The organism is Streptomyces sp. NPDC025638, from assembly GCF_055558775.1.
Window position 1 is genome coordinate 1 of record NZ_JBVHLX010000025.1, and the last position, 56,375, is coordinate 56,375.

Genomic DNA, 56,375 nt, shown 5'->3' on the forward strand with positions numbered 1-56,375 from the left:
GTGTCCACGGTCGCCTGACGGACCCAGTTGGTCCTGAAGTCGGCTCCGTGGGCGCAGCAGTAATCGCTCTTGCCGTCGAACAGCCCCTGGTGGTCGATCTCGAACTTCGGATAGTAGTCGTTACCACAGGCCTCACCGGCACCCTCGTCGCACGACAGTTCGACCACTCTGTACAGGCTTACGGTGATCTGTTCAGTCGCGGCATGGGCCGGAGGCGCGCCCATGGCTGCCATCCCCGCCAGCATCAGCAGAAGCGCAACGAGCAAGCGGGCGCACAAACGAACCCTCGGCATCCGGTGGTCTCCCTCAAGAGCAGAACCGATGGAGGTGCAAGATCGGTAACCCGATCCTCGCACCGGCGTTCCCGACCGCCTGGCCAACACACCCTGATTAGGTCGATCAGACCCATCCGCATCAGCAAAGGCACCACGCGCCGACGTCGGGGGGCCGGGCTGCCGACGCCGACGCGACAGCCCCTGAGGACGCCCAAGGCCGCGCCCCGGCGCCCTGCTAGGCGGCAGGCCACTCCGGCGCACACACCCCACCCGGCGTCCGATTGCTCAGCACGATGTACAGCGAGAACTCGGCCTGACGTGACCAGGCGCTGTGTACAGGGCTGCTGTCATGAAGTCCCGGTGGTGCTCGTACCCGCTCAGTTGCGCGGGGAAGAAGAAGTCGAACCGTGGTCGTACCGCCTGCCTCACCTCTGCTTCTGGTCCGCCCTGGCTCGTGCAGTCGTCCGTGCGGAGATTTCGGTACGAGACCGGGACGTCGTCGTCACGTTCCTGGGCTGGACCTTGTCGCTCAACAGTGGCTAATTGTGAGCAGCCTCGACGTCATGGGTCATGGCGGCGGTGAAGAGGTCAGGTTTCGATAGTTCAATTGATCAATTGGGGGGTTTTGCGCCATGAGCGACGGTAGACGGGAGCCGGGAGTGCCTCGTCCGGAGAGCGACGCGGCAGCCCACGCGCACGGGGAGGCCATTGATCCGTCTGCAGCGGACAACCTCGGCGGCGAGCATACGCCGAGCGCGTCCCACGGGGCCGACCCCGGCCCCGGCGGCGGCTTCACCGACCCGACCCCGAACCCGGACGCCATCATCGTCCAGGGCGGACGCACGGCCACTGGCCCCCACGACCCGTCGCTGGCGATCGGCCCCAAGCAGGACGACCCCCGGGCCATCGGCCCCAAGCAGGACGACCCCCGGGCCATCGGCGGGCTCGAAGGGGACGACGGGATCATCGTGCAGGGTGGGATCATCGTCCAAGGCGGGCGGGGTACCGGTGGGACCGATGATCCTCGGGCCATTGGGCCCAAGCAGGACGACCCCCGTTCGGTCGGGCACGGCATCATCGTCCAGGGTGGGCGTACCGAGCATCCGAAGAACAGGCCCCATCAGAAGAGCGCCAAGAAGCGGAAGCTCATGGCGCTGGTCATCGGCGGCGGTATCGTCGTGGTCGCCCTGGGCGGGGTGATCGTGGGGCGGCATCTCGGCAACGATCCGGCCACCACCACGCCGCAGGCCGCCGCCTCGCCCACGCCCGCGGCTTCGGTGACCCCTGCCGGCGGCCCCGCCCCCGCATCTTCGGCCTCGACTTCGGCTTCGGCCTCCGCCGACAGCCCTGCGCCGCCGCCCAGCGCGAGCGCCTCGCCCACCGCGGTGAACTCGCCGACGGCCCGCGCGTCCGCCCCGCCGTCGCCCGCCGGGAGGGGCAACGCCTCGCAGGTGCAGGCGCCGCCGAAGCAGTCGAGCGCGCCGGTGCTGGCGCTGAGCCCGACCAGCGTGCAGGAGTACTGCGCCAACGGCGAATGGCCGAACACGTTCGCCGTCCGCAACAGCGGGAGCGGCAGCCTGCGCTGGACGGTCGGCGCCCTGCCTGCGGGGGTCACCGTCAGCCAAAGCGGAGGGACCCTCGCCGCCAACACCTCGCAGGAGATCACGCTCGCCGGCCGGACCGAGCAGCAGCCCCAGAACGGCCAGTTCACGATCAGCTTCTCCAGCAACGGCGGCAGCGGCCAGGTGACCGTCACCTGCGCCTGAGTGGAGGCGGTGGGGTGCCTACGCCGGGAGCGTAGGCACCACCGGCACCTACTGCCGGCGCGAGAGCCGGTGTGGGGCCGGTGGTGTCGTAAAGCCTCGTCGCTTCCTGCCGGCTCATCCTCGCGGTAAGCCCCATGCGCCGCGAGCGCGACCTTCCGCAGAGCCGCGAGCCGGAACCGGTGCCCGCCAAGCCCGTCTCTGCCGGAGCGCCCGCGCCGTACCGGTGGCGCTGGATCGCACTCGCCGCGCTCCTTGCCGGCGAGGCCATGAACCTGCTCGACGCCACGATCGTCCAGGTCGCCGCCCCTGTCATCCACACCGAACTCGGCGGAGCGGGCGCTACCATCCCGTGGTTCAGCGCCTCCTACACCCTTGCCTTCGCCCTCGGCCTGCTCACCGGCGCCCGCCTCGGCGACATCCACGGCCACAAGCGGGTCTTTCGCGCCGGGGTTATCGCGTTCGCCGCCACCTCCCTGGCGTGCGCACTCGCTCCTACCGCCGCCGCTCTCATCATCCTGCGCGCCCTGCAAGGGGCCGCCGCGGCCGCGATCATCCCGCAGACGTTCGGGCTGATCCGCGCCATGTTCACCGGCCCCGAACTGTCCAAGACCCTCGGCATGATCGGTCCCGTGATGGGGCTGTCTGCCGTTGCCGGCCCCGCGCTCGGCGGCGTCCTCACCCACGCCGACTTGCTCGGCGCCTCCTGGCGCGCCGTCTTCCTCGTCAACCTCCCCCTCGCCGCCAGCGTCCTGGCGGCCACACCCCGGCTGCGCGAGGACCGCGCCCCCGTCCGGCCCCGCCTCGACCCGGCCGGCACCGCCCTGGCCATGCTCGGCACCGCCCTGCTGGTGTGCCCGCTCGCCACCGGCCGCCCCGGGCCCGCGGCGTGGGCGACCGCGGCGGCCGGCGCCGTCGTCCTGACGGTGTTCGTCGTCCAGCAGCGCCGCACCGCCCGCCGCGGCAAAGCCCCATTGATCGAACCCGCCCTGCTGCGCGGCCGCTTCTTTCCCGCAGCACTGGTCACGTCCACTCTGTTCTTCGCCGTGATGAATGGCGTCATGATCGCCGTCGTCCTCCACCTCGAACTCGGCCTCGATGACGGGCCGCTCACCGCCGGACTCAGCCTGCTGCCCTGGTCCACGGGGCTGGCCGTCGCCTCCTGGGCCGCCGGAAGCCACCTCGTCCCCCGGTACGGCGCCCGCGTCATGCACGCCGGCATCGCAATCTTCGCCGGCGGACTGGCCGGCGCCGCGCTCGCCTACCGCGCCGCCGACCCCGACGCCTACCCGACGGCCCTCCCGTTCGCCCTCGCGTTGGCAGGGCTGGGCTCCGGGCTGTTCACGCCACCGTTCTTCACCACCGCGCTGGGAGCCGTCGGACCGCAGGAGACCGGCTCCGCGGCGGGACTACTCAACGCCGTCCAACAACTCGGCGGAACGCTCGGCGTCGCCCTCATCGGCGGGATCTACCTCGACCGGCGGCCCCCGCACCGCGGCCGAACACGCCCTCGGCACAGCCGCCCTGCTCCTGGCCACCACCGCGGCGGCCGCCGGTGTGATGACGACGCGCCGTACCCGACCGGCGGCTCCCGCCGACGAGGCCGGGAACGAGCCGGGCTGACCGCCGCACCGGCGGCCACATCCACGGGGCTCACGCGGAGAGGCCGACAACGACCCAAGCAACCGAGCACGGGCATCCTCCACTCAGCCGGAGAGGACACTCATGTACCTAGTGCTGGATTCCGCTTTCGGTGGGTATAGCTGCTGGTTGCGGGGCGGTTGCGGGTACTCGGGGGCGGGTGCTGGGTCATGGTGCTGAGGGCACGGCCGGGCCGTGACGAGGGCGAGCAAGCGGTGGTCCACCGCCTGGCGTCGGCCAGAAAGGCGCCGAAGGATGTGGTGGAGCGGTGCCGGATGGTGGAGCTGAGCTGGGACGGGTGGCTGGTCCCGCAGATCGCCGACGAGTTGCGGTGCAGTCAGAAGACGGTGCGTCGCTGGCTGCACCGCTTCAACCGCTTGGGGCCGGAGGGCCTGGAGGATCTGGGCGGGCAGGGCCGCAAGCGAAGGATCACCGAAGCCGAACGCTCGAGGATCGTCGGCCTGGTCAGGCAGACCCCACCCGGCCGACTCGAGGTGCAGCCGTCGAACGAGATGTGGGCCGCCAACGAGTCAGGGCCCTCGGAATGGACCTTGGACACGCTGGTCGCCGTGGCCCGGGACCTGGGCATCGAGGTCAGCCGCTCCCAGGTGCGCCGGATTCTGCTCGCGGAAGGGGTCCGCTGGCGGCGCACGCGATCCTGGACGCGCTCGAAGGATCCGGACTTCGAGGGAAAAGGACGCGGATCGTCGAGCTCTACACCAGCCCGCCCGCCGGCGCGACGGTGGTCTGCGCCGACGAACTCGGCCCGGTGATCCCCCGCGCTTTCCCACCGGCACCGGGCTGGTCGCCGGACGGGCACCGCATCAAGAACGAGATCGACTACTCCCGCGGACCGGAGAAAACCGTGCGAGCGCAGAGGAGATTGCAGCCGTGGAGGCGGCGTTGGGGTTCGCCGCGCCGGCGGAGCTGCGGACGCTGTGGGGACTCGTCTCGGGCGGGAACGTCAACGGCGGCGGCTTCTGGCTCGATAATCGCTCCCTGATGCGTCTGGACGACGTCATAGAGGTGTACCGACGCAAGATGGAGTTCCAGGCGGAGACGGAGCAGGAATACGCGACCCCTGGTGTCCCGGGTGAAGAGGACATCGTCGTATGGCAGCGGCCATGGATTCCCGTCTTCTCCGTCGGTGAGGAGGACACCGTTCTGGGCACATATCTCGACAGCGCGTCCGGGCTGATGTGGCACTGGTCCAAGTACGAGTACCTCTTGCCGGACGGCACCAAGCCGCAGCACTCCCTGGTGACCTACCTCGAAGAGATCGCGGACAGCTTGGAGACTCCGGCGCTCGCCACCGGGGGGGGACGCCTGGTCTGCTGGACGGCCGGCTCGTGTGGCTGGACAGTGCCCTGGACGAGGACGAGCAGCGTGGGTGGCGTCCGCTGGCATGAGTGGCTGCAAGGCAAAGAAGGGGCCCACGACGGGCCCCTTCTCGCGTTTACCGGCTATCCGATCTTCTTCCAGGTACAGGTTTTGTCCGCGCCCTGGCAGTGGGCGTAGCCGGGGAGGTTGACGAAGTATCCATCGTTGTCGAGCAGGCGCCATCTGGCGACAGGGAGTTTGCTGAACGCTTTCTCGTTCTGGGTGGCGTTGATTGCGGCCCTGCCACTCGGTGTTCCCGTTGGTCATGCGGTCCGTGAAGTACTGGGCGCACTGGTCTCCGCCGGAGACCTGGTTGACCCCGCCAGGGAACCCGCCCGATTCATGGGTGGACGCCATGGCGTATTCGTCGCAGTCCGTGGCGCCGACGGAGCTGTCCGCCGTGTGTTTCTTCCACGACGTGGGACAGACGACCTTGCGGCTGTCGTCCGTCGTCCAGGGGTCGCCGGCGGAGTTCTTCACCGTCGTGTCGGGACCCAGGTAGTGCAGCAGGAAATCCCAACGGCGTGCGCCGGCGTGGTCGGGAAGGCGTTCCTGCATCAGCCAGTAGTACGCGCCGGCGGCTGGGTACAGGTTGGTGTCGACGGTGAAGGTCGAGTGGAAGTAGGCAGCGTGCAGCCGGGCTTGGCACCGGCAACGAGAGTGTCGCAGCGGGGGGCCAGTTCCCGCACTCGGGTGTCACCGGAGATGCCGAAGTTGGCGATGGCGTCATTTCCGCCGGTCCCCACCTTGGCCGTCACCTCCCAGCCGAGGTCGATCTGCTTCTTGCCGGAACCGACCCACTTCGTCAGTACCGTGCCCCACCTGCGGTCGTACTGCGAAGACGTCTGGGTCACCCAGTACTGGAAGCCGGAGCAATGGCTGCCGGCGGACGCCCAGCCGACTGACGATCGCCGACATCGAACAGGCGGAGGCGGACTCGCTGAAGTACCGGTACGAGTAACGGGCCGACCTGCGAGTGCTGAACCACCAGCCAGCCAAACCTCCAGGCCGGCACGCCTGGCTTTGTCACTGAGAACCCTCACACCCCTTCACCGAAGGTCCGCGCTTCACCTGGGAGCGGGGCCCCCGAAGCCGGATCAGGCGCGCAAGGTGACGCCGAAACGGGTCCTCATCCGCCGCAGTTCCCACAGCGAGACGGCGGTCACCGACAGCGGCCCGCCCAGCGTGGAGCAGAACTGGACGATGGGCGGGCCCCCTGGCATGCCGTCACCGATCAGGTTGAAGACCGCGAACACCCACACCAGCGCCAGGGTTAGGACGGGCGGCAGCATCGGGTGGACCTGGGCGCTGTTGAAGGCACTGCGGGCCGAGTACAGCGACGCCATGAAGAAGAAGGGAAAACCCCACACGATCACGATCAGCGCGGCGACGGCCAGTACGTATTCCCACCAGCTCTTCCCGTCGCGGTCGTCGACGGTCAGGGCCGTAAGGACGAGGATTCCGCCGATGACGACCAACGTCAGCACGTACCAGCCGACCGCCTTGAGCGGAGCGCGCAGCCGGGAGCGCAGATGCGGCCGCAGGTGCGGGGGCGCATAGTAGATGAATGCGAGGATGACCAGGGGCGCGGCGATGATCAGCACGAACGGAGCGACGATGAGGTTGGCGACGCCGCTCCACGCCGCGTCCTCCCAGCGGCTCCGGTCCACGTTGTAGGCGAGGATCAGGGCGATGGTGGCGGCGGCACCGAGCACCGTGCGGGCCAGCTGGACGCGGTCCACGGTGCGGTCCACGATCCGGCCTTCACCCTCCTGCGCGAAGAGCCTGGTGGCGACGCGGTGCGCGGAGCGCAGGATCGCGGAGACGAGCCCGAAGGGTGAGACATACGACAGGCAGCCGCGGGAACGCCGGACGGCGGGCCTCGTGGGCTGGGGGCCGTAGGGGTAAGGAGGCTGGTTCGGGTTCGGGCCCGGATTCGGTGGCGGCGGACCGTACGGGCCGCCCTGCGGTGGTGCGTAGGGATCGCCCCAGCGGCCCTGGCCTCCCGGTCCGTTGCTGCCAGGCTGACCCGGGCCGTTTCCCGGCCCCCATCCCCCCGTAGCCATGCCGCTCCCCGTTCGCTTTCGGCCAGTTGCTGTGTGCGTCCTGTGGTGCCACGGCGCAGTGTAGTGGCGCATCGGGTGACAGAGGCCGCGCTCGTTGCCGGTCGCGCCGCCTTGCCCGTCGCGCCACATACGTGCATACCCGTCGAAGTCTGGAGAAGGACGGCTGCCGCGCGCAGCTCGCCGTGTACGCGGCCGGGCGGGTGCTGCTGCGCTCACGGCGCGGCACGGACATGACGACCTCGTTCCCCGAGATCCGGGCGGCGGCCCTGGCGCAGCTGCCAGAGGACACCGGGCTGGATGGCGAGCTGGTGGTGTGGGAGCGGGACCGGCTGGCGTTCGAGCGGCTACAGCAGCGGCTCGCCCGGCACGGGGCAACTGCCGCTCAGGCGGCGCGGGAGTGGCCGGCGCACTTCGTGGCCGTCGACCTGGTCCAGCAATGCAACGACCTGACTGGCTGACCATGCGCGGCGTCATGCGGCGTTGGAGGCACTGTTCGCGGAGCGTGGCCTGACGGCGCCGTGGGTGCTGTGCCCGTCGACGACCGACCCGGCTCTGGCGCGGGAGTGGCTGTCGTGGACGGCGGCCGGGGTGGAGGGACTGTGCTTCAAGCGGCTGGACGAGTCCTATCGCGGGGGCGTGCGGTCGTGGCGGGAGTACAAGGGGCGGGTTACCGCTGAAGCCGTGATCGGCGCGGTTACGGGGTCGCTTGCCGCGCCCCGCACGCTGCTGCTGGGCCGCTACGCCCCGGCGGGCCGCCTGCGTTCGTTCTCGTCAGCTCGTAAGCCTTGCCGGTCTCGTCCTGGCGGACCTCACGGTCCTCCGGCTCACATACTTTCCGCACTCCCACCCGCGCCATGTTCTCTGGAGGTAAATCCGGTGTGGTGTGACGTGAGGTGATGGAGGTTCGTTGAACCCCTGAGACTCGTTCTCGGGGGGGTGTGGCTCTGCGGCGATTTGTTGCGCGACTCGGAGCAGGGGCCGCTGATGCGCGGGAATCCTGAAGCTTTTTCACTCGCGCTCGGCCTGCGTGTTGTCCGGACACCTATTGCACACCAGGTCGATGAGCGATGTTTTCCCTAGCTTCTCTCTGCCGCTCGGCGAGCAGGCTCCGAGTGTCCGCCGTCTCCCAGTTGTCAGGACCGAGCAACCGCGTTTGCTCGGTGAGCAGGTCCTCGGCGACGGTGAGGGCGCCAGTCAGATCCCCGGCAGCATGCAGACAATGAGCCAGGTAGCCCCGGGCGTCCAGGGTGTCGAGATCGTCAGGGCCGAGCACTCGCAGGTGTTCGGCCAGGAGGTTTTTGGCTGCGGTGAGGGCTTCGGCTGGTTCCCCGGTCCACCCTAGGCACGTCACTAGGTGGAACCGGGCGTCCAGGGTGTCGGGGTGGTCAGGGCCGAGCAACCGCAGGTAGTCGGTTAGCAAGTCCTGCATGGCGGTAGCTGCACCGGGCGGATACTCCGCCCCCGGGCCCCGCTGGAGTAGGTCGCCCCGGATACGCAGGCTGAGGGGATCGCCAGGGCCGAGCGCTCGCAGGCAGTCGATCAGGAGCTCCTGCTTCGCGGTGCGGGCGCTGGCTGAATCCCCAAATGGCTGGCAGCAAGCGAGAAGGTACCGGCTGTTCAGGGTGTCGGGGTGTTCAGGGCCGAGATAGTGCATGGCGGCTTCGGCCATGTGATGGAAGTGGTCGGCGGCACCGGGGCCATCCTCGCGCCCTGCTAGATAGAGGACCGGGTGCACTTCGTGCCGGTACAGCGCGTCTTCGGCATGGCTGGCGAGGGCGGCGGTGTTGGACCGGAGAGCCTCGCCAAGCGGTGTGGGGCTGATGCGGATTAGAGACCAGGTCGCGGTCAGGGCATCGGCGGCGATGAGCGCCAGTCGGCTGGTCTCGCTGCTGGGGAGGGATTCGCGTGTGGCGCGCTGGATGAGCTGGTGAACACGCACAGCTTTGTGGGTGACGGCTGGAGTGTAGTCGACAAGGCTGAGTTGATGCAGGTTCCACAGCGCGTCACCGGCGCCTTCTGCACTGACGTCCCTTTCGGTATCCCCGTCCGGTTCCGGTTCCTGGTCCGAGACGGCGGGTTGTGCGGGCGGATCACGGTGGGCGGTGAGGTGGGCAAGGGCGGGTGGACTGGTTAGGACGGGGGTGGGGATACCGTTGGGATCGAGCATGGCGGCCAGGCGCAGCATGGGGCCCGCCACGCCGACAGGCGGCAATTGGTCGGCCAGGCCGATGGACAAGGACCAGGCGGCGGCCACGGTGTGCAGCTGCTCGTCGGGCAGTCCGCTGGCGTCGGCTAGCACAGTGGGCAGGGTGCGGGCGTGGTCGGCCAAGCGCCGTCGGTAGGCGGCGCAGTCCAGGTGCTTGTTGACCATGTAGGGGACTGCTTGGGCCAGCGCCAGCGGCAGATACCCCAGATCCTCCGCCAGGCTGCGGATCTGGGTAGGGACATCGCGGCGGTGGTAGACGGCGAGTTTCTCGGTCAGGTAGGCCGTGGCCTCGTCGGGAGTGAACAGGTCGATGTCGATGCGGCGGCGCCCAGGTGCGGTGAAGGCGGCATCCCGGTTACGGGTGGTGATCAGCGTGCGGCCACAAGCGGTGTCGGGCGGCCAGAGGCCGGCCAGGGTGGCCGGTTGCGGCACGTCGTCCAACACAATCAGCCAGCGGCGCGGCGCAATGCTGGACTTGGATTCTAGCCAGGCTAGGAACACGCGTGCGGCCTGCCCAGGGTCGGTGGGGTCGGCGTCGAGGACCTCGGCTGCGGCCTGGGCGTAGCCGGAGATAACCGCGGCGCGGGTGGTGGCGGTAATCCACACCAACAGGTCCAGTTGCTTGTCCTGCCACAGGGTGCGGGCGTGGTGGGCGGCGAGTTGGGTCTTGCCGACCCCGCCCATACCGGCCAGCACCTGGGACAGCACCGCGGTGCCACCGTCGGCCACGGCTTGCTCAAGGTGCTCGGCGGCGGTGCGGTCCTGGAAGCAGTCGGCCTGCCGGGGCAGCACCCCGATCTGGTGCGGCCAGCTCACCGCAGGGCGCGGCGCGGCGTGATAGGCGACCTGCCCGCCGGTTGCGACGTAGCCGACCGCCAGGCTGTGGGTGCGGGCGCTGACGCCACCAGGCGCCGCCGCGGGCGGGCGGGGGACTGCCGGTCCGCTCAGCCCTGGGACGGATCCGGCATCGTAGGGGTGCCGATACTCGCACCCCCATAAAGCACGCCCGTTGCGATCGAGCCTTGCTGGGCACTGATGCTCACGTTGCCGCCTGCGGCCACCCCGCCCGGCCCGGTCGACACTCCGCCCTGCGGGACGTGCTGAGCCAGCAGAGCCCGAAACTCGTCGGCGGCTTGGGCGCGCTCTGCGTCTTCCAGGCCTTCCAGCATGGCCTCAATTCGTGTCTGCCAAGCAGCCTCTTGGCGGATGCGCGCCCGCTCCGCTTCGGCCGCATCCGTGGTCTGCAGCGCCGCCGCAGCTTGGTCAAGTCGCTCCAGTTCTGCCTGCTCACCCTGACTATCACTCCGGCTGAACCAGCGCGCCACCGCCTGCCGCAGTCCAGCCCACGCGTCCGTCCCCGCGGCCTGCACCACCGCAGTACCGCCCGCTGCCGCCAGCGCCACCAACGCCGTCTCCAGCATCCCCGCCCCCTAATCGTGGCCTCTTCAGCACGGTAGCGTCGGCTGTCGTGCTACGCAGCGTTGTTGAGGGAACACGGTCCCGCTCTACCGACGGTCCCGCCCGCCGCTCACCGCCGCACTACAGGGCCCTACCGCCCTGGACGCTCTCCGCGCCGACCCATTGGGCGTGGTCAAGTCAAGGCCTGGTGCTGTCCCCGGGGGGACCCGCCGCACGTGCTGTCAACGCGGGAGCGGGAGGCTGCGCAGAGCATCAGACGTCTGCGGCCGCCGACCGGGGTCCGCAGCCCCAAGCAGGTGTCCCGCCACGGCTTGCGGCGTCACGCGGGATGGGAGACCGTTCCGCGCGCGTGTGTAGGGCGGTCTCTCGTGCCGGACGGGGACATGGCGGAGGCCCGCACCCCGTGGGGAGGGTGCGGGCCTCGTTCAGAACGCGGTCTCGGCTACACGCGGTGTGCACCGACCAAACGCCGCCGAACCGGTCGTCCCGTCACAGGTACCGGACGGGGTTGTCGTGTCCCACAGACATTCAGGACTGTACGACCCTCACTGCGTCGCAGCCGAAGAACCGATAGGTCCGGCCGGTGGCGCCGTCGATGAACGAACCCTTGGCGCAGGCCTCTGTGTCTCCCGGCTGGAGACCGGAGCTCGCTGAGGCGAAGTGCAGCAGCATGTCGAGGTCGCCGTCTCTGACAGTTTCGACCGGAGTCGTGGTGCGTTCGGCCACGTCCTCGATGTGGCCCCGGTTGTGCACTTCCGTGCTCCCGCCCGTGCCGTCGTAGACGACGCTGCGCGGTCCGAAGCGGACGGTCAACGGCTGGATGGCCGTGGCGTTGAAGTCCAGCGGGAGTGCGTATTCGCCGGCCTTGGTCGTCAGGACGCCGACGGGGACGGTGTCGGCTGGGATGTTGACGGAGTTGGGGAGTTGGGGTTGGCGCCCGGCTTGATGTTGATCGCGACGGGCACGACGCAGTCGAGGGTGAACTCGGCCGGCCGGTGGTTGTTCGCCGCGACGGGGTCGGTGTCATCCGAGCGGGCCGGCGTGAGGGACGCGGCGAACCGGTAGGTGTGCAATCCCGGCTGTGCGCATCCGACGGTGAAGGTGCTGTCGAACGACTGCGGAGTCCCGGCCTCGAGGGCGGTGATGTTCCGGGTGGACGAGGAAGGCGTCACGGTGGCCCCGTCGTCGGCGGTGGCAGCGGTGAGGACCACGGCGTCCATCGGGCTGGACGGCCCGTTGTTCGCCACCGTGCCGTGCAGTGTGACGTCCAGGGTCTGCCCGATGAGCACCTGCGTGGGCGGTGCCGTGGCGGCAAAGGACGTGACCGCGAGGTCGGCGACGGCGACCACCGCGGTGCTGGTGGTGGCGCTGTCGTTGCCCGCAACCGGGTCGGGACCCGCGAGGTTGTCCACCGTCGCCCGGTTGGTGAGGGTGACGGGGCCGCCGGCGTTGCTTGCCTGGGACAACTCCCCCGCTGGCTGCCGGGCCGAGGCATCTCCTCCGCCTCGGCCCGGTCGGCCGTCAGGTCCGAGGAACCACCTGGCTCGAGGCGCCGCCGGCTCCGGACAGGCAGCCTCCGTCCCCTTCGGACCAGGTGCGGACGGCCGGGCCGTGTGGTCCGCCGACCAAGCTGCTCAGCACCTGAGTGTGGACGGTCAGCGCCGGGGGGCTCAGCACCGCGTCGTGAACGAGGAAGACCTCGCCGGGTCCGACTTCCCTGACGTAGTCGACGACCTCGGCCAGCTTCACCCACGGTGCACCGGCCGGCGCAAGGAGCGTGCGCACCTCCTCCTCCGGGACAGTGAGCCCGTCGCCCGGGTGGAAAACCCCGTCGGCTAGGAAGCCGACGTTGTCGAACTCGGCGAAGTCGCGGTGGATGGTGGCGTGCTTTTCCCCGTACACGTGGAATTCCAGAGGGCCGACGTCGAAAACGTCGCCGTGCCGGACGGTATGGACGCGCCCGCCGAGGTCGGTGAGGTGGCGGGCGACGGCCGGGTTGGTCCAAATGTCGATGTCGCCGTTGGCCTCCCGCAGCCGGCCGGGGACGAAGTGGTCTATGTGCTCATGCGTGACGAGCACCGCGTCGGCTCCCTCCAGTGCGTCCGGATCGCTGAAGCAGCCGGGGTCGATGACGACGGTGCAGCCCTCGTGCTGCAGCCGTATGCAGGAATGCCCCAGTGAAGTCATCTGCATGACTGGTCTCCCTTCTTTTATACAGCCAAACTGTACAGCATTGCTGTATTCCTATCCTGTGGGTACGGTGATGCCGTGAACGAGCAGGAGATCGCGAGCGACCTGCGAGCCGTCGTCGGAAACCTTGTGCGGCACGCACGGACCACCGATGCCATGCCGCAGGCGCAGGCCGCGGTGCTGGGCTTCCTTGACCGCGAAGGACCCATGACCACCAGCGAGCTCGCGGCCCGGCAGCAGGTCCGCCATCAGTCGGCGGCGCGGGTCGTCGGCCAGCTCGTGGAACTAGGCCTCGCCCGCCAGAAGCCCCATCCGGACGACAGGCGCAAGGTCCTCGTCATGCTGACCGATCCGGGCCTGCGGGCACTCCAGGCACGTCGCGGCCGCCGAGCCGACTGGCTCGCCGAGGCCATTAGGGCAGAGCTGTCCCCCGCCGAACAGCAACAGCTCGCGGAGTCCGTCGCCCTCCTCAAGCGGCTGGCCCGGCACGGCGATCGCAGCTGACCGTCCCTGTCTCCAGGTGCCGTCTCCGAGAGCCTTGGGCAGACCTGACACCTCGAAGGGGTAGGTGAGCCGGTCGATCAGCTGCATGCGGGCCGTATCGACGAGCCAGTGCCGGCCCATGCCGAACTCCTCGTCGCTCTCGACGACGAGGGTGCTCTCGTCGAGGAAGCCTCCCTCGTAGTCGAAGAACGCCTGTGCCTCGTCATCTTCGGCTTCCTCTTCGATCGCGGAATGCTGGGGGACCGCGTCCGCACGCAGCTCGGCTACCGCTGAGCCATCGGTGACCCGATGAACGGCAAGAATGCTGGCCATGTCGTCCCGGCAGTCACTTTCCCGCCGCCGACCCGTACTCTGCCGCTGAAGCGGTTCAGCGAGCTGTCCGGGTCGGCGGCGGGATCGCCGTGTTGGCGTCCGGTACTCGCATCCCCAGAGCCAAGTGGCTGTGCACTGCACGGTCAGGACACGTCGCGGCGCATGGAGGTGGTGACGGCGAGCACCGCGAAGACGAGCGTGTAGACGGCGAGGACGGCGCCGCCGCCCCAGCGCGGCAGCAGGTCCCCGGTCGTCATTGCCTTGGCCCCGGCGCCGAGTGCCTGCCCGGCGTTGAACGGCAGCCAGCGCGCGAGGTTTCCGATCAGCTGGCCGACGATGCCTTCGACGAGGGCCACCCACGCCAGCGCGACGGCGACCGCGCCGACGAGGCTGCGGATGAGCGCGCCGACTCCCACGCCGATGGCGGCGAACGCCGCGTCCCAGGCGATGCCGCCGCCGATCGTGGCCCACATCTGAGAGTCGGTCCACGCGAAGGACACGCCTTTGTCCGCCCACCAGGCGGCGGCGACGCCGAGGCCGACGAGGCTGCTCACCACTCCGGACACTGCGCCGAAGCCGGTGTAGACCAGGAGCTTCGCGCCGTTGACGGGGCCTCGTGCGGGGGTGCTCAGATATGTGTCGGTGATCGTCTTGTGCCGGTACTCCCCGGCGACCGCGAGAATCCCGAACACCAGCGTGAGGATTGAGGTCAGGCCCACGTGCGCGAGCGCGCCGCTCTGCATGGCCGTATCGAGCACCTTGTCGCTGGAGACCACCAGACCGCTGACACCGGCGATCACAAGGAGGGGGGATGCGGCCAGGAGCAGCCATGGGCTGCGCACGGTGCGCAGTTTGAGCACCTCGGTGCGGATCAGGGTGTGCATGTCGTTCGTTCCTCGCGCTCAGCGGTGGGCCGGCGCCGTCGTGGCGCCGGTCGTCGGGTTCGACGTCAGCCGGAGGAACGCGGCTTCGAGCGTTTCCCCCTTCGCTGTGGTCAGCTCGGCCAGCGGGCCCGCGTAGCGCAGCGTGCCGCCCGCCACGATGACCACGCGGTCCACGGTCTGCGCCACCTCGCTCAGCACATGGCTGGACATCAGTACCGTGCGGCCCTCCTCGGCCAGAGTGCGCAGCAGATCCCGCAGGTCGGCCATGCCCGCGGGGTCCAGCCCGTTGGCGGGCTCGTCCAGGACGAGCACATTCGGGTCACCGAGCAGGGCCGCGGCCAGGCCCAGCCGCTGGCGCATCCCGAGCGAGTAGCCGCCTACCCGCCGGTGCGCGGCACCGGCCAGAGCGACCCGGTCCAGCACCTCATCGACCCGCGAGCCCGGGATGCCCCCGGCCTGGGCGAGGATCCGCAGGTGATCGCGGCCGCGTCGGCCGGGGTGGAACCCGGTTGCCTCCAGCACCGCACCAACCACCCGCCTCGGCTCCGTCAGCTCGGCGTAGTGACGGCCGTCGATCAGGGCCCGGCCTGCGGTGGGCGTCACGAGGCCCAGGAGCATGCGCAGTGTGGTGGTCTTGCCGGCCCCGTTCGGGCCGAGGAATCCGGTCACCACTCCGGGCTCGACGTCGAAGGTCATGTCGTCGACCGCGGTCACCGTGCCGTACCGCTTGGTCAGGCCGTCGATGGTGATGCCGCCGTTCATCGTGTCCGCCGACGCGGGATCGGTGGAGTGGTCGCGTGCATCGGGGTTCTTCCCTTCCCAAAGGCGTCAATGACTTGCTCTCGACGCCCGGCACCGGGCGCCGGCATCACTCTCCCGAGCCGGGCGCCGCGCGTCGTCGGGCGGGCACGGTAAGAGCGGCTACCGCGGACGCGGTGGTCATGAGGCCGGCTACCGCGTCCGCGGTACGTCGGGCTGCCGCGCAAGGCCGACGGCGATCCGCAGGTAGCCGCCTATCGTGAAGGCATGAGCGCCCTCGCCCACGTGCGTCAGGCCGCCCGCCGGCATGCGCACCTGGCGGACGCGGCGATCGCCCTAGCTGTTTTCGTCGCCACCCTGCTGACCGCGTTCGCGGGTCGTTCTGCGGTGGCCGGGGACCATCGCACCGTGGTGATCGTCGCGGCCGCGCTCGGCTGCGGGGTGCTGGTCGGGAGGCGACGGCACCCGCTGGTGGCCCTGGGGGTCAGCGCGGGGGCCGCAGAGGTGTTCCTTGCCGAATGCGGCAGCAGCAATGGGGCGCTGATCCTGCTGGCCCCGTTGATCGCCTTGTACACCGTCGCCGACCTGGTCGAACGCCGCCCCGGCCTGATCCTGGGCTGTGGAGCGGTGGCTGCGCTCGCCCTCGTCCATGCCGTGCACAAGCCGGCACTGCTCGGGCCGCAGAACCTGGCGTTCATGGCGCTCGGCGGCCTGGCGATCGCGGCCGGCGACTCCTCCCGCAACCGCCGTGCCTACCTCGCCGAGGTCGAGCGGCGCGCCGAGCGCGCGGAACGGGAGCGCGAGCTGGACGCGCGGCGCCGGATCGCCGAGGAGCGGCTGCGTATCGCCCGCGACCTGCACGACGCCGTGGGACACCATCTCGCGCTCATCAGCGTGCAGTCCAACGTCGCCGGGCAGGCGCTCGTCAGCGACATGGCGGCGGCAAGCGAGGCGATCGCCCACGTGAAGTCCGCCAGCCGCAAGGCACTGGGGGAACTGCGCGACACCGTCAGTCTGCTACGACAGCCCGGAGATCCCGTCGCCCCCACCGCGATCCCCGCGCCCGGACTGGACGGCCTCGACGAGCTCCTTGCCACGCTGCGCGCCTCCGGCCTGGGCGTCGACTTCCGTGTCGACGGCACGGTGGTACCCCTGGCACCCGCGACCGATCTCACCGCGTACCGCGTGATCCAGGAGTCACTGACCAACGTCTTCAAGCACTCCAGCCGACGGCAGGCACGCCTGACACTGAGCTACGACCGGCACGGGCTGCGCATTATCATCGACGACCCGGGAGGTGAGCGAGCAGCCGGCGGGCGTGCCCGCGCCTCAGGCCCAGTTCCGGCCGGTGGGCACGGCATCGTCGGCATGCGCGAACGGGTCCTCGCGCTCGGCGGGCACTTCACCGCCGGCCCGCGCCGGGGCGGAGCCTTCCAGGTGACCGCGGACCTGCCCTACCAGCCCCTCGACCTCGCCCCGGAGGCCGCGCCGTGACCATCCGTGTAGTCATCGCCGACGACCAGCCCTTGGTGCGCACCGGTTTCAAGGCCCTGATCGCGCCAGCGCCGGACCTGGAGGTCGTCGGCGAGGCCAGCGACGGGCACGAGGCGGTGCGACTGGCCAAAGCCGCGCAGGCGGACCTGGTGCTGATGGACATCCGCATGCCGGTCCTGGACGGCCTCGCGGCGACCCGCCTGATCACCGGGGACGAGGATCTCGCCGGGGTGAAGGTCCTGATCCTGACCACGTTCGAGATCGACGAGTACGTCTTCGAAGCACTGCGTGCCGGGGCCAGCGGCTTCCTGGGCAAGAGCGCAGATGCGGAGGAACTGCTCCAAGCGGTCCGCACGGTCAGCCGCGGCGACGCACTGCTGTCCCCCGCCGCGACGAGAACCCTCATCAGCCGCTTCCTCGCCACCCCCGCCACGCGGCAGCCTCTGGACGAGGCGGCCCGCCGCGGTCTGGAGGCGCTCACCGAGCGCGAACGGCAGATCACCACGCTCGTGGCGACCGGGCTGTCCAACGACGAGATCGCCGCGCAACTCGTGCTCAGCCCCGCCACCGTCAAGACCCACGTCAACCGCGCCATGGTCAAGGTCGGCGCACGCGACCGCGCCCAACTCGTCGTCTTCGCCCACCGCAGCGGCCTGGCCGAATCGCTGTAGCGCGGCTGCCCGGTGTATGACGCTTTCAACGCCATGCTCCCGTCATGGGTGACGACGCGGTCGCCTGGCCGACCTAGAACAGCGCTTGTCCGACAGCGTGTTCAAGTCCGTACGCCAGCGCAAGCGCCGCAACCCTGGCCACCCGTACCGACATCTCGACCTGCCGGCTTCACCCCGGCTCCGGCAAGCGCCTCGTCCGCCTGACTACGTAGGACTGGGTCTTATTCCCCGTCGAGAGCCGGGAAACGGACCCCGGTCAGTTCCTCGGAGACCGTCCATAGTCGAGCGGCAGTGGCCGGGGCGAGTGCGCGGTCGGTCGGGGCGACGCGTGTCGGGTGGCCGCTGCGTTCGCCTGGCCCGGTCGGGGCTATGAGTTCGCCGCCGTGGATGTCCGGCGCGGTGGCCGCGTACCGCGACGTGCGGGCCGCGTCGGCGGGTGTCTGGACGGTGAGGCGCATGAGGCGCAGCAGCGCGGCCCGGACGGGGGTACCGGTGTGGGCGAGGTTGGTGCGAGCGACGCCAGTGCATTCCCTCGCCCCGGCGCCGCGTCACGCCGCACAACCAACCGCACTCCCTGGTGGTCTCGTACGTGCCCGGACCAAGATCCGGCTCACCGTTCCTGGAGAAACATTGCGTATTCGTACCGCCGCGGCCGCCACCGCCGGCACCCTGGCGCTGCTCGCCTTCGTGACGCCCGCCGCCCACGCGGATACGAGCAAGGGCGACGCCGTCTTCAGCTCGATCACCTTCAGCAGGACGACCGTCAATGTCGGCGTCAGCACGGCGCAGAAGCTGAGCGTCACCGCGACCGCCAAGGACGACTCCGGGATCAAGATCATGGCCGGTGACAAGCTGGTCAGCTCCGACGGCCGGATCCTCTACGCGGACTCGACGTCGTCCTGCTCCCGGCCGACGTCGACGACCATGAAGTGCACGTTCACGTACACGCTGGACCCCGACCGCACCGACTACTACGACCTGAAGAACAGCTCGGCCGGCACCTGGTACTTCGACTCGGAGGTCGCGGCCTACGACGGCGATTATTACGACCTCGACCCCGGCGCCCCCGTCAAGGTGAAGCGGTACGCCAAGCTCACGAACACCCAGGCCTCGCCCGAGCCCGTTGCCAAGGGTGGCACGCTCACCGTGAGCGGGACGCTTACCCGGGCCAACTGGGACACCAACCTCTACGCGGGTTACGGAGGCAAGTCCGTGGCCCTGCAGTTCAAGAAGTCCGGCTCTTCGACGTACTCCACGGTCAAGAACGTGACCACCGACAGCAGCGGCAAGCTGAAGACGACGGTCACCGCGAACTACGCGGGCACCTGGCGCTGGAAGTTTGCCGGTTCGAGCACGACGAGCAGCGCGACTGCGTACGGCGACGGCGTCGCCCTCAGCTAGTGCTCTGACCGCATAGGTCCGCCGGGTCGTTCAGGCCGCGGTCGCGAGGGGGCGTCCGCTCCAGCGGATACCCTCCTTTCTCGCTTCGGATGCGGGCGCGTTCCTGGCGCTGGGCGGCCAGGACGTTGCGGTGGCGGGCGATGGCGTTGCGCCGGCGCACCCATGAAGGCCGGGCTTGTCGAGGGCAGACGGGTGCCTGGCCCGGCATGCTCGGGGCTGGTGCCGGACGGGGCGGAGGAGCTTGTGTCTCCTCAGTCGGGGCTGTCGATGATCCCCGGAGGTAGGTCGGGCGGAGAGGTCTCACACGCACCCACGAACGACATCCGCACCCACCCCATACGACATCGTCGGTCTTCAAGACCTCAACCAGGTCTTGAAGACCGACGTCACGCGAGCCCCGGAATTAGCCAACAGCACCCACGCAGGTGTTCGGGGCCACAGCCGTTCAAGCGGGCAGGTTCAGCCGGCGTTGGGATCCCGGCCGACCCGCTGCGTCAGCAGCGCGACGATCTGCGCCTGATCGCGGTCCATCCTCTCGGCGATGTCACTCAGCTGAGCCTGGAGGTTGCCCGCCTTCTGATCAAGGTTGCCGACCTGCAGGCGCAGTGCCATGAGATCGCTCTTGACGATCCCGAACTCTCGGTCCGTCCGCTCCGACACGTCCTCGAAACGGCGAGTGAGGGCGGCGCCTCGAGCGGTGTGACTTACCGCCAGTGCGGGTGAGCCACCGGCGGCCTCCGACAGGCCGGTGATCGGCCGTCCGGTCTCCGAGGCACGCAGTTAGGACGGTGATGTCGATACTCACCGCCGGGTGTCGGGGTCCGGATCGGCGTGCTACGACGCGCTCCCCGCGCCTGGCTGGACCGTGCTGACGCTCAGGATGCCGACCGTCCCGGCGCAGGCAGTCGAGCTGTAGGCGACGTAGATCGGGGTTGTCTGACCCGGCGGGTAGACCTGCAGGTACTGCGCGGCAGTCGGGTGGCACTGCTCTGCGGGGTAGTTGCCGGCGTTTGTGATCCGTAGCAGCGCGTTGCCGGTGGCCCCCGGCGCCAGCGTCACCAGCGTGGGGGGTGTGATGGTGTTGCGGGTGGCGGCCGGGCCGATCTGACGGACGGGGCTGCCCCCGGCGAGCGACACCCCGGGGTAGCCGTACAGGGTGCAGGCGGTCTTGGAAATGTTGGTGAAGTCGATCACCTGGTAGACGCTGCCGGCGGCGCCCTGGCTGACACCCGGTCTGGCGTTCAGATAGCGGGTTGGGCAGGCGGCGGTACCCCTATGCGTGGTGCCGGACGGCGCCTCGGTGCCGGTGCCCGTACCGCTGGCCCGAGCCGTGGCCGCCGCGGCAGGCGCCGTCGTAGCCGGTGCGCCCGAAGTAGCCGGTGCGGCAGGCGCCGTCGCAGCCGGTGCGCCCGAAGTAGCCGGTGCGTCGGAAACCGTCGCGGCGGCGGTGCCACCGGAGGAGGAGCCGGCCGAGCCCGCGCTGCAGCCGGTGGCGATCGCCGCGATGCAGGCGAGTGCGGTGGCGGGGAGTACTCGCCGGAGTATGAGTGGAGCTGACAACGCGGTTGCCCTTCTGCTGCGCGGAGCGGCTCATTGGCCGTGTGACACTCATGACGCGGCGCGTGCGGCGCCGGTTGTACCAGACACGTCCCGGCGGTTTCACTGTTGTGTCCCGGCCGCTCGGCGCCCAGACCGGCTTGCCGGACATGGCAGGTCCGGTGTTCCGGCCGGCCGGGTCCCGTCCGGCGAGGCTGGCAGCTGCTGGATCGCTCGTGTGCCCTTGCAGACAGGCAGTGCCCCTCACCCTTCAGGCGGTTCAGGGTCCACCGGACCGTCCGGATGGATCGAGCAGTCCGTCGCGTCCGGGACGGAGCCAGATGGCTGGCCGTGACGAACACCCGGCAGAGGGCGTCTGCGCCCCGCGGGCTCGGGGCGCACTTGGCTTGCGCGCCCCATGCTGTCTGGCGCTTGTCCGCTGCAGGTGCTTTGACCTGCAGCGGAGTTATCCGGTTGTCCTGCCGGACGTCTCAGATGCTTCATCGCGATACGTGCGGCTGGATTGGGCGGTAGTCATGGGACATCGATTCCGCGCCAGCCGCTTGCGGCGAGCGCGCGGGAACGTGACCGCGGGCCTATCCCGCCCGCGGCCGGGGGTTCAGGAGGCCGCACGACAGTAGACCCAACGAGCTATTTATCGACAGCTACCTGGCCAGCGTGGTTGCCCACATCGGGTGTGTTCCTCGAACGAAGAGCATTGCGATACCTCGCCACCGCCACAACGGACTATGGGCGATCGCTGCCGCATGATGCGGGGCGGATCAGCTCGGCAGCTTCCGGCCATGGGGGAAGGCGCCATCGGCTGTCAGGGTGGACCTGCAGGTGCCCGCCGTGCCACCGGAAGTACGACGGGTCGGGCGGGAAGATCCTGTAGCGGTGATCCGTCGTAGATGCTCCGTGCCGCACCTGCTGTCCGTTCTCCTGCTGACTCTCGTTTCCATGTCGGGCACTGCAGTCATTTCTCATGCGGCCGAGGCCTATCAGGCCGACTCCTGCGGAGTCGACAAGGTTCGTGGCGTCAAGGTCACCGCATCGGCAGAATTTGATCACCGTGGCCAAGACTACAGCATGGTCACCAGCGTGATGGAAATCAAGATTCCGGCCGGATGGGGGCGCTCCGCGGATCTACTCCTGGACACTCACGCGTCTCGTTATCGTGAAGTGCTGCGCTGCCTTCTTGGGAAAGTCTCCGAAGAGGATTTCTATGACGAGAATGAGTGGCGGTTGAAGCCGCTCACGGTGCATTCCGACGAGAAGGGCGTAGTGGTTCACTACGAGGCCGTTGCTTGGGTGCAAGGGCTTGGCACGTATCACGTTGGCCCCTGGAGCCTAGCGGCTGGCAAGAGCATCTGGAGTATCCAATTGGCGCCCCCGGTGAGTCTTGCCAAGGCGGCGTGGGAAGACGTGCAGGTCCATACGGGGGGTCCCCGGCCGTTGTCGGTCGCCCCGCCGCCAGCCAGTGGCGAAAACGGCACCCTAATGAGCTGGCACAACAAGAGGCCGACCGACTGCATGGTCACGTTCCGCCCGCCCGCAGCCCAGCAGTGGGGAGCAATCGCGGTGTCGTGGGGGCAGGCCTGGGAAGCTCTGGGGGTCTACAGCGGATCGGCCGCGGCCTGGAACGTGGTGGCAGGTGCCCTCTTGCTCATCGCGGCTAGAAAACTTCGACAAGGGCTTGGGCGACGTCCGATCGAGGAGGAAGAAAAGGCATTGAGAACACTGCACACTTGGGCACTCCTGCAGGTGGGCCTCAGTCTGCTCGTCTACATGGGCGACAATGTCTACTACTTCATGGCGGATCGCTTTTCCTGGATTCACGACTACTGGTCAACCGTGGCTTTGTTTTCGCTGCTGTTCCTGGGGCTCACACTTTGCCTCTTCGGAAAGTCGCAGAAGTCTTTGCTTGCCCTCGCGTGCGCACTGACCTTATCTATCGTCGGACTTTCCGTCGGCTCTGAACTGTCAGAAGATGCGCTATTGCCCGTATCTGATGCCTATATTTCCCCTGCGGGAACCCGTGTAGTGCTGATCGCGTATGCAGCCGCAGTTTTTGTGTTTTGCGTGGGCACAATTTCGGCAGGGCAGAGACCTCTGCCGCCGGAGGGGCGAAGATTGTCGACATGGCAGCTGGTCTCTATTTCCACAGGGTTTTCGGTGTTGACTGTCCTGTGGGAGGTCCCGGCCCTTCTCCGCGACTGGAATCGCCGCACTTGGCTTGCCGACCCCGCCTGGCCGACATACAAGGAAAGATTTAATGAGTCATACGATTTGTGGTGGGACAGGTTCCCTGACGCGGCACTTCCGTATCTGTGGGAATGCACATGGATTGTCTTGACGGCGCTGGTGTTGCTGGGGGCACTTCGCGCCTGCCGAGCAGAACGAAATGACACTGGTTCGTTCACGCCCACTCGGCCGGAAATGTTTCTTCTCGTGGTCTTTTTCGCACTGGTTGCGCTGCCTGACTACTCAACTTACTTCGGCATCGCGGGTTACATTCTGGGCCCACTTATCGGTCTCTGTGCTGCCTGGATGATCCTGTCCTTGGCGCGTTCCAAGTCCGTGCTGCGACAGTCTTCCGCAGGCGGCATTCCCCTGGGCCAAGTCATTTCACAGACCGATCGGTCGCACCTGTTGAGCATGGTACGCCACTATCGAGAGCTCCAGGATCAGCTTCATCACGCCGACTCCGGAAACGGGGCCGGACGTACGGTGACTCAGTCGATCGAGCGGCAAATCGATCAACTGGATCGATGCCTGCCCGAAGGGGTCAGGCCCGTTGACGTGGCCTTCGCCCTGGGCCCCATGGCCACATGGTGGGCCAATGCCTGCAGGTGCGCGGTCATCGCCTGCTTCGTCGGACTCCCCGCGACCGCGGTGATGTATTGGAACGACATGGTCGGAAACAACAACTGGGTCCTGACAACCCTTGTCTCCCCTGTATTTCCTTCAATCGTGCTTGACGTTCTCTACTGGCAGCTCACCTGGATGGGCGGAGCATTCTTTCTGGGAGCGCTTTGGCGTGACCTTCCCGGCCGTCATGGGCCGACGAAAGCATTCTGGGTCGCTGTCGCTTTCTCAATTCCCGTTGGCGTTCACCGGATTCTTGGCGAACTCAGCGGGCAGAGCCTTCAAGGTACGGTCGCCGCTATTGCCACCTTCACATCGGTGTTGACCGTTACAGGTTTGGTTATGGATGTGCAAACGTTCCAGAGTGAACGGCGTTACTGGCCCACGAGCGCCAGTCTGGTCGTGTACATCTACCGGATGCGTCTTGCCTCGGTCGCATTCTTTCTGGCGCAGATCGTGGCCATCGCCTCGGTCTGGAAAGCTCTGCGGGAAGGTGGCCCCACGGCACCACCCCCCTCCCGATAAGATCGCGACGGTCTTCACACGGTGATGAGCAGGGAGCTGTTGATAAATAACTCCTTGGTTTCTGAGGTCTGTTGGCCCGTAGGCAGGGCGGCGTCATTCAGCGGATCTGCATTTCCGTCCGTGCACTGGCACAAACCCACCAATCACCAAGCCGGCGCCACGGCGGGCGCTGCTCCCCCGTCGTCAGCAGTGCAGTTCCAGCTGCTCGATGTCCGTGAACTCCACCAGCAGGCCCTGGGCTCGGCGGCCCGCGTCGCAGAAGTACATCTCGCCCAGGCCCTCGGCGAGGATGGCCTGCAGTTGTTGCTCGGTTGCGCCGGCTTGTTGGGCGGCGAAGAGGCGGGCCGCGTACTCCGGGGGCAGGGCCTGGTTGATGTGGCGTACGCGAGGGTCGTCTGTGGTGCCGACCGCCGCGGTGAAGCCGAAGCGGGCGCGGGCTGGAGGTGAAGATGCCGTCCGTGGTCGCCGCCCGTTGCCTGGCCCGCGCGCGGACCTGGGGCTGCCAGCGGCGGCGTACCTCGCGGTACAAGCGGGCCGCCAGGTCGCGGCGGGGGGTCTTCAGCTGTCCCTTGACGTAGCGCTCCACCGTGCGCTGGGAAACGCCCAGGAGCTCGGCCACCGGCCTGGTGCCCTTCAACTGCCGTACCAAAAGACGCATCTGCGCCTGTGCGGACCTGGGGACAGGGCGAGTGAAGTGCTCGGCGTCGGCATCGTCGAGGCTGTTGCCGATGTCGGCCATCGTGGGTGCCCTCTCCTGCTCTCCGGTCTTCGTGGTGTTGTCCGGTCGGGGAACGCAAGGACCGTCAGTGAAGTCACGGTGCCGGCAAGGTACGGCCTACCGCGTGCGTCGCAGGGTTGCCGAGAGATGGTGCTGCAGCGGCCGGCCGACCGCCGCGAGGTCGTGGACGAACGTGAGTGTGTCGCTGTCGGTCAGGGTGTAGCGGCGGCGGGTGGCGTTGACCTCCTTGGCAGTGGGTGTGAGGGCCACCTCGTGGGTGGAGAGATCCACCGTGTCCCGTGCCGCTTGGCCGACCGCGATCTCGGCGATGCCGGTGGGCTGGGTGATCAGTGCCTCCACCCTCCCGTCGGGCTGCAGCCGCCACCATCCGCTCTCCCGGGCCGCCGGGCGCAACGGCGCGCCGTCGGCGTCGAGCAGCCAGGCCCGGGCCTCGTAGCGGAGGAAGGGGCGGCCGTCGTGGCTGAAGGTGACCTCCTGCGCGTATGTGAAGTCCCCGGCGAGCGTCGGGTAACCCCCCTGGCCCCGGCCCTGCATGTGCCCAGGAACCCGAGCACGGGCGCGAGCAGTGCGTGCGGTGCAGGCGCGTCCTCCGGCCGGTGGGAATCGGGGTACGGGTGCTCCCGTGCAGGGTCGAACACGTTCGCGCTCCTCGGGTTGTGCCGGTGCCGGTGCCGGTGCCAGGTGAAAGCCTAGGCGCCCAACTCCTCGGCGACGGGCAGGGCGCTCACCCCGGTGTTCAGCGCGCGGCGGGGCGGGTGGCGGGCTCAAAGCGGAAGGAGACCGCCTCCATCAGCGGCTTGCGCTGCGTCTTCTGGACGGCGGCGATACGCCACCCTCCGTCGGCCTAGCGGACGACCGTATACGTCGCGAGCTTGCCGAACTTGCCCAGGTCGTCGTCGGCCTTCGGGCCGCCCTTGCGCACGTCGCCGCGCGTGATGACCGAAGGTGGCGGTGAGCAGCTCGCGCTGTGCGTCGGGGTTGCGGAAGGCGTCGAAGGGCGGGTCGGAGCACCTGAAGGTGAGCAGCCCGAACACGTCCTGGCCGGAGCCGACGGCGTAGAGGGCGGCGGACCGGCCGGGGGTATTCCACAGCAGGCCCTCGGAGGCGAGCCCGAGGTAGTTGGGCAGGGTGAAGCCGGCGAAGCAGGCGCCGAGGTAGTGGTGGAAGCGTTCCTCGGGGCCGAGGATCAGCCGACGGGTGTTGGAGTGGAGTCCGTCGGCCCCGATGACGACGTCGAAGGTGCGTCGGGCGCCGCTGCGGAAGGTCACCTCGATGCCGTCGTGACGGTCGTCAAGGGTGGCTATGGAGTCGTTGAACTCGAACGCGACGGAGTCGGACGGCGTCGTAGAGGATCTGAGTCATGTCGCCGCGCCGTATTTCGAGGTCGCCGTCGGCGCCGATGGCCATGCTTTCGGGGCGCAGTGCGGCGACGGTGCCGCCGTCGACGTCCAGGAAGGTGATGCGGTGGGTGTTACGTGGGCCTTCTACAGCTGAGGCAGCAGGCCCATGCGCCGCACCGCCTCCACGGCGGTGCCGCGGATGTCGATGGGGTAGCCGCCGCCGCGCACGGTGCCCGCCTTCTCGACGACGGTCACGTCGAAGCCGTAGCGGTGCAGCCAGTAGGCGACCGCGGGGCCGGCGATGCTTGCGCCGGTGACGAGAGCGGAGCGCTTGGGGAGGTGGCGGTGTGTCTCAGTCACGGTAATTCCTTCCTGGCCGCGCCGCGCCGATGCGTCGGCCGGCCAGATGTCAAACGTGGGGTTCCTTGTTCTCGGGGTGCGGTGGGCCGCAGTCCTTCTCCGCACACCGCGGGCAGGCGGGCCTCGCGGAGTTCTGCTGCGCGCAGGACGAGGCACGGGGTGTTCCTTTTGAGGTGCTGAGAGGGGGCGCCGATTACTGCTGCTGCCGGGAGCCGGGTCCGTCGCCTTCCGCGGCTCGTTCTCGCGTCGGCGAGCACTAGAGGCCCTCCCTGCCGTCGGCCCAGTACGGCCTTGTGGTGATGGCGCGGCGCGCCAGGACTTGGCTGTCGATTGGCACTCGCCGCTGGCCCTGGATGGACTGGGCGTGCCCCAGCAGCAGAGCGGTGTCGAGGTCCGTCAACTCACCTTTTTCAATGGCTCGTTCGAGCCAGGACTGCATTCCGTCACCCGGCGCTTGTGCCGCGGGCAGGAAGCGGTAGCGGGGCCAGCGGTCGGCGAGGGGTCGACGGCGTCCGCCGGCACCTCCATGGCCACGATCGGTGCTTCGCCGCTCCGGGCGAAAGCGTCGAGGGTGCCGAGGGCGCAGCCGTCGCCGAGGTAGAGGCGGCGGGTTCCGCTTTCACCTGGTGGCCAGTGCCGGCCAGCCAGCACCGTCAGCCGGTCGCCGGCGTGCAGGCGGCGGATCCAGGCGGTGCCGGGACCGGTGGCGTCGGTGGCGTCGGTGATACCGATGTGCTTGACATCCTCGCCGTTCACTGTCCCCACGGTGTAGCGGCGGCCCAGGGTGGGGGCGACGCGGAACTGGATGGGTCCTGTCGGGCGAAGTAGGTGGCCGCTCAAGGCAGGATCTCACGCTCCCAGTGCCATTCCTTCTCCGCCTTCAGCAACCTGGCGTTCTCAGCCCGCGGACGGGCCAGTTCCTCAGCCGGGCTCTGACCGCCCCAGCCTCGCAGCGCTCGGACGTGTGCTCGGCGGCGAGCCCTCCTTCCCGGCGCGACGGGTGCCGACCCGGATCGGTTGCCACCGCATCGACGCTGCCCCGCGTCCCGCTCGCTGGCCGAGCTCCGCCGCGGCGCCCGACGACTCCGTCGGCGGCACCAGCCGCGATCTGCTGGATCGGCACCGTTCGATGCCCGCTGTCAGCGGTAGGAGTCCAGATAGCTCCGGCTCGGGCTGCCGACGCCGGTGGCGTTGTCGAACCCGTGGAGTGCCTGCAGGCTGTTGTCATGGCCGAGGACGTGGATGGTGAGCGGTGAGCCGGGCCGAGGCCGGTCGACCATGGTGATCTCGGTGCCCGCCCCGAAGGGGTGGTCGGTCACGTCGTGGTAGGCGGCGGTGCCGTAGCGAGCGTAGATCCGGGGGTTGGCGAAGCCGATCGGTATGCCCCGTCGGGCCTGCTGCGCCAGCACCTGGAGTCCGGCGACCAGCGGGGCGGACAGGCTGGTTCCACCGTTCTTGTAGGCGCCGTACGCGATCCGGCCAGGTGAGACCTGGTAGGTCAGGCCCACGGTGAAACCGATGTCCCAGTCCCCGAACGCGGCGATGTCCGGCGCCACCCGCTCGGCCGCCGAGGCCCCGGTGGGCTTGCTGAGCGCGTCGGGCACCACGCCGACCTGGTAGTACGGCTGCGCGAAGGCAGGGCTGGCGCCGCCGGCCGATCCCCACGCTGCCTCGTCGACGACCTGCCAGCTCCGGCCGTCGGCCGAGAGTGTCCCGTTCCGGTCGCCCCAGGACGTCTCGAAGGCATAGCGGCCGTGCGAGTTGATGCCGAGGCTGGTGGCACCGACCGCCGTGACCCACGGATCGGAGGCGGGGAACTCCACCGTGGTATGACAGGAGTCGGCCGGGGCCGACGTGGCCGCGGTTGCGGGCCGGCTCGCGAACCCGCCGACCTCTCCCGGGCAGGACGGCTCGTCGCTCTCGTCGCCTGAAGCGACGTAGAACCCGATGCCTTCGACCGCGCCCAGCTCGAACTGCTGGTCGAAGGCTGCGAGGGTGGCGGCAGGAAGCTCGTCATCGGCGTAGAGCGTCCAGGAGTTGCTGACGATGCTCGCCAGGTGCCGGTCGACCACCCGGGTCACCGCGTCCAGCAACGCGGTGGAGGAGTAGTCGGCGGCTGCGACGTACTTCAGGCGGGCGTCGGGGGCCATGCCGTGGAGGGCCTCCAGGTCCATGGTCTGCTCGAAGGACCAGCCGGCGTCGGGGGTGGTGCCGCCGGCGGGCAGGTCCTGGGCCAACTGCCCCGGTGTCAGGGCGGTACTCCAACGTCGGTCGACCACCGGTTCAGGTCGGACTCGATGGTGGGCGAGGCATGGGCGGCGATGACGGCGGCCGTCTCACCCTTGCCCGTTAGGCCGCTGCTGGTGACGCCGTAGACATCCCGGATCTGGGCGAGGGTGTAGCCGCACGGGGCGTAGCTGGCGGGGTGCCCGAACAGGGACGGGAGATCGGTGGCCTTCTTTTCTCCGAAGTACGCCGAGCACGGGGAAGCGGGCGTGGGGGGCAGGGTGACGGACGGCGGCGTGGGGGGCGGCGGGGTGGACGTCTGCGTAACGGGTGTCCGCGAGGTGGACGGCTGGCAGGCGGCGCCGCCGGGCGTGCGGACCTTGACAGGGCGATCGTCCAGGCCAATGACGCCCAGCACGGCGGCCCGCGCCGCCGTGGGGACGCTGAGGGACGTGCTCGGCGCCCGGTAGGTGCCGTCGCTGCTGGCATACGAGTGCAGTGACGTACCGAACACCACGTTCATCGCGGCGACCGTGCCGTGCACGGCGAGGTAGTGGGCGGTGGACTCGGTCACGGTCAGGCCCGCGCGGGTCAGCCAGTTCCGCACCGCCGAGATCTGCGACGCGGTGGCTCCGAACTGCCCGGCCGCCTGCTGGGGCGTCAGGAACTTCCCGTGCATGGGGCTGTGCGGATCCGACACGGCACGGGCGTAGGCGGCGAGCGCGGCGGGATCGCGCCCGGCCAGGTAGACGCGTGCGTCCACCGGAGCGGTGGCGGCCAGGGCTCCACCGTCATGCCCGGCGGCGGTCCAGGCCGGCCGGGACGCGGTGAGTTCCTGGCGTTCCGGAGAGGCCGCCGCAGCCGTGGCGGACGGTAACAGGCCTGCCGCAACCGTGGTGGCGAGCGCCCAAACCGCGGTGAGGGGCAGGGGCGAGCGTCCTCGCGTTCGGTGCCTTCGGAGACGTGTCACGACGGATCCTTTGCTCAGGGGAAGCCTCGGATGTGAGGTCGTTCGACTACTTACGTCTGGCCACGAGCATGGGTTGCGCGCTCCGCCATGATCTACGCCACACGGTGCGGAAATGAATGAGCGTCAGCACCGTGGACCGGCGTTGCGGTGTCGCATCGCCGCGGCCCTACACGCGCTCCAGGATCCTCGTCCGCGGGCTTCCGGCCCGGGCAGGGGAGGTCGCGCGGTTCGACCAGACGGTTCGCTCCAGGAAGTCGCGTGAAGCCCGCGGCCGAAGCGAACGGATCTGTGGGCCGCCTGGAGAGGTGCGGCAACTGCGCGCTCGGACCATCGGCGCTGCGGTTCGCGAGGACGATCGACGCCTACACCTTCGTGGCGACGGATCCGGAGACCGAGGTCGGGGTCGACCCGCTCGCCGACATGCCCTGCCTGCCGGAGCCGCCGACGCTGATCCGCCTCGCGGACGCCGACCATGACGGGTAAGGACCGGTTCCATTGCCGAACGCCCTGTGGGTCATCACCGGCCGCTCCCGCCTACAGTGGGCCGATCCCGGCCTTCAAGGCCGGCTCGCCTACACCGGCCCCACCGCCTGGCCCAGCCTGACCACCATAGTGATCCCGGCCGCACGCAGCGAGCCGGGAACCGGTGGGGGAGGACTGCGACGACCACCTCGCCCGCCGCCTCACCCACGACGGCCGACCGCTGAGCACCCCACCCGTCCGCAGCGTGATCACCGCACGCTCCCACAGCCTGCCGCCGTCGCCGTTTCGGTCCCGGATCACCAAGTCACCGCGGGCCTCCCGCGCCCCTGTAGTACGAGGTCCAGCCCAGTTTTCGGCAGTTCGGCGAGGTCCGCCGGGCTTGACGCGATGTTGAAGGAATTCTCTGCTGCCGTCCTCACCCTCGTCGAGCGACAGCGCTAAAAAGGTCATGATGTCGACGATCGCGTCTGGGTGGCTCCGGCATAGCCCAGGCGGCGCGGCGGCCGTTCACGGGGCAGCGCTGCCGCTGTTCGGCTGTCCCGGTGTCGCTGCTGAGACAGCCGCTGCGCCCAGTAGCGGGATGCTCGCCACCTTCAGCGAACTAACGCCAACGGTAACGGCGTTGAACTCAGCGCCCGTGTGCCCGTCACTTGCGGCCTGTCCGTGCACCCGACCTGCCGCGCCGCCGGGACGGGGAGTTCGCGCGGTTCGAAGTTCAACGCCCGTCGTCACGGGAAGGCATGGCTCAGCCGCTCACTGGTGTCCACCGGATCTGCGTACTGCACAGGGAGACCACGGCCGCCGCTGCCGCGACCACTGCCAGGCCCCACACCAGGCTGCTCGAATTCGCCACGAAACCGATGAGGGGTGGCCCGGCCAGCAGACCCGTCGTGCCCATCGCGGCGACCAGTGCCAGCGTCTGCGAGCCCTGCTTCGCCGCGGCCACATAGACGCAGGGGGTCACGGCCGCGCAGCCCAGTCCGACGCAGGCGAACCCGATCAGGGCCGCCGCCACTCCCCCGCTCACCAGAGCGAAAGCCAACCCGGCGGCGGCCAGTGCACTGCCGAGCAGGACGACGCGTCCGTCGCCCCAGCGGCTGCGCCAGCCGTCGGCGAAGAGCCGGGCCACCACCATCATGCCGGACACCACGGCGATACCCATCGGCGCCAACTCCGCCGAGGCCTTGGCGACTTCCCTCATGTAGAGGGCGGACCAGTCGTTCATGGCGCCCTCGGTCACCGTGCCGAACACCATGGCACAGCACATCCAGAGTGTCATCCGGGACGGAAGGCTCCATCCGGTGCGGCTCTTGCTCTGCCTCTCCTCCGCGGGAGCCTCGTCTTCGAGAAGACCGGAGCGCGCCAGAGCGGCCAGCAGGAAGAGGACCACGGCAGCCACGCCGAAGTGTCCCGCGACGGAGGAGGTCGCCGCGTTCATACCGGAGGCGAGCAGCGCCGCGAGCAGGGAGCCGGCGCTGAACGTCGCGTGCAGCCGGGCCATGGCGTTGCGTTCGTGCCGGGTCTCCAGTGCCGTTCCCTGTGCGTTCATGGCTACGTTCAGACACCCCACGCACACCCCGTCGGCCACCATGACCAGCAGGGCGACCGGATAGTCCGGCGCCGCGGCGAGTGCCAGAAGCAGCAGGGCCAGGCAGAGGGCCGACAGCAGCGCCAGCCGTGCGGAGCCCAGCCGCTGCACGAGCACCGGCACCAGGGGAAACGACGCCACCGCGCCGATGCCGGCCGCCATCAGCAGCACCCCCACCTCGGCCGCTGTCAGCCCGAGGCCCGCCTTGATGGCGGGTATGCGCGAGGCCCAGGTGGCGTACTGGAAGCCGAGGGAACAGAACAGTGCGGCGATGGCCAACTGGCCGCGGTGGAATGGATCACGGACAGGGAACACGCACATCAACTCGCTTCGTCGACTCGGCCATCGTCTTGGACATGTAGACGGCGTTCGCGCCGTAACCGCCCGGGGAGATCGCTGGGTACGCGCTGAACCCGCGCGCCGACCAGAAGGGCTCGCTGCAGCCCACGGCGATGAGCGAGATCCGCTCGAACCCGTGCGAACCGGCGGTCAGGGTCAGGTGGTTGAGGAGACGCTGCCCCAGTCCCCTGCCGCGCAGGTGCTCCGCGACAACGATGTCGTGCAGGTGCAGATTGCGCGGAGTGCTCGAGGGGACCGCCGGCTCCTCCGCCCGATCGAGGTTCGGGTATCTGAAGGGGGGATACGGCAGTGCCAGCAGGTACCCGGCCGGTCGGGCGCCGACGTCCAGGACGAAACTGGTGTCCGGCGAGGCGTCCGCCCTGGACTGCAGGGCCGCTCGCCCCTCAGAGAGGCCGAGTTCCGCGTAGGTCCGGGATTCCATCGCCGCGATGGCGTCCCAGTCGGCGTCGGTGATGTGGCGTATGTGTACGCCGTCGCCGCTCACGGGCGTCCTCCGCCCGTGCAGGTGTACGGGAGCGGGGCGAAGCCGTTGAAGCCCTGGGTCGTGTAGCTGATCGCGTAGGCGCCGCTGGAGAGCACCCAGGCAGGATCGCCGGATGCCAGATTCCGGGGGACGTGCACGAGGCCGTGTCCCTGGGGGTAGGCGTCGTCGCTGTCGCAGGTGGGGCCCGCGACGACGGCGGGGACGTACTCGGCATCGGGGTGAGCGGGGAAGACGAGCGGGTACTGCAGCGCGTCCATCTCGTAGAGGCCGTTGAACTTGCCGCAGCTCAGGTAGAGCCAGTGCTGGCGCTCGCCGTCGGGGCGACGCCGCTCGGCCAGCCGGGCCACGTGGGCCCGGATGGCCCCGTGGTCGGCGACGAGGTGGCGCCCCGGTTCCATGACGAACGCGAGGTGCTCGCCATGGACTTTCCTGAGACGGCGTATTCCCTCGCGGATGACGGCGAGGATCTTGTCCAGTGGAGGGTCCAGTGGCATGCCGTGCCGATCGAGGTATCCGAGGGCCGGCAGGCCGCCTCCGAGGTTGACGTGGTCCAGGACGATCCCGCGCCGACCCAGGGCGGACAGGACGTCTGCCAGACACTCGACGGCGCTGTACCAGGCGTCCGCCGTCATCTGCTGGGAGCCGACATGCACGGACAGACCGGAGGGTGTCAGGCCCTTCTCCGGCGCCGCCTGAAGGATGCGCACCGCGTCCGCGGGTGTGCAGCCGAACTTGTCACTGAGGCCCCACAGCGCCCCTTCACCGCTGGTCGCCAGCCTGCAGAACACGCGGGCTCCCGGGGCGTGGACCGCGATGGCCGCCAGGTCCTCGATGCTGTCGGTCGCGAAGTCCCTGACGCCGAGGCGGTGGGCATCTGCGATGTCACGGTCGGACTTGACGGTATTGCCGTAGTGGATCCTGTCGACCGGCACGCCCGCGCGCAGCGCCTGCTCCAGCTCGCGGGGGCTTGCCCCGTCGACTCCGGCGCCCTTCCCGGCGAGGCAGGCGAGCACCTCGTCCACCGGGCAGGCCTTCATGGCGAATCGGACGGCGACGTCGGGCAGTTCGCGCCGCAGGGTGTCGTAGCGGTGTTCGATTCCGGTCAGGTCGAAGACGATCCGGTCCTCGGTCGCGCCGGCCAGCGCGGAGAGCAGTGGTGCGGACTCGTGCGTCATGTGCGCTCTCACCGTTGCTGCCCGGGCGCCGGAACGACGGAGGTGAGCGCGGCCGACCGCACCAGCGGCTCCCATGCCTCCACCAGCAGGGCGAAGTCCTCGATGTCGCTGCGTGCTTCGTCGAGGAGGCGGGCGCGGCGCTGCCACAGGAGGTCGGCGAACTCGGCGTATCTGCCGCCCAGTTTGCGGAACGCGGCGTCGAGGACGTCCAGCCGGTAGACGTTCTCGCTCTGGTCGAGCCCTGCGCTTTCCCTCGCCAGCAGGGCTACGGCCGACGCCCGCACCTGGCCCCTTTCATCGAGCAACGACGCGCCGGTCCGGGCCATTTGGTCGTAGACGAAGTTGAAGTAGAGCATCGACAGCAGGAACTTGACGAAGCGCAGCTGGTAGGACATGAACCCGGAGTCGGTGCGGCGTTCGCCGGTGTAGAAGTTGACGATGTTCCGGTTGTGCAGGACGCCCGGCAGTGCGGCGGCGTGGACCAGGTGGATCAGGAAGTAGTCGCTGCCGATCGTGTCGGTCGCGGGCGGCAGGGGCACGCGTTCGTGCACGCCGTGGAAGGCGATGTTGCACATGTCCACGCGCATGGGGTCGACCGCGGTCAGCGTGGAGTGGTCCATGGTGAAGGCGTCCGTGTCCGCGCCCCGGAAGGACTCGTCTACGAGTTGCCTCTTCTGCTCGCCGGACCAGTGCACGGGCGCCCACAGACCGACCATGTCGTGGTAGACGTCGGGGTCGATCCGGAGTATCTCGCCGATGTCCACGGACAGTTCGCCGACGAAGGAGCTGCCGACCATCGCGACCTTTCGGTTCATGTGGTCGGTGGCCAGTGCGATCTCGGTGACGTGGGGCGCAGCGTCGGCCGCGCGCCTGCCGAGCGACATCAGCTCGTGGTGGATGGGGAAGATGGTCCGGCCGTTCACGACCTGGTATCGGCTGTCGGAGTCCCTGCGGTGGACGGACTGGCAGCCGAGCGCGGCGGCGACGAGGAACGCGCGGTTGGTGCAGGCGCCGTAGGACACGGCGGCCGGGAGCATCAGATCCAGCAGGAGGTCGGGCTTCATCGCTCCGGCCCGGTCGATCACCCGCCGGAGGAAGTCCCGCTGCCGTGCCTCGTCGAGATGGTGTATGGCGATCCGCGGATCGCCGGTTATGCGGCGCACGGCCTCGGCGTGTTCGGCGTACACGGGCGCGGCGCAGGAGTCCAGGATCAGGAGGTGCACCTCGGTGTCGAAGTGCTCGGTGGCGTAGGCCGCTTCCTCGGCCACGGCCGCGATGGTCGCCGTGCAGGGCCTGTTGGTCGGCAGGGTCAGACAAATTCGGCGCATGTCTCTTCTCCGGCCGGCTCGACCGCCTCGTCGAGGTCTGCCCCGCTCCAGGATGTGAGGCCCAGCAGCTTGGCCCCGAGTTCGTCGAGGTGGGCCCTGCCGTACCGCAGGGATTCGTGTTTTGTGGCGTCGCCGAGCAGCGTCGCGTTCCAGTCCGGAGTGCTGAGCGTGCGCCACGAATCGGCCCGGGAACGCCGCAGGGTTTGGTGGGACTCCAGCGCCGGCATCATCGACAGGTACTGGACCGCACGCACTTTGCCGTCGGATGTGTTCGGTGCCACGCCGTGCGCGAGCAGGCCGTTGAAGATCAGCAGGTCGCCGGCCTCGAGTTCGGGTCGCACCACGGGGAACTCCGCGCGGTCGATCCTGGGCCGGATCGGGTCGCGGTCGTCCGGCTGGAGTGCCTTCCACCGGTCGAACTGCCTGAACAGCTCGGGGCAGCACTGGAAGCCGCCGAGTTCAGGCCTGGTGTCGTTCAGGGCGATGATCCCCTGAACTCGCTGCGGCAGCATGCCGAGTGTGGTGTCGACGTCCCAGTGGAGCTCGATGTCGAAGCCCTGCGCGGTGCGCGGGATCAGGGCCCGGTCACGGCTCTTGATGTTGGGCGGGTTCAGGTTGAGCCGGTCGAGCGTCACCCACAGCTCTTCGCAGTCCCAGACGTCGACGAACGCGTCGTAGACCCGCTGCGTCTGGCGGCTGTCCCAGATGAGCTGGTGGTGATAGGCCTCGACGAAGCCGTAGATGTGCAGTTCCCGGTCCAGGTCGCAGCGGTACTCGCGGTCCTCGTACCAGGTCTCCGGACGCTCGGGGTCGAGTCCCTGGAACGCCCAGGCGAAGTCCAGCAGTTGTCGGGCATGGGCGGCGGGGATCGCCTGCTTCACCACGACGTAGCCGCAGGTCTGCCACAAGGCGAAGTCCTCCTCGGAGAGGACGCGCAGCGGGCGGGTCTTCTTCAGGTCCCGCAGGGGTGTCTGGGCGAGATAGGTCTCGCCGTCCGAGCTGAAGTAGGGGATGTTCGAAGGGGCTCGATGGAGATAACGGTCAGTCGTGGGCATACGGTGCTCCACACCTCGATCTCAGGTACCGGCGACCCCAACAGGGTCACCAACTGCGCGGAGTGAAGGGCGGTGGCCATTCCGGCAGGATCACTGCACCACGGGCCACACCAGCCCCTCTTCGAACTCGCGTGCCACCAACTTGGACTAGACCAACTCGACGTGTCAAACATCCCAGCTGAGGGCGCGTTTTCGCCAAGTAGGCTCGATTCGGGCCCACTTGACACGAGCGGTTAGCCTGAGCGGAGGCGTATTGGTCTGTACCAACCAGAAGGGCGCATGCGATGGTCTCCAGCAAGCACGGCATGGAGTTGCGACGACTGGCGCGCTCCGTGCTGCAGCCGGGTTTCGTGGGCACCGAGGCGCCCGACTGGGTGCTGCGCGAGATCGCCGACGGGCTGGCATCGGTGGTGCTCTTCTCCCGCAACATCGTCACGCCCGCACAGGTAGCCCGGCTGACCGGCCGACTACGCGTGGAGAACCCCGAGTTGATCATCGCGATCGACGAGGAGGCCGGCGACGTCACCCGGATCGAGTCCGCGACCGGCTCTACCCGGCCGGGCAACTTCGCCCTCGGAATGGTCGACGACACCGAGCTGACCGAGGCCGTCGCCGCCGACCTGGGCCGCCAGCTGCACGCCGCCGGTGTGAGCCTCGACTACGCGCCCAGCGCGGACGTCAACTCCAACCCCGACAACCCGATCATCGGGGTCAGGTCCTTCGGCGTCGACGCCAAGGTGGTGTCAAGGCACACCGGCGCCTGGATCCGGGGACTCCAGTCGGCCGGTGTCGCCGCCTGCGCCAAGCACTTCCCCGGCCACGGCGACGTGGCCGTCGACTCCCACCACGGCCTGCCCGTCTACGACGCCGACCGCGCACAGATCGCCGCCCAGGCCCTGCCACCGTTCCGCGCCGCTCTCGAAGCGGGCGTCCGTGCGGTGATGAGCGGCCACCTGCTGGTCCCCGCCTACGACCCCGACCTGCCCGCCACCCTGAGCCGGCGCATCCTGGACGAACTGCTGCGTCAGGAGCTCGGGTTCGACGGCATCATCGTCACCGACGCCATTGAGATGGGTGCCGTGGCCCACCTCTACGGGATCGGCGGGGCCACGGTCAGAGCCGTTGCCGCCGGTGCCGACGCCGTCTGCGTCGGTGGCGAGAACGCGGAGGCGGCCACCGCCAGCCTGCTCGTGGACGCCCTCTCGGACGCCGTCGTATCGGGGGATCTTCCTGAGGAACGGCTGGAGGAAGCGGCCCGCCGGGTCCGGGAGTTCGCGTCCTGGTCGACGAGCCTGCGCCCGACCCATGCCGCAGACTGGGACGCCGGCAGCATCGGCTTCGCGGCCGCCCGCCGGGCCATCCGCCTGCACGGAGCCGTACAGCACGTCCTGCCCCTGGTCAACGCACCGCACGTCGTGGAACTCGTACCCCCCACCAACCTGGCCATCGGCAAGGAGACCCCCTGGGGCGTGGCCACCCCACTGGGCGAACGGCTGCCCGGAACGACCTCTGTCCGGGTACGCCGCGAGGACCTGCGGTCACGGACCACCGCCCTGGAGACGCACGCACTGGCGCCCGCCGCGGGACGACCCCTGGTCGTGGTCGTCCGCGACGCCTCTAGGCACGCGTGGATGGCGCGCGCCCTCGCCGACCTCGTCACGGCACGTCCCGACGCGATCGTCGTGGAGATGGGCCTGCCGGGCGCCCCTGTTCCCGGAGCGGCTCAGATCTTCACACACGGCGCCACCGCCGCGTCGGGGGTGGCCGCCGCAGAGGTCCTGGCGGGTGCCCTCTAATGCAGGCGAAGGGGCAACTTCCGTACCGCTAGCAGATATTGACGGTCACTCGGCTCTTTCCTACCTTCCGAGAGCGCTCTCACATCCGTCCCTCCAAGCAGGGAGGTCTCGTGACCCCTGCACAGAGACCCAGAAGTTGCCCCCTGAGCCGGTTGGCGGCAGCGCTCGGCCCGGCACTGTTCACCGTTCTCGTGCCCCTCACGCCCCCGGCGTCCGCCGCAGGCACCTCCGCGGCAGCCACCATCTGCAACAAGTACTGCGACACCCGTGACCCCGCGCTCTCTCCGGGCGACCGCACGCCGGTCACGGCGAGCATCTACGCACGCTCCATCGTCCTGCACTTCGACGACGTCGACGCCATGGGCTGGGCGTCCATCGGCAACGGCAACCCGGGCGACGAGGTGTGGCTCGACCGTTCCTTCGACGGCGGCCGCACCTGAAGTTCGGGCAGCATGCTCGGCGACACCATCGTGCCCACCGGTCAGCGTGGCTGGCGCACGCTCATGTACAACGTGGACGACTGGAACGACCTCGGCGTCGGTGCCCTGCGCGCCTGCGGCAAGGGTGGCGACCGCGCCGAGATCGCGTGCACTCCATGGGCCCGCACCACCTGGAACGCGGGCGAGCCGCGCACCGCGGCGGCCACCGGCCTCATGACCTTCTACAACTACGGAACCGGCCTGTTCGACACCACCGGCTGGTGGAACTCGGCGAACGCCCTCACCGCGATCATCGACAACATCCGTTTCGCCCGGCACCCCCGACTAAGAGGGCGACCACCAGCCCCGACCACCAGTCACAATCCCACAACAAGCACATCCACCCTCCCGTGGTCAGGCCGACCATGAACCCGACCAGGGGCCCAACCAGGCGTCCCCTCGCTACTCCAGGTCGTATGCAATCGGGGCTGCGCAACGAATCCGGATCCTGTCTGGCCATGACGGTCGGCCGGCAGACGCCACCGGCGATGCCACATGCGCACGCAGAGGCGTACAGGACGGTGGTTCTTGCCCGAGGCGGCGACGCGATCACGCAGGGGCTCCGCGGCGCACAGCATCTCGTCGTTCAGTCAGTTGGTTTGCCATCTCCCTGTGCCCGATCCTGCTCAGGGCCCAGAGGCTGCTGGATCGCCCGGCCTACCGCCAGAGCGGCTCATCCGAAACCGCAGGCAGGTGAAAGGGCAGCACGGGGATGCCGTAGGCATCGAATGGACCAACGTCGAGGTAGCGCAGACCACCGGTCCCGCACAGATAGTGGGCACTGCCCGAGCCGCCGCAAGGTCGGCAAGACGCTCGGAACGGCCTTGACGTGCCGGGATGTCACTGCTGTCCAGCACCTCCCCAGGCCAGTCACGAACGGCGAGCGGGGCGATCGTCGATGTTCTCGCGATGCCCGCCACGCGCTCTGTGGAGTCCAGCGCATCCAGGACCGGGTCCAGAACCTCACGCACGGCACCCCAGTGGCGGCTACGGCGGTAGTACTGGCCTACGAGTAGCTCGACTCTCCGGCGTGAGCGGCGGGGATCAACGAGCCGCGCCTGGCTGATCAGTGTCGCGCGTCCGTGGGGAAGGTGCGTCGGAAGCGTGAGCCACTGCTGCCGACCAGGATCTTCCAGCGAGGCGAGCCGCGTGCGGTGCTGGTAGTCGCGCCGGGCGAACTGCACGTTGTCGAGGACGATCCAGCGGTCGGCGGCACAGAGCTTGGCGAGCGTGGACAGCCGGGGAAACAGGTTCGGTTGATGGATCGCGCACACCCCGCCCGGCGGTCCGACGCAGGATGGATCAGGTGCTGATGAGGCGGCTGTCGAAGCCGGCGCCCAGGAGGCGCTCGTACGCGTCATACACATCCCCCGGTACATCCTGCTCGAGGGCGAAGCCGAGCTTCGGGTACTCGATCACCCGTTGCAGGTCGCCGACGAGCATGTCGACGACGAGCTTCTCGTCGCCGATGGACTTGATGTAGTCGTCCAACTCCAGCGGCTCGGAGGCGCACACGACCTCGACCCCGGGCCACAGCTTGCGGCAGGTCGCGTACGAGCGGCGCTCCATGTACGGCTTGGAAATCAGCAGCAGCGACTCGACCTCCACCCCGGCCTCAGCCAGCACCTCGCGGGAAAAGGTGATGTTCTGGCCGGTGTTGGCGGCCCTCGGTTCGACCAGGATCGCCTCATCCGGCATACCCAGGCTCAGCGCGTACTCGCGGTAGTGGACCGCCTCGCCGCGCGGGAAACGCGCGCGAGTGGTCGGACTGTTGCCGCCGCTGAAGACCGGAACGGGAAACAGCCCCACGCGGTACAGGTCAGCGGCGGCGGTAGCCACGCCGAGGTCGTGGCTGCCAAGGCCAATCGCCGCCGAACAGGGCCGCTGCTCGTGTCCCATCTGGTGGTAGTTCCAGATCAGCATCGCGTCGTGGAACTGCTCGTCGGTGATCTGGCGCTGCTCGTGCTCCGGCACTGACACTCCCTGGCTCATCCCTGCTGGTCCTTCCGGATGCCCTCGATGCTGCGCAGCTGGTGGCTCAGCCCGTACTGCCGGGCCACCTGTGCCGCCTGCTCGAGGACGGACAGCCCATCATTGCGGGTCGCCGCGTCTGACAGAAGGATGTGCCCGTAGGCGGTGTCCAGCCGCACACGCTGCATCGGGGAGTCGACCGTGCCGGTGGTGCGCGCGATGTCGATGTAGTGCAGTGCCTGCTTCAGGTCGCCGGCACCACGGTGGGCCAGGGCCAGTTTCTGGTGGGCGACCGACCAGTCGTCCGGCTCGCCCAAGTCCTCGAAGGCTCGGGTAGCGGCCGTCATGACCTGGGTGGCGTACTCGTTGTTGCCTTCCTTGCTCAGGGCCGTGCCCACCCAGAGGCGAGCCCTGACACGATCACGGGGGCTTAAACGCTCGTCCGTGGCGAGGAGTTCGTACTGACGTGCGGAGGCTTGCAGCTGGCCGGACATCTCTTGGACGACGGCAAGGGAGAGTTCGATCTGGGCCACTCGGCGCGGGATATCAAGTTCGGTGAACATGGCGCAGGCGGTCGAGTAGGAGTGCCGGGCGGAGAGTGGGCCAAGAACTCCAGGCCGACGTGCTCTCCGCTAACCCGAGATGGCCCGCTTCACGGCGCAATCCCGGCAGCGCGAACAACGTCTCTCCAAGACCTCGGCGAGCAGGACTGGCGCAGCAGCGACGTCGGCCCTCCCGCCGCCATTGACAAGCTCCAGGCCCAGATCACGGAACGCCAACAGGAAAACCTCGACCTGCTCCCACAACTCGAAAAGCAGGAGGAGGAGTTGAGCGCTGCCCGCGCTGTCCATCGAGAACTGACCAAGAACCTCAACCACGATCAGGGAAGGAAAACATGAAGAACCGCTACCAGAGCGTCGTCGACGTCTACGTACTCCTACGCCAGCCCGACGGGCGCATCCTGCTCATGGAACGCGCCAACACCGGCTACGCCGACGGGCAGTTCTGCCCGCCCAGCGGGCCAGGGCTGATTCAAAGTCCTGGTGATCACGAAGCGTTGCTGGTCACGGAGGTGTGACGGGGTGGCCGGTGGGCCGTCACGAAGACAACGAGGCTCCGGTTGACGGGGTGACCTACCAAGTCGCCCTGTATCACCGGAGCCTCGATGTGCCGCCAGTCTGCCACTGTCTGCCTGACCAAGTCGCCCTCGCCGCGCCAGCGTGAACTGCCCGACGTCGCCGAGCGGTTGGCGACACTGCTCGACCTGCGCGACCGCCGTGGCCGTCGGCACTCGCTGGTGTCGGTCCTGCTCACCGCGGCCTGCGCGGTGCTGGCCGGGGCCCGCTCCTACCTGGCCATCGGCCAGTGGGCGCGCAATGCCCCGCAGGACTGTCTCGCCCGTCTCGGCATCCCGTCCCGGGGCCCGCTCGGCATCCGGCGCGCGCCTGCCACATCCACGATCCGCCGTGTGCTCACCCTGGTGTGCCCCGGCGGGCTGGCCGATCTGCTCGGCTCCGCCCCGGTCGGCGCCGAGCAGGTGGCCGTGGACGGCAAGACCGCCCGCGGCTCGCGCACCGACACCGACGACGCCGTTCACCTGCTGTCTGCCCTGACCGGCTCCGGACGCGTGGTCTCCCAGCTCCCGGTGCCGGACAAGACCACCGAGGTCACCGCCCTGCCCGCGCTGCTGGCGCCCTTCGACCTGACCGGCTGCACGGTCACCGCCGACGCGCTGCACACCAGCCGCGAACAGGCCCGCTACCTGGTACAGGAGAAGAAGGCCCATTTCGTGCTCGTGGTCAAGCGCAACCAGCCGCGCCTGCACACCGCGCTGCGCGCCCTGCCGTGGAAGGAATGCACCGCGGTGCGCCACGACCGCGAGCAGGGACACGGCCGGCACGAGACCCGCTCGGTGCGTGCGCTGACCGTCACCGGCCTCGGCCTGGACTTCCCGCACGTCGCGCAGGCCGTGAAGATCCACCGTTACCGCACCGACGTCAAGAGCGGGAAGACCACCCGGCAGACGGTCTATGCGATCACCGACATGACCTCCCGTCAGGCATCCCCGCAGCATCTCGGGCAACTCGCCCGCGCACACTGGGGCATCGAGTCCGTGCACCACGTCAGAGATACAACCTTCGCCGAGGACGCATCCAAGGTCCGCACCGGGCACGGCCCGGCGAACATGGCCACACTGCGGAACCTCGCGGTCAACACGCTCCGCGACGCCGGTCACCGCAGCATCGCCGCCGGGCTACGGCAGGTTTCCTACGCGCCCTTCACTCACCCGCTCGACCTGCTCGGACTCGCTTGACCTGCACCGATACATGATCACCAGGACTTTGAATCAGCCCTGCCGTATACCGAGCGCTACGCAAATCCCTTGAAGATAATAAAAATGAACCCGGAGCGGCAGACTTCTACTATGGCGAAATGGAAATGCGCCGCCGCGATCCTGCCACGCCGCAGGCCGAGCGGAGCCTACTGACCGCCTACTGGGCCTTGTCCGGCTACGGGCTGCGTGCGACTCGGGCCCTCGGGTGGCTGCTGCTTGCGATGACGAGCACGCTCCTGGCGATGATGCTCTGGGGGATCCCGAAAGACGAGCCGAAGCCCGTCATCGCCGGCCGCCAAGCGGCCCCCGGAAACTCCGTGAGACTCACCACGAGCACCCCCGACCCCGTCAACCCCACCGGGCCACCGCACGAACGGCTGACCACGGAGCGGTTCGAGAAGTCGCTGCGCGTAGTGATCAATAGTGTTGTCTTCCGCTCCAGCGGCCAAGACCTCACCACCGCCGGCACCTATGCTGAGATGATCAGCCGGTTCAGCGAACCTGTCCTGCTCGGCCTCGCCGTCCGCGGACGCGTCAAGCGGTAGGCCGGCACAGATCAATGCATCGTCATCATGGATCCACACCCGCTCGGCGCCCGACGCTGCTGACCGGACGCGGGGACGGAGCGCACACCGCCCGTCCCCGCACTAACCTCCCGGTATGACCGCCACGTCCTTCTCGTCCGCCCGCGCCGCACAGATGACCGCTGACGCGCTGCGCGGGCGCTCCATCGGCAGCCCACAGTCCGGCACCATCCACGTCATCGACGTCACCGCAGACGGGAACAGCTGGCCGATCCGCATCCGGTTCACCACCCGAGCCGATCAATGGCCAGCCCACCGCACGTGGGAGACCACCTTCGAGCCGGCCGACGTCACCGACGAAGACGAGCCCTGCACCGGCGAGTTCAGCAACGAGCACGCACAGGAACTGGCCGCGAACGCCCTCATCCTGCTCCTGGAGTACCTTGCCACCGGCCCCGGAGGGGGCATCCGCGAAATCGACGTCCCCTCAGCCTGAACCAGCCTCGCGACACCCCGCAGCTGCCGTATGGACCGTCTCGGACACCGAAGCGGAGACATCGTCGTCGGCCAATGCCCGCGCCACCAAGCTGGTGGTCCTATGCACGGCGCACGTGCGCGGGCAGGAGGCCGTCGCCGGGCCACAGGGCCCGCTCGCCCACGAGGGAGGCGAGGACCTTGTCGATCTCGGCAAGGACTGCAGCGCGTTCGGTCGGCCCGTAGTCGATCAGCTGGCTGGCTGCCGCGTCCTGGATACGGATGTGGCTGTGGGGCCCGGTGCAGATCAGGGCGCGCTCGATCTCGGGCAGGCCGAGGCTGAGGGCATCGCATTCCCCTTCCCGGACCAACTGGATCAGGTCGGTGGTGACGCTCTCCCAGTCGCCGACCTGCGGCCAGTCGGCGCCGCCGCCCAGTTCGTGGGTGAGCGTGGCCAGCGGGATAATCTCGCCCGGCCTGCGTCCTTGGGTGAGACGGTCGTGGATCCGGGAGCCGTCGGGCTGGCGTACGTGCGGGTGGAGCAGGGAGGCAGCGGCCACCACGGTGGTGTTGATCTCCTGGGCGCCGGGGCCGGGGTAGTACGGCTCGTGCGCGAACAGGAGGTACACGTCCGCAGTCCGAGCGGCCTGGTCGGACCTGGTCTGGGTCATGGTGTGGTGTCCCTCTCGTGATGATGTGATGGGTGTGTGTCGGTGTGCTGACGTGACGGCTCGGGGCCGGTCGGGCGCGCGGCCCGGGGGCGCGTGTGCTGGCAGGGCTGGTCCGGGTCAGCCGGGCGGTCCTCAGCGCCGGTGGGCGGGACGGTGCGGGCGACGTGGTCGGTGAGTTGGAGCATCAGCCGCTCGCGGGCGATGAGTTCGGCGAGGCCGACCGGGTGTCCTGCCTCTGGAGCAGGCCTGCGGCTTGGCACAGCAGGAGCTGGCCGATCTCGACCGCTCGGTGCACCTCGCAGCGGTCGCTGCCGGCCGCAGCCTGGACGAAGTAGGTGTGCAGGGCGGCGAGGTGGTGGAGGCAGACCATGCTCCGGACCCATGCGCAATCGCCGATGCGCAACGCGGGCGGCACTCGTTGCGCATGCGGCTGCGCAACAAGTCCGGGTCCTGCGCAATCTGCATGCGCAGCCGACTGCGCACAGCCGGAAGCGCCGTCGACCATGTTGTCGCACCGGAGACGATGGCGCTCGCAGCTTGCCTCGGCGTAGCCTCGCGGGCATGCCCGCAGCATGGACCGACCACGCGCTGAAGGCGCTCCGCGCCGCCTGCCACACCGCCAACGGCCCGTCACTGCTCGCCCTGTTGCGTAGGCATGCCCCCGCCGACGTGCTGCACCAGTGCGGGGACGCACTCACCGAAGCCGTCTCCAAGGGCGTGCCCGGCGCCCGGGAGACGGCGATCGCGTGCACATCCACCCTGAGCGACCGGGGCTGGCCCGGAGACGAGGTGCTCGCCCAACAGCTCGACACGGTGAGTGGCGGTACCGTCTTGGTGCTGCGGCCGCTGCCGGTCGATCTGGAGGAACTCTCCGGTCTGCTCGAAGGCGACCCGGCCTGGGGCGGTGGCCGCATCGACCTGGACACCGGTGAGTGTCGGCCCGCCCTCGCGGACTCCGAGGAGTCGTGGGACGAGGAGAAACCGGAAGGCACCGAGCGGTGGCTCCATGTCCCGTGCGAGGGATCGCGCGATGCCTACCGCGACATGGAGGACTTCATCTCCACCCTCGATGACCAGAACCTCGCCCGGTTCCTCGGCATCGCGATCCAGGGCCCTGGGGCATTCCGTCGCTTCAAGGACATGCTCGCCACCTCACCGGCGCAGATGCAGCGGTACCAGCTGTTCGCTGCGGAACGGCAGTACGGCCGGGTCCGGGCCTGGCTCGCCGATCAGGGCTACCGTCCGGCGCCACCGAGCGACCACTGACGGGGCGGCCTCAGAGGCCCCAGTGCCGGTACCTTCCGATCCACTCCACCCCCTCGGGCGGCGGATCCGGCAACGGAAGGTCGAGAATGCCGATCGCCTGCCGGTGCCTGCCTCGCGTACAGATCGCCACGATCTGGCTGCCGGGCAGCAGGTCGGCCTTCTTCACGGTGACCTCGACCCCGAGAACCACCGTCTTGAAGGGAACGGCCAGATGCTCTGCGAGCATCGTGCAGAGGCCCGTGAGCTGCTCCTCGTCGTCGTAGGCGTCCACGGTGGCCTGCGCGACCAGCTCATCGAGTTCCGCGTCACCCAACTGCCCGTCCACACGAAATACGGTACCGACGGAGCCCACACCTGCACTCCCCCGGTCAGCCGTCGTCCGCTCCGCCCCGAGCCACGACAATCGTACCTCCCGCCCCGACGGCCAGCGTGCTGCCTGGTAGCGTGCACCGGCTTCCCGGCACCGACAGGGCCGCGACGGCACGAACGTGCGCTCATCAGGCACAGACTGCCCGCTCGCGACGCCTACCGATGGCCGCCAGGCCTATCGGTTCGGAGTCGTGGAGTTCGGTCCGGCGCACGGTGGTCTTGCTGGCGACTCGTTAGAAGCAGCCAGCCTGTGTTGCCCGGCTGCGGTGCGGCTGCCGCGGGTTCGAGTCCCATCACTCACCTTGAATGATCAGCCGGTGACTCTGCGGGAATGGGTCACCGGCTGATTGCGTCCCCGGGCTCATTTGCCGGGCTCCTTCTCAAGGCTTCTTCGTGGCTCCCAGGGTGAACTGTTCGGGGTATGAGTACTTCACGCGCAGGGTCAGGCTCCGCTTCCTGCTCTTCTCGGCCGAGTAGGCGAGCAGGAGGGTGAAGAAGTCGTCACCGTCGGCCGAGCTCCCGACCTCGATGCATCCGTGGCTGAACCCCTTGTGCGAGTTGTGGAGGTAGAAGCTGTCGCGGCCGTGCATGTTGCCGCGGACCGGGGTCAGCGCGACACGAAACGTGCCCCAGGCGGGTTGGGTGGGGCCGGCGCCCCCGATGGGCAGGAACTCGATGCCGCTCTCCCCCGGGTGGTTGATCACGGCCGCGTCTCCCCGCAGGTTCGCCGCCCGCACGGAGTTCTGCCGTGGATTGACATAGGTGACGAAGGAGTAGAGCCCCTCGGGCAGAGGCCCGCGGTTCTTGATCGTTTGAAACGCGGCCATCTGGGAGGTTTCGTCTCCGGACGTCGCCGCGAACAGAAGCCGTCCCGCCGTCTTGACCAAGGTGGGCTGGGATCTGTGCCAGTACAGGAACTTGCCCGAGTACGTCAGGTCGGCGTCCTTGTCCTCGACGTCCTGTACATCGATCTGTATCTCGCCGAGCGTTCTCAAATCGCCCGTGCGTGGCACTTCGACCGCCCGGAACCGTCCCGTGCCCGGGGACCGTCCCGTGAGTTCCAGTTTGCGGAAGGCCCGCTGCGGGGCGTTCACCGGCTCCTTCTCGTCGAAGAAGACCACCGTCGGGTCCTGGAAGAAGACGGCCGTGTGCACGGGATCGTCCGGCCCCACTCCCTTCCACAGGATCGGCCGCGCCTCCTCCCCCACCCGCAGGGTGAGCTGGGACAGTTGTTGCGTCTGGGTGGCCTGGAAGCAGAAGTGGCTCACAGTTGCTGCCCGGTCTTGGGGTCGTAGGCGACCTGTACCGCCACCACTTGGTCGGTGGGTAGGACTTCGACCCATTGGTCGAAGATCTCGTACGGGGCGGGCGGGCGGAATCCGCCCTGGAGCGGGTCGAAGCCCGTTTCGAAGACCCGCTCGGTCGCCAGGCCGTTGGTGAAGTCGAGGTTCGACCGCTGCAGTTCGGCGGCGAGCAGACCGAGGACTTCCCCGACCTTCTTGCCCTGGTACTCGGTCGGGTCGCCGGGCTGGAAAGGATAGGGCAGATCGAGCGCCGCTTCACCCTCCACATCGGCCGCGGCCAGCCAGGCCAGCGCCTCAGTCTCATGACCGGGTCGCACCGGCAACACGGCCTTGGCCCAGGCCGCGTTGAGGAACTCGTTGCGCCGTTCGTCGCCGTCGATCTGGATGAGCCAGCCCAGTGAGCTGCCCATCGGCGCGGGCTGACTGTCCTCGGTGATGGGGTAGTTCAGGCGCCATTCAGGGGTGGCGTGCAGCAGAGGGTCCACCACGTTGTCCTGACCCGTGTGCGAGTACCAACCGCCCACGGTCTGGCCCTCCAGAACGGCGGGGTCGGACGTGGCCCAGGGCGGCGGCGGGACCGGATAGCGGCCGACGGTGGCCGGGGTGGGGTGCGGGAGCGGGTCGGGGGCCGGGACCGGCAGGGGACGCCAGTAGTCGGGGGCGACGAAGTAGAGCATCTCGTCCACGTCGAAGATCTGCCGGATCAGCTCGGACCCGAGGTGGGCGTCCTCGAAGAGGGACAGTTCCCGGATCAGGGCGCCGTAGACGGTCTGGCGTTCCTCGCTGCGCAAGTCCTCGGAGTGGCGCGGACGCATGGCGGAGACCAGCTTCACGCGATCGCGGACCGCGTCGCCGTAAGCCTGGTGCTGGATCGCCGCGACCTTCCGGTCATAGTCGGCCTTGTCCGCGAGGTACTGCGCCTGCGCCGGATTCTGCGCCGGCGGGTTCCAGGTCAGGGAGAAGGTCAGCTGTAGGACGCGAGCGTCGCCCGAGTTCAGGAAGTCGGCCATCACCTCGAACCGGCCGTGCACGGCGTCCTTGATCGCGATGGGCTCCTCGGCGATGAACTTGCCGTCGCCGCCCCCGGACTTGGCCGATTTCACCGCGACGTGGACCAGGGTGTAGCCGGGCGCCGGCGGATCCGCCGTGAAGGGGGCCGTGGCCACCATGTGGTCGTTTCTGTTGTGGCTGATGATCCGGTCCGAGCCGTCGTCGTGGAAGGGGAAGTCCTCGTTGGGCGGGATGTCGTTCTCGGTGCCGGGATACTTGCGCACCGGGAACGACCCAGTGAACTCGGTGATCTTGGTTTCGAGCGGCGCCGGCGGCTCGGGCTCCTTCAGCGAGGACAGTTCCGGGGCCGCCACGGTGTGTACCAGCTCGGCGACCCCCAAGTCGCGGCCAGGGGCGTCGAGGTAGACCTGCCAGCACAAGCGCGTGCCGATGTGCTGCAACTGGACGCCGACCTTACGCATCTTGCGTCGCAGCTCGTAATTGGCCAACTGGCTGGTGGACGGGTTCTGCAGGACGTAGCGGCGGCTTGAGGTGTCGGTGGTATCGGTGACCGTCTTGAATGTGGTCTTGAAGTTTCGCTTGATCTCACTGCTCGCCTTGGAGCTTTGGGTACGGCTGTGCTTATGGGTCTCCTCAGAGGACTTGTGGACGGTTGTGTGCAGGCTGAAGCTGGCACTGGCGTCAGCGTGGTAAATGCCGGCGTTGGCGCCGCCGGTCGCGCTGATGCCGAGGGAGGTGTCGTTGGCGTTGTCCTCCTTCACTGCGTCGGCGATGTCGTCCTGCTCAGTAAGGCCTTCCTCAACCTTGCGAGAGACCTCCTCCGACTGCTCACTGGTCCGCTCCACGAGAACCCTGCGGGTGCTGGTCTCGACGAGTTCAACCGTGCCGCCCGGGCTGAGCCAGACGTGGCCGACAGGTCCACCGAGAAAACTGTCGAACTCGAAGAAGTACTGCCGGAAGAGGTTCACCACACCGACCGGCGAAAGGACGCCCTGGGCAGCGGCCGTGACCTGTTCCGCCAGGGCGGCAAGCTGTTCGTGCTGCAGGGAACGGGCATCGGACCCGTAGAACGCCGCACCGGTGGGCCGTGGCGCCAGGCCGAGGCCCTGCAGAGCGCGCAGCGAACCCTGCCGACCGAACCAGCCGGCCAGGGGCTGGTAGACGCCGAAGACCTCGGTCGCGTAGGGGTAGGCCCCGCGGAAGTCAGCCGCCGCACGGCCGTTGGGCACATAGGCTCCCTCGGTCGGCACGGTCAGGACCTGCACGGACTGCGGTGTGCTGACGCCCGGGACGAGGAACTGCACAGGCGCGAGATTCTGCCCCGCGGCGGCCCGGGCGAGCTGGACGTCCCCAGCGCTCTCGCCCGTCGGCGCGGCGAACGACAGGGTCTGGGGCCCGGGTGTGTCGATCATCCGCACGACGTGAACCCGGCCCGAGACAGCGTCCTGCTGGACGGTGATGCCCGCCAGTTGGAGGATGCCGGGGTAGCGGTCGCCGCCGCGCGCGTCCACGCCCCGGCGCAGGCTCAGCGCGACCCGAAATCCCGCGGCCAGCTCGCCGGCCCCCGACGAACCCCCTTGATTGGACTCGACCTTGTAGCTCCAGACGCTGAACCCGCTGTCGAGCGAAGCGGAAGCGGACTTGCCGAGAAAACTGAGAACCAGCACGTTCGGACACCCCCCGAGCAGTCGATGAGACCCCCGTGTCCGGGGACCGGCCGTCAGGCTAGCGGCGGAGACGGTGAGCGAACACGCAACTCGCATGAATTGCGACGGCAGCTGACGCATGGGGTGATAGTGAGTGACGCCGCGCGTGGCGGGCCGGGACCTGGTGGCTGAAGCCGTGCCGGTGCAGCATCTGAGCGATGGCCGACAGCGTCATGCTCTTGTGGAACCGACGTCCGATCAGCGTCTTGATCCGCGCCAGCGTCCAGGTGTGGTCCGGCCAGCCATGCGCTACCGGCCCCTTGGCCAGCTCCTGCTCGAGTACTTTCAACAGTGCCTCACTCAGCTTGGGCCTGGACGCTAGCCCTTCGATTCCAAGGCGTATGTTCTGCCGTGCTCCCATGCCTGGTGCCACCGCTGTACCGAACGCACGCTGACACGTAACTGCTTGGCGACCGCGGCAGTGTCGTGTCCCAGAGCGAATAACTCGGCCGCCTGCATCCGGATGTGCTCGCGAAACGCCCGTCGCTCCGCGGTCAGCCCGCCCCCTTGCGGATACCTCATGTAACCGACATACCGCGACAACCACCGCTCGTCAGCCACCACGACATCACGCCAACAAGGTCCTTACGTTGTTGGTGGGTTGGTTCCGGTCACTCGTAGGATCGGGAGGCCCGGGGGCGCCGGGTGTGGCTGTCAAAGTCATGCCGAACGTGTGGCTTCTACTGATTGGCCGCCCGGTGCCCCGCGACGACCCGGCCACTGATTGGGATGCGCGGCAAGATCGCTTGGTAAGGACACGCTGGCGAGGTCGTCTGCTGGGACTAGAACTGGAACGATCTCGGGGGTGAAGGTGCCCGAACTCTGGGCTGGCACAGACGCCGGCAAGGCCGCACACCACTGCACGGTGATCGACGCTGACGGCAAGCGCAGACTGTCGCGGCGGGTGGCAAACCATGAGACCGAACTGCTCAAGCTGATCGCCGATGTGCTGGAGCTGAGCGACAGCGAGCCGGTGACCTGGGCGATAGATCTCAACGCAGGCGGGGCCGCGCTGAGATCGCGCTGCTGACCGACAACGGCCAGCAGGTCCTCTACATCCCCGGCCGCACCGTTCATCACGCCTCGGGCTCCTACCGGGGCGACGGCAAGAGCGATGCCAAGGATGCCTTCATCATTGCTGATCAGGCCCGTATGCGCCGTGACCTGGAAGCGATGCACCGCAGCGACGACATCGCCGTTGACCTGGGCATCCTCACGTCCCGCCGCCTGGACCTGGCTGCGGACCGCACCAGAACGATCAACCGAATGCGGCCCAGCTGCTGGAGTACTTCCCCGCACTGGAAAGGGCCTTCGACTACACCGGCTCGCGACCTGGCTGAAAGAACCGCAAGGTCCGCAACTACAAGCAGGTGGCTGCCACAGCCGTTGAGGCCGCCGAAGCCCAGCACACCGCCGTCGCCGGCGAGAGGCTGGCCTCCGTCATGGTGGCCAAGCAGGCGAGGGAGGTGATGGCCCTCGATGAGGAGATCGCCGAGACCGATTCCCTGATCGAGGGCCGGTTTCATGACCACCCCGCGGCCGAGATCGTCCTGAGCATGCCCGGCCTCGGCCCCGTGCTGGGAGCGGAGTTCATCGCCCACACAGGTGGTGACATGAGCGTCTTCGGCAGCTGTGATCGCGTTGCCGGCGTCGCCGGCCTGGCCCACGTCCCCAAAGACTCCGGACGCGTCAGCGGCAACATGCGCCGCCCTCGACGCTACAGCCGCCGCCTCATGCGGGTCTTCTACATGTCGGCCATGGTCGCCGCCCGCTCCTGCCCCGTCTCCCAAGCCTTCTACGAACGCAAAAGAGCCGAGGGAAAGAGCCACAGACAGGCAATCATCGCGCTCGCGCCGAAGACTGCCGACCAGGACGTGTGCTGCCTAGCCATCGGCGAACCTGCGCGGTGCCTTGGCCAGCAAGGCACCGCCAGGGCACCGGATGCGCAGAGGGCGCACCGTCATTCGATGAGGGCTGCCTCGAAGGAACCGCCGAGGTATCGGTCCCGGCTGTCGCGCCGTTGCAGCTTGCCGGTCGTCGTGAGCGGCAGCGTCCCCGGCTTGAGGAGGACGACATCGTGTACCTGGATGCGGTGTCCGGCATGGACCGCGCGCCTGATCTCCTGCTTGATCTCCTGGGCGGTCACTTGATCACCGGTCTCGCCTTCGGCTGCCGTCGTCGTCTCGGCGAGCACGATGAGCCGTTCGTGTGCGCCGTCGTCGACCGACACCGCGCAAGTACCGAACTCGCGGACTGCCGGGTGGCTGGCCTCAACGGTGGCCTCGATGTCCTGCGGGTAGTGGTTGGCACCGGCGATGATGATGACATCCTTTGCCCGGCCGGTGATGAACAGCTCCCCGTTCTGCACAAATCCGAGGTCACCAGTACGGAGAAACCGCTCCCCCGGCTGATCGGGAATGAACCCCCTGAAGGTCTCGGCAGTCTCCTTGGGAGCGTTCAGATACTCCGTTGCGACGCTCGGGCCGGATACGAAGATCTCACCCACCTCGTCCTCCCCGCAGGGCTTGCCTGTCTCCGGGTCCACGGTTATAGCCGTGCTCAACGGATGGATCGGGCCGCAGCCGACCAACTCCCGGCTGTCCTGTGCCGACGCGGCTGGGCGCACCTTTCCGGCGGCGAGCGACTCGGGGTCCAGCCGCAGGACTTCCGGGGCCTGGCCGACCGGCACGGCCGTGACCATCACTGTCGCCTCGGCGAGGCCGTACGCGGGGGACAGCGCCTCGCGCCGGAAGCCGGCCTCCGCGAATGCCGCGCTGAAGCGGTCGAGCGTATCGGAGCGGACGGGCTCACCTCCGACCAGCGCCATCTCCCAGCGGCTGAGGTCGAGTTCCCGGCGCTGAGCGTCCGTCACCCGGCGGACGCACAGGTCGTAGGCGAAGTTCGGCGCGCAGCTGTCCGCGCGTCCGAGCCGGGAGATGGCCCGCAGCCACGTGAGCGGACGCTGCACGAAGGTCATCGTCGGCAGCAGGGTGGCATCCCGGCCGGAGAAGAGGGGGTCGAGGACATTGCAGATGAGGCCCATGTTGTGGTGCGGCGGCAGCCACGACACCGACGACGGTCGGGGCAGCCCGGCGTCGTCGGCAGACCGACGCGTATTGTCGTATATCAACGACAGATTGTTCAGCACGTTGCCGTGAGTGATCGCGACGCCTTTCGGCACACCGGTCGATCCCGAGGAGTACTGGAGATAGGCGACCATCTCAGCGGTGGCCACCGGTGGGGTCCACTCCCGGGCCAGGTCCAGGGGTACCTCGTCGGTCGCCACCCGGTTGAGTTGGGCGAGCCCGTCGGTGTCGGTGAGGACGTGCTCCGCGGCGGCAAGCATGGGACCGGTCGACAGGAACAGCGAGGGCTCGGAACTCGCGGCGATCGACTCCACCCGGGTCCATTTGGCATTGCTCCGCGTCCCGTCGAGCGGAGCCACCGGCACCGGGATCAGACCGGCATAGATGCAGCCCAGGAAGGCGACGTGGAAGTCCAGTCCCGGCGGGTAACTCAGCAGCGCGCGTGCGCGCGCGGCAGGAACCTGCTGTCGCAGCGTCACGGCGACCGCCCGCGCCCGGCGGTCGAGTTCGGCCAGGGTCAGTGATTCTGATTCCTCGACACCGTCGCCCAGGAACACAAAGTTCTTCCGGTCGGGCTCGGCTGCCGCACGAGTGCGGCACAGGTCGACCAGCGTCGGCAGTGCACCGTGCTCGCCGGCCACCGCCTCGGGCAGTCGGACACCGTGCTCGGGATTGGTTCGCATATGACCACTCCAAACGGAGGAAGAGGCAGAAGGCGGTGGACAGTTCGCGCGCCCCCTGCATGGAGCGAGGTTCAGACTGTTGCGAATGCCCGCGCCCGGTACCTGGACCGGCACTGTGCACGCTGCAACTTGCCGCTGGTGGTGAACGGCAGCGCACTGGCCTTGACCAGGAGGACGTCGTCGGCCCGGAGGCCGTGCCCGGCGAAGACGGCCTCCCGGACGGCTTCTTCGACCTCATCGGCCGTGTGGGTCGCGCGGGGACCTGGCGGAGTGTCCGGGACGGGGCCGGTCTTGACGCGGTACCGGCTGTTGATCTCAGCCAGGACGACGAGGCGTGTGCGTCCGCCGTCCTCGGCGGTGAAGGCGCAGCAGCACCCCTCCCGTATGGCGGGGTGGCTTGCTGCCGCGGTCGCCTCGATGTCGTACGGGTAGTGCTGCATGCCCTCCACGACGATGAGGTCGTCCACGCGGCAGGTGACGAAGAGCTGACCGCCGTCCAGGAAGCCCAGGCTGCCGGTGCGCAGGAACCGGCGGCCCTCGTGGCCGCGCACGGTGGCGTTGAACGTACGCGCTGTCTCCTTCGGGGCGTTCCAGTACGCGGCACCGATACTCGGTCCGGACGCCAGGATCTCCCCTGTCTCGTCCGGGGCGCACGGTTCGCCGGTGGCCGGATCCACCACCGCGATGGTCATGGACGGGTGCACCTGGCCCAGGCCGACCAGCCGGCGCACCTCGTCCTCGGGACCGGCTCGCTGCACCTTGCCTTTCGCCAGCGCCACCGCGTCGAACCGGCGGATCACCGGTTCGGGCTCCACCGGCCCGCCGCTGAGCATGACAGTGGACTCGGCGATGCCGTAACTCGGGAAGAACGCCTCGCGGCGGAAGCCGGCCGGGGCGAGCATGGCACTGAACTGGTCGATCATCTCTGCACGCACCGGCTCGTCGCCGACCACCGCGATCCGCCAGGCGCTGAGATCGAGGGAACGCACCTGCTCCTCGGAGACGCGCCGCAGGCACAACTCGTACCCGAAACCGGGTGCTGAACTGATGCCCGCCCCGCGTTCCGATATCGCGCGGAGCCAGTTGACCGGATGCTGGGTGAACGCCGAGGGCGGCATCATTACGGCGTCGTACCCGACGTAGATCGGCTGCAGGACCCCGGTGATCAGTCCCATGTCGTGGAACACGGGCAGCCAGGACACAACAGGCGGCAGCCGGTCGAAGTCGTCCGTGGCCCGGGTACCGTTGGCCAAGATCAACGAGAGGTTGTGCAGAACGTTGCCATGGGTGAGCTCCACACCCCGGGGCGGACCGGTCGTGCCGGAGGTGTACTGCAGGTACGCGATCGTGTCCGGGCCGATGCCGGGGGCATTCCAGCCATACGCGTCCGTCTCACTGATCTCGTCGGTCGCCACAGAGGTCGGCCGGCGTGGTGTGGAGATGTCCTTCAGCAACGCGTCGACACGGTTCAGCCTTGACCCGTTCGACAGCAGCACATCCGGTTGGCAGCTGTTGACGATTGCCCTGAAGCGCGCATACCGGTCGTCGACACCTACGCGCAGCACCGGAGGAGCCGGCACCGCGATCAGGCCGGCATACAGGCAGCCGAAGAAGGCGGACACGAAGTCCAGGCCGGGCGGGTAACTCAGCACGGCGCGGGCGCCCTGCGGGGCTTGCCTGCTCAGACGCGCCGCGATTGCCCTTGCCCGGGCGTCCAGTTGGGCGAGGGTGAGCGAGTCGGATTCTTCGACGCCGTTCTCCAGGAAGGCGAACATCCGTCGATCCGGCTCCCTGAACGCGCGACACCTGCAGAGCTCGACCAAGGTCGTCGGCTCCAGTCGGGATTCTGTGACGGCATCCTCTGACATCGTGGTCCTCCTGTTCGACTCGGCCATCGGCATTGCCCCTGCCATTTCCCCACTGACCCGCCGGGACTTGGTTACGTATCCAGCCATTGCTGTACGTGTGCGTCATGGTGGTTCCACTCGAAGAGATGCTAAGTCGGCAGAGAAATATCGGGTATCCGCCGCGGGATGGTGTCCATCCCCCTACCGGAGGCGAGCTTCGAGTAAGCCGGAAGACGGATGAAAGCCATCCTCCGGTCGCCGTCACGGTTCGGTCCGTCGACCGTTACGGAAAGCGCCTCGCACTGGCTACCGTCATGACGACGGCCAGTGGACGACGAATGGCCCGTATTCAAGGGAGAACTTTTCCCCAGAAGGCTTCAGAAAGGGAACCTTGATGTCCTACGACGCACCTGACGGCTACTTCTTGGGTTATCCGAAGCTCCCCGAACTCCCCAGCCGCCCGGACGGGAAGGTCCTGGGTACGGCCGACGTTGTGGTCACCGGTTTGGGAATGACCACGCCGCTGGGTGGCAACGTCCACTCCACCTGGGAGGCGCTGCTCGCCGGCGAATCCCCGATCACCGTGCTCGACGAATCGTGGGCTCGCGATCTGCCCGTACGGCTGGCAGGTCGGCTGAGTCAGGAACCGACCGAGGTACTGGACCGGGTCGAGGCCCGACGGATGGACCGTTGCCAGCAGATTGCGATGGTGTCTGCCCGGCAGGCATGGGCCGACGCCAGCGCGCCCGAGGTGGCGCCGGAGCGGCTGGCCGTGGTGATCGGCACCGGCCTCGGCGGCGGGACGACGCTGGTCGACCAGCACGACCTATCCTTGGCCAAGGGGCCGGGTC

49 protein-coding genes and 9 pseudogenes (1 of these 58 running past the window's edge) are annotated in these 56,375 nt (G+C 68.6%); 23 read left to right on the forward strand and 35 right to left on the reverse strand.

Annotated elements, in window-relative coordinates:
• On the reverse strand, positions 1–293 hold a 293-nt coding region (locus tag ACZ4EG_RS41180), incomplete at its 3' end, for a hypothetical protein (RefSeq protein WP_467794260.1).
• A gap of 614 nt (positions 294–907) precedes the next feature.
• Between ACZ4EG_RS41180 and ACZ4EG_RS41185 the strand changes: the two genes are divergently transcribed.
• The 5 genes from ACZ4EG_RS41185 to ACZ4EG_RS41205 all read left to right on the forward strand — a co-directional run bounded on the left by ACZ4EG_RS41185 (position 908) and on the right by ACZ4EG_RS41205 (position 5,561).
• Entirely contained in the window at positions 908–2,041 is a 1,134-nt protein-coding gene (locus ACZ4EG_RS41185; RefSeq protein ID WP_467794261.1) for a hypothetical protein, read from the forward strand.
• A gap of 134 nt (positions 2,042–2,175) precedes the next feature.
• Positions 2,176–3,801 (forward strand): MFS transporter, encoded by a 1,626-nt coding sequence (locus ACZ4EG_RS41190; RefSeq protein ID WP_467794262.1) that lies wholly within the window; start codon positions 2,176–2,178, stop codon positions 3,799–3,801.
• A gap of 48 nt (positions 3,802–3,849) precedes the next feature.
• A complete protein-coding gene (locus tag ACZ4EG_RS41195; RefSeq protein ID WP_467794263.1) occupies positions 3,850–4,452 on the forward strand; it encodes a helix-turn-helix domain-containing protein in 603 nt (200 codons plus the stop codon).
• Between the two features lie 28 nt (positions 4,453–4,480).
• On the forward strand, positions 4,481–5,197 hold the full coding sequence (locus ACZ4EG_RS41200) for an SMI1/KNR4 family protein (RefSeq protein ID WP_467794328.1): 717 nt from the start codon (positions 4,481–4,483) through the stop codon (positions 5,195–5,197).
• A 217-nt stretch (positions 5,198–5,414) separates the two neighbouring features.
• Positions 5,415–5,561: a hypothetical protein gene (locus tag ACZ4EG_RS41205; protein WP_467794264.1), complete on the forward strand. Its 147-nt coding sequence runs from the start codon at positions 5,415–5,417 to the stop codon at positions 5,559–5,561.
• Between the two features lie 595 nt (positions 5,562–6,156).
• Here ACZ4EG_RS41205 and ACZ4EG_RS41210 read toward each other — a convergent pair.
• Positions 6,157–6,813 carry a hypothetical protein gene (locus ACZ4EG_RS41210; protein WP_467794265.1) on the reverse strand — a complete coding sequence of 219 codons (657 nt, stop codon included), beginning with the start codon at positions 6,811–6,813 and terminating at the stop codon, positions 6,157–6,159.
• A 443-nt stretch (positions 6,814–7,256) separates the two neighbouring features.
• Between ACZ4EG_RS41210 and ACZ4EG_RS41215 the strand changes: the two genes are divergently transcribed.
• Positions 7,257–7,583 carry an ATP-dependent DNA ligase gene (locus tag ACZ4EG_RS41215; RefSeq protein WP_467794266.1) on the forward strand — a complete coding sequence of 109 codons (327 nt, stop codon included), beginning with the start codon at positions 7,257–7,259 and terminating at the stop codon, positions 7,581–7,583.
• 584 nt (positions 7,584–8,167) lie between these two features.
• Here ACZ4EG_RS41215 and ACZ4EG_RS41220 read toward each other — a convergent pair.
• From ACZ4EG_RS41220 to ACZ4EG_RS41240, 5 genes are all read right to left on the reverse strand, one after another.
• Entirely contained in the window at positions 8,168–10,147 is a 1,980-nt protein-coding gene (locus ACZ4EG_RS41220; RefSeq protein ID WP_467794267.1) for an NB-ARC domain-containing protein, read from the reverse strand.
• Positions 10,148–10,275: 128 nt separating this feature from the next.
• On the reverse strand, positions 10,276–10,752 hold the full coding sequence (locus tag ACZ4EG_RS41225; RefSeq protein WP_453561526.1) for a hypothetical protein: 477 nt from the start codon (positions 10,750–10,752) through the stop codon (positions 10,276–10,278).
• Between the two features lie 526 nt (positions 10,753–11,278).
• Positions 11,279–11,563, reverse strand: a complete 285-nt coding sequence (locus tag ACZ4EG_RS41230) for a hypothetical protein (protein ID WP_467794268.1) — start codon at positions 11,561–11,563, stop codon at positions 11,279–11,281.
• A gap of 59 nt (positions 11,564–11,622) precedes the next feature.
• A complete protein-coding gene (locus tag ACZ4EG_RS41235) occupies positions 11,623–12,216 on the reverse strand; it encodes a hypothetical protein (protein WP_467794269.1) in 594 nt (197 codons plus the stop codon).
• A gap of 55 nt (positions 12,217–12,271) precedes the next feature.
• A complete protein-coding gene (locus tag ACZ4EG_RS41240; RefSeq protein WP_467794270.1) occupies positions 12,272–12,943 on the reverse strand; it encodes an MBL fold metallo-hydrolase in 672 nt (223 codons plus the stop codon).
• A gap of 75 nt (positions 12,944–13,018) precedes the next feature.
• On the opposite strand from ACZ4EG_RS41240, the gene ACZ4EG_RS41245 reads away from it, so the two are divergent.
• Positions 13,019–13,444 (forward strand): MarR family winged helix-turn-helix transcriptional regulator, encoded by a 426-nt coding sequence (locus ACZ4EG_RS41245; protein WP_453561531.1) that lies wholly within the window; start codon positions 13,019–13,021, stop codon positions 13,442–13,444.
• A 108-nt stretch (positions 13,445–13,552) separates the two neighbouring features.
• Positions 13,553–13,717, forward strand: a complete 165-nt coding sequence (locus tag ACZ4EG_RS41250) for a hypothetical protein (RefSeq protein ID WP_453561532.1) — start codon at positions 13,553–13,555, stop codon at positions 13,715–13,717.
• 182 nt (positions 13,718–13,899) lie between these two features.
• On the opposite strand, the gene ACZ4EG_RS41255 is transcribed toward ACZ4EG_RS41250, so the two are convergent.
• Together ACZ4EG_RS41255 and ACZ4EG_RS41260 are read right to left on the reverse strand one after the other, a co-directional pair.
• Complete coding sequence (locus ACZ4EG_RS41255) at positions 13,900–14,640, reverse strand: hypothetical protein (protein ID WP_453561533.1); 741 nt, start codon at positions 14,638–14,640, stop codon at positions 13,900–13,902.
• 18 nt (positions 14,641–14,658) lie between these two features.
• Positions 14,659–15,402 (reverse strand): ABC transporter ATP-binding protein, encoded by a 744-nt coding sequence (locus ACZ4EG_RS41260; RefSeq protein WP_467794271.1) that lies wholly within the window; start codon positions 15,400–15,402, stop codon positions 14,659–14,661.
• Positions 15,403–15,666: 264 nt separating this feature from the next.
• Here ACZ4EG_RS41260 and ACZ4EG_RS41265 point away from each other — a divergent pair, with 264 nt between their 5' ends.
• Together ACZ4EG_RS41265 and ACZ4EG_RS41270 are read left to right on the forward strand one after the other, a co-directional pair.
• Entirely contained in the window at positions 15,667–16,893 is a 1,227-nt protein-coding gene (locus ACZ4EG_RS41265; protein ID WP_453561535.1) for a sensor histidine kinase, read from the forward strand.
• Positions 16,890–17,564 (forward strand): response regulator, encoded by a 675-nt coding sequence (locus ACZ4EG_RS41270; RefSeq protein WP_467794272.1) that lies wholly within the window; start codon positions 16,890–16,892, stop codon positions 17,562–17,564. The genes ACZ4EG_RS41265 and ACZ4EG_RS41270 overlap by 4 nt, the downstream gene beginning before the upstream one ends.
• Before the next feature lie 221 nt (positions 17,565–17,785).
• Here ACZ4EG_RS41270 and ACZ4EG_RS41275 read toward each other — a convergent pair whose 3' ends face one another.
• Entirely contained in the window at positions 17,786–18,022 is a 237-nt protein-coding gene (locus tag ACZ4EG_RS41275) for a hypothetical protein (RefSeq protein ID WP_467794273.1), read from the reverse strand.
• Positions 18,023–18,194: 172 nt separating this feature from the next.
• On the opposite strand from ACZ4EG_RS41275, the gene ACZ4EG_RS41280 reads away from it, so the two are divergent.
• Positions 18,195–18,965, forward strand: a complete 771-nt coding sequence (locus ACZ4EG_RS41280; RefSeq protein WP_453561539.1) for a calcium-binding protein — start codon at positions 18,195–18,197, stop codon at positions 18,963–18,965.
• Between the two features lie 30 nt (positions 18,966–18,995).
• Here the strand turns inward: ACZ4EG_RS41280 and ACZ4EG_RS41285 are convergent.
• From ACZ4EG_RS41285 to ACZ4EG_RS41295, 3 genes and pseudogenes are all read right to left on the reverse strand, one after another.
• Positions 18,996–19,122, reverse strand: a pseudogene (locus ACZ4EG_RS41285) (IS630 family transposase); the annotation flags it as partial.
• A 302-nt stretch (positions 19,123–19,424) separates the two neighbouring features.
• Complete coding sequence (locus ACZ4EG_RS41290; protein ID WP_467794274.1) at positions 19,425–19,577, reverse strand: hypothetical protein; 153 nt, start codon at positions 19,575–19,577, stop codon at positions 19,425–19,427.
• 222 nt (positions 19,578–19,799) lie between these two features.
• Entirely contained in the window at positions 19,800–20,525 is a 726-nt protein-coding gene (locus ACZ4EG_RS41295; RefSeq protein WP_467794275.1) for a DUF4232 domain-containing protein, read from the reverse strand.
• A 936-nt stretch (positions 20,526–21,461) separates the two neighbouring features.
• Between ACZ4EG_RS41295 and ACZ4EG_RS41300 the strand changes: the two genes are divergently transcribed.
• Positions 21,462–23,894: a DUF6185 family protein gene (locus ACZ4EG_RS41300; protein ID WP_467794276.1), complete on the forward strand. Its 2,433-nt coding sequence runs from the start codon at positions 21,462–21,464 to the stop codon at positions 23,892–23,894.
• Between the two features lie 183 nt (positions 23,895–24,077).
• Here the strand turns inward: ACZ4EG_RS41300 and tpg are convergent.
• The 6 genes and pseudogenes from tpg to ACZ4EG_RS41330 form a co-directional block, all read right to left on the reverse strand.
• Positions 24,078–24,633, reverse strand: a pseudogene (gene tpg, locus ACZ4EG_RS41305) (telomere-protecting terminal protein Tpg).
• Positions 24,634–24,729: 96 nt separating this feature from the next.
• Positions 24,730–25,271, reverse strand: a pseudogene (locus ACZ4EG_RS41310) (heme-binding beta-barrel domain-containing protein).
• A 303-nt stretch (positions 25,272–25,574) separates the two neighbouring features.
• Positions 25,575–26,339 (reverse strand): annotated as a pseudogene (locus tag ACZ4EG_RS41315) (FAD-dependent monooxygenase); the annotation flags it as partial.
• A gap of 390 nt (positions 26,340–26,729) precedes the next feature.
• On the reverse strand, positions 26,730–27,089 hold the full coding sequence (locus ACZ4EG_RS41320; RefSeq protein ID WP_467794277.1) for a hypothetical protein: 360 nt from the start codon (positions 27,087–27,089) through the stop codon (positions 26,730–26,732).
• Between the two features lie 383 nt (positions 27,090–27,472).
• Positions 27,473–28,612 (reverse strand): S53 family peptidase, encoded by a 1,140-nt coding sequence (locus tag ACZ4EG_RS41325; RefSeq protein WP_467794278.1) that lies wholly within the window; start codon positions 28,610–28,612, stop codon positions 27,473–27,475.
• Positions 28,582–29,529: a protease pro-enzyme activation domain-containing protein gene (locus ACZ4EG_RS41330; RefSeq protein WP_467794279.1), complete on the reverse strand. Its 948-nt coding sequence runs from the start codon at positions 29,527–29,529 to the stop codon at positions 28,582–28,584. Before ACZ4EG_RS41330 ends, ACZ4EG_RS41325 begins: the two co-directional genes overlap by 31 nt.
• A gap of 258 nt (positions 29,530–29,787) precedes the next feature.
• On the opposite strand from ACZ4EG_RS41330, the gene ACZ4EG_RS41335 reads away from it, so the two are divergent.
• Positions 29,788–30,012, forward strand: a complete 225-nt coding sequence (locus tag ACZ4EG_RS41335) for a hypothetical protein (RefSeq protein WP_467794280.1) — start codon at positions 29,788–29,790, stop codon at positions 30,010–30,012.
• A gap of 745 nt (positions 30,013–30,757) precedes the next feature.
• Here ACZ4EG_RS41335 and ACZ4EG_RS41340 read toward each other — a convergent pair.
• From ACZ4EG_RS41340 to ACZ4EG_RS41360, 5 genes are read right to left on the reverse strand one after another with little or no spacing between them, the layout of a single operon-like run.
• Positions 30,758–31,921, reverse strand: coding sequence for an MFS transporter (locus tag ACZ4EG_RS41340; RefSeq protein WP_467794281.1), 1,164 nt, complete (start codon positions 31,919–31,921; stop codon positions 30,758–30,760).
• Positions 31,899–32,381 carry a GNAT family N-acetyltransferase gene (locus ACZ4EG_RS41345; protein ID WP_467794329.1) on the reverse strand — a complete coding sequence of 161 codons (483 nt, stop codon included), beginning with the start codon at positions 32,379–32,381 and terminating at the stop codon, positions 31,899–31,901. Before ACZ4EG_RS41345 ends, ACZ4EG_RS41340 begins: the two co-directional genes overlap by 23 nt.
• Positions 32,382–32,440: 59 nt before the next feature.
• Positions 32,441–33,619: a type III PLP-dependent enzyme gene (locus ACZ4EG_RS41350; RefSeq protein ID WP_467794282.1), complete on the reverse strand. Its 1,179-nt coding sequence runs from the start codon at positions 33,617–33,619 to the stop codon at positions 32,441–32,443.
• Between the two features lie 8 nt (positions 33,620–33,627).
• A complete protein-coding gene (locus ACZ4EG_RS41355) occupies positions 33,628–34,947 on the reverse strand; it encodes a DUF6271 family protein (protein WP_467794283.1) in 1,320 nt (439 codons plus the stop codon).
• Positions 34,929–36,002 carry a phytanoyl-CoA dioxygenase family protein gene (locus ACZ4EG_RS41360; protein WP_467794284.1) on the reverse strand — a complete coding sequence of 358 codons (1,074 nt, stop codon included), beginning with the start codon at positions 36,000–36,002 and terminating at the stop codon, positions 34,929–34,931. The genes ACZ4EG_RS41355 and ACZ4EG_RS41360 overlap by 19 nt, the downstream gene beginning before the upstream one ends.
• A 284-nt stretch (positions 36,003–36,286) precedes the next feature.
• On the opposite strand from ACZ4EG_RS41360, the gene ACZ4EG_RS41365 reads away from it, so the two are divergent.
• Positions 36,287–37,798, forward strand: coding sequence for a glycoside hydrolase family 3 protein (locus ACZ4EG_RS41365; RefSeq protein WP_467794285.1), 1,512 nt, complete (start codon positions 36,287–36,289; stop codon positions 37,796–37,798).
• A gap of 176 nt (positions 37,799–37,974) precedes the next feature.
• Positions 37,975–38,544: pseudogene (locus ACZ4EG_RS41370) on the forward strand (glycoside hydrolase family 76 protein); the annotation flags it as partial.
• Positions 38,545–38,903: 359 nt separating this feature from the next.
• Here the strand turns inward: ACZ4EG_RS41370 and ACZ4EG_RS41375 are convergent.
• The 3 genes and pseudogenes from ACZ4EG_RS41375 to ACZ4EG_RS41385 all read right to left on the reverse strand — a co-directional run.
• The gene (locus ACZ4EG_RS41375) at positions 38,904–39,656 is read right to left on the reverse strand and encodes a WbqC family protein (RefSeq protein ID WP_467794286.1); all 753 of its coding nucleotides are present in this window, start codon (positions 39,654–39,656) and stop codon (positions 38,904–38,906) included.
• Positions 39,580–40,269, reverse strand: a complete 690-nt coding sequence (locus ACZ4EG_RS41380; RefSeq protein WP_467794287.1) for a YdcF family protein — start codon at positions 40,267–40,269, stop codon at positions 39,580–39,582. Before ACZ4EG_RS41380 ends, ACZ4EG_RS41375 begins: the two co-directional genes overlap by 77 nt.
• Positions 40,266–40,859: pseudogene (locus tag ACZ4EG_RS41385) on the reverse strand (hypothetical protein); the annotation flags it as partial. The pseudogene ACZ4EG_RS41385 and the gene ACZ4EG_RS41380, both read right to left, overlap by 4 nt.
• Here ACZ4EG_RS41385 and ACZ4EG_RS41390 point away from each other — a divergent pair.
• The 5 genes and pseudogenes from ACZ4EG_RS41390 (at position 40,746) to ACZ4EG_RS41410 (ending at position 43,603) form a co-directional block, all read left to right on the forward strand.
• The gene (locus tag ACZ4EG_RS41390; protein ID WP_467794288.1) at positions 40,746–41,147 is read left to right on the forward strand and encodes a hypothetical protein; all 402 of its coding nucleotides are present in this window, start codon (positions 40,746–40,748) and stop codon (positions 41,145–41,147) included. The pseudogene ACZ4EG_RS41385 and the gene ACZ4EG_RS41390 sit on opposite strands and share 114 nt — an antisense overlap.
• Positions 41,144–41,326: a hypothetical protein gene (locus tag ACZ4EG_RS41395; protein WP_467794289.1), complete on the forward strand. Its 183-nt coding sequence runs from the start codon at positions 41,144–41,146 to the stop codon at positions 41,324–41,326. Before ACZ4EG_RS41390 ends, ACZ4EG_RS41395 begins: the two co-directional genes overlap by 4 nt.
• Before the next feature lie 87 nt (positions 41,327–41,413).
• A complete protein-coding gene (locus tag ACZ4EG_RS41400; protein ID WP_467794290.1) occupies positions 41,414–42,562 on the forward strand; it encodes an ISAs1 family transposase in 1,149 nt (382 codons plus the stop codon).
• A 44-nt stretch (positions 42,563–42,606) separates the two neighbouring features.
• Positions 42,607–43,128 (forward strand): annotated as a pseudogene (locus ACZ4EG_RS41405) (pentapeptide repeat-containing protein); the annotation flags it as partial.
• 115 nt (positions 43,129–43,243) lie between these two features.
• The gene (locus tag ACZ4EG_RS41410) at positions 43,244–43,603 is read left to right on the forward strand and encodes a hypothetical protein (RefSeq protein WP_467794291.1); all 360 of its coding nucleotides are present in this window, start codon (positions 43,244–43,246) and stop codon (positions 43,601–43,603) included.
• A gap of 100 nt (positions 43,604–43,703) precedes the next feature.
• Here the strand turns inward: ACZ4EG_RS41410 and ACZ4EG_RS41415 are convergent, their stop codons facing one another.
• Both ACZ4EG_RS41415 and ACZ4EG_RS41420 read right to left on the reverse strand, forming a co-directional pair.
• A complete protein-coding gene (locus ACZ4EG_RS41415) occupies positions 43,704–44,252 on the reverse strand; it encodes a hypothetical protein (protein WP_467794292.1) in 549 nt (182 codons plus the stop codon).
• Between the two features lie 184 nt (positions 44,253–44,436).
• Positions 44,437–44,622 (reverse strand): hypothetical protein, encoded by a 186-nt coding sequence (locus ACZ4EG_RS41420; protein ID WP_467794293.1) that lies wholly within the window; start codon positions 44,620–44,622, stop codon positions 44,437–44,439.
• Positions 44,623–44,813: 191 nt separating this feature from the next.
• Here ACZ4EG_RS41420 and ACZ4EG_RS41425 point away from each other — a divergent pair, with 191 nt between their 5' ends.
• On the forward strand, positions 44,814–45,518 hold the full coding sequence (locus ACZ4EG_RS41425) for a UPF0158 family protein (RefSeq protein ID WP_467794294.1): 705 nt from the start codon (positions 44,814–44,816) through the stop codon (positions 45,516–45,518).
• Positions 45,519–45,528: 10 nt separating this feature from the next.
• On the opposite strand, the gene ACZ4EG_RS41430 is transcribed toward ACZ4EG_RS41425, so the two are convergent.
• The 4 genes and pseudogenes from ACZ4EG_RS41430 to ACZ4EG_RS41445 all read right to left on the reverse strand — a co-directional run.
• The gene (locus ACZ4EG_RS41430; protein WP_467794295.1) at positions 45,529–45,843 is read right to left on the reverse strand and encodes a hypothetical protein; all 315 of its coding nucleotides are present in this window, start codon (positions 45,841–45,843) and stop codon (positions 45,529–45,531) included.
• Between the two features lie 424 nt (positions 45,844–46,267).
• Positions 46,268–47,155 carry a hypothetical protein gene (locus tag ACZ4EG_RS41435; protein ID WP_467794296.1) on the reverse strand — a complete coding sequence of 296 codons (888 nt, stop codon included), beginning with the start codon at positions 47,153–47,155 and terminating at the stop codon, positions 46,268–46,270.
• Positions 47,152–49,869, reverse strand: coding sequence for a hypothetical protein (locus ACZ4EG_RS41440; RefSeq protein WP_467794297.1), 2,718 nt, complete (start codon positions 49,867–49,869; stop codon positions 47,152–47,154). The genes ACZ4EG_RS41435 and ACZ4EG_RS41440 overlap by 4 nt, the downstream gene beginning before the upstream one ends.
• Positions 49,870–50,011: 142 nt before the next feature.
• Positions 50,012–50,430, reverse strand: a pseudogene (locus tag ACZ4EG_RS41445) (winged helix-turn-helix domain-containing protein); the annotation flags it as partial.
• Positions 50,431–50,719: 289 nt separating this feature from the next.
• Here ACZ4EG_RS41445 and ACZ4EG_RS41450 point away from each other — a divergent pair.
• Positions 50,720–51,761 (forward strand): annotated as a pseudogene (locus ACZ4EG_RS41450) (IS110 family RNA-guided transposase); the annotation flags it as partial.
• A gap of 107 nt (positions 51,762–51,868) precedes the next feature.
• Here the strand turns inward: ACZ4EG_RS41450 and ACZ4EG_RS41455 are convergent.
• Positions 51,869–53,677 carry a fatty acyl-AMP ligase gene (locus ACZ4EG_RS41455; protein ID WP_467794298.1) on the reverse strand — a complete coding sequence of 603 codons (1,809 nt, stop codon included), beginning with the start codon at positions 53,675–53,677 and terminating at the stop codon, positions 51,869–51,871.
• A 71-nt stretch (positions 53,678–53,748) separates the two neighbouring features.
• Entirely contained in the window at positions 53,749–55,632 is a 1,884-nt protein-coding gene (locus ACZ4EG_RS41460) for a fatty acyl-AMP ligase (protein ID WP_467794299.1), read from the reverse strand.
• A gap of 286 nt (positions 55,633–55,918) precedes the next feature.
• On the opposite strand from ACZ4EG_RS41460, the gene ACZ4EG_RS41465 reads away from it, so the two are divergent.
• On the forward strand, positions 55,919–56,375 hold the start of the coding sequence (locus ACZ4EG_RS41465) for a beta-ketoacyl-[acyl-carrier-protein] synthase family protein (protein ID WP_467794300.1). 842 nt of this gene lie beyond the right edge of the window; only the first 457 of its 1,299 coding nucleotides appear in the window; its start codon is at positions 55,919–55,921; the stop codon falls past the right edge of the window.

What these genes read in the sequence shown, in the direction of transcription:
- ACZ4EG_RS41185 (WP_467794261.1), top strand. Translation starts at nt 908, where the DNA reads ATGAGCGACGGTAGACGGGAGCCGGGAGTGCCTCGTCCGGAGAGCGAC.
- ACZ4EG_RS41190 (WP_467794262.1), top strand. Translation starts at nt 2,176, where the DNA reads ATGCGCCGCGAGCGCGACCTTCCGCAGAGCCGCGAGCCGGAACCGGTG.
- ACZ4EG_RS41195 (WP_467794263.1), top strand. Translation starts at nt 3,850, where the DNA reads ATGGTGCTGAGGGCACGGCCGGGCCGTGACGAGGGCGAGCAAGCGGTG.
- ACZ4EG_RS41205 (WP_467794264.1), top strand. Translation starts at nt 5,415, where the DNA reads ATGGCGTATTCGTCGCAGTCCGTGGCGCCGACGGAGCTGTCCGCCGTG.
- ACZ4EG_RS41225 (WP_453561526.1), bottom strand. Translation starts at nt 10,752, where the DNA reads ATGCTGGAGACGGCGTTGGTGGCGCTGGCGGCAGCGGGCGGTACTGCG.
- ACZ4EG_RS41240 (WP_467794270.1), bottom strand. Translation starts at nt 12,943, where the DNA reads ATGCAGATGACTTCACTGGGGCATTCCTGCATACGGCTGCAGCACGAG.
- ACZ4EG_RS41255 (WP_453561533.1), bottom strand. Translation starts at nt 14,640, where the DNA reads ATGCACACCCTGATCCGCACCGAGGTGCTCAAACTGCGCACCGTGCGC.
- ACZ4EG_RS41260 (WP_467794271.1), bottom strand. Translation starts at nt 15,402, where the DNA reads ATGAACGGCGGCATCACCATCGACGGCCTGACCAAGCGGTACGGCACG.
- ACZ4EG_RS41265 (WP_453561535.1), top strand. Translation starts at nt 15,667, where the DNA reads ATGAGCGCCCTCGCCCACGTGCGTCAGGCCGCCCGCCGGCATGCGCAC.
- ACZ4EG_RS41275 (WP_467794273.1), bottom strand. Translation starts at nt 18,022, where the DNA reads ATGCGCCTCACCGTCCAGACACCCGCCGACGCGGCCCGCACGTCGCGG.
- ACZ4EG_RS41290 (WP_467794274.1), bottom strand. Translation starts at nt 19,577, where the DNA reads ATGGCACTGCGCCTGCAGGTCGGCAACCTTGATCAGAAGGCGGGCAAC.
- ACZ4EG_RS41300 (WP_467794276.1), top strand. Translation starts at nt 21,462, where the DNA reads ATGTCGGGCACTGCAGTCATTTCTCATGCGGCCGAGGCCTATCAGGCC.
- ACZ4EG_RS41340 (WP_467794281.1), bottom strand. Translation starts at nt 31,921, where the DNA reads ATGTGCGTGTTCCCTGTCCGTGATCCATTCCACCGCGGCCAGTTGGCC.
- ACZ4EG_RS41345 (WP_467794329.1), bottom strand. Translation starts at nt 32,381, where the DNA reads ATGGAATCCCGGACCTACGCGGAACTCGGCCTCTCTGAGGGGCGAGCG.
- ACZ4EG_RS41350 (WP_467794282.1), bottom strand. Translation starts at nt 33,619, where the DNA reads ATGACGCACGAGTCCGCACCACTGCTCTCCGCGCTGGCCGGCGCGACC.
- ACZ4EG_RS41355 (WP_467794283.1), bottom strand. Translation starts at nt 34,947, where the DNA reads ATGCGCCGAATTTGTCTGACCCTGCCGACCAACAGGCCCTGCACGGCG.
- ACZ4EG_RS41360 (WP_467794284.1), bottom strand. Translation starts at nt 36,002, where the DNA reads ATGCCCACGACTGACCGTTATCTCCATCGAGCCCCTTCGAACATCCCC.
- ACZ4EG_RS41365 (WP_467794285.1), top strand. Translation starts at nt 36,287, where the DNA reads ATGGTCTCCAGCAAGCACGGCATGGAGTTGCGACGACTGGCGCGCTCC.
- ACZ4EG_RS41375 (WP_467794286.1), bottom strand. Translation starts at nt 39,656, where the DNA reads ATGTACCGGGGGATGTGTATGACGCGTACGAGCGCCTCCTGGGCGCCG.
- ACZ4EG_RS41380 (WP_467794287.1), bottom strand. Translation starts at nt 40,269, where the DNA reads ATGAGCCAGGGAGTGTCAGTGCCGGAGCACGAGCAGCGCCAGATCACC.
- ACZ4EG_RS41395 (WP_467794289.1), top strand. Translation starts at nt 41,144, where the DNA reads ATGAAGAACCGCTACCAGAGCGTCGTCGACGTCTACGTACTCCTACGC.
- ACZ4EG_RS41400 (WP_467794290.1), top strand. Translation starts at nt 41,414, where the DNA reads ATGTGCCGCCAGTCTGCCACTGTCTGCCTGACCAAGTCGCCCTCGCCG.
- ACZ4EG_RS41410 (WP_467794291.1), top strand. Translation starts at nt 43,244, where the DNA reads ATGACCGCCACGTCCTTCTCGTCCGCCCGCGCCGCACAGATGACCGCT.
- ACZ4EG_RS41415 (WP_467794292.1), bottom strand. Translation starts at nt 44,252, where the DNA reads ATGACCCAGACCAGGTCCGACCAGGCCGCTCGGACTGCGGACGTGTAC.
- ACZ4EG_RS41420 (WP_467794293.1), bottom strand. Translation starts at nt 44,622, where the DNA reads ATGGTCTGCCTCCACCACCTCGCCGCCCTGCACACCTACTTCGTCCAG.
- ACZ4EG_RS41425 (WP_467794294.1), top strand. Translation starts at nt 44,814, where the DNA reads ATGCCCGCAGCATGGACCGACCACGCGCTGAAGGCGCTCCGCGCCGCC.
- ACZ4EG_RS41455 (WP_467794298.1), bottom strand. Translation starts at nt 53,677, where the DNA reads ATGCGAACCAATCCCGAGCACGGTGTCCGACTGCCCGAGGCGGTGGCC.
- ACZ4EG_RS41460 (WP_467794299.1), bottom strand. Translation starts at nt 55,632, where the DNA reads ATGGCTGGATACGTAACCAAGTCCCGGCGGGTCAGTGGGGAAATGGCA.